Origin of the sequence: Sphingobium sp. PAMC28499, assembly GCF_004795815.1 — a bacterium.
Lineage (GTDB): Bacteria > Pseudomonadota > Alphaproteobacteria > Sphingomonadales > Sphingomonadaceae > Sphingobium > Sphingobium yanoikuyae.
Map to the genome: position 1 here is coordinate 4,519,388 of NZ_CP039248.1, position 57,327 is coordinate 4,576,714.

Consider the following 57,327-nt stretch of genomic DNA (forward strand, 5'->3'; position numbering starts at 1 on the left):
TCGCCGGCTATCGGCTGGTGGTGCGCGAAAGCGAGGGCTGGGCCGGCATCCTGCCCGACACCGAACAGATCGGCCATCCGCGCATGCGGATCGACGAGACGCTGGTGCTGCTGCTGTTCCGCCGATTGTGGGAAGAAGGCATCCAGGAAGGCGATGTCGAACGCTATGGCAGCGTGATGGTGACGCTCAACGCCGCCTATGACGCCTATCAGGACATGGTCGCCCGCGCCCGCCGCGCGACACTGGGCATCAACGAGTTCAAGGCGCTGGTCACCGCGCTCGACCGCCGGGCGATCATCCATATGGGCGACATCGACGAAGAGCTGGAGGACATGCCGATCACCATCCGCGCGCTGATCGCCACCGTCGCGGGCGAGGAGTTCATGGCCCATCTCGAACAATTGCTGGCCGGCGGCGACTATCAGGAAAGCGAGACGGAGGAGCCCGTCATCGACCTGGATGACGCCGACGAGGAGGAGGTCGCATGATGCAGCTTGCCCATATCGCACTGGTGCAATGGCATCTGTTCGGTCGCGAGGACCTGGCCGTCGGCGGCGACACCGCCGTGCTGGGCCAGAATCGATCCGGCAAGTCGACGCTGATCGACCTCATCCAGGCGGTGATGACCGGCGGTTCGCGGCGCTGGTATCAGTTCAATCGTTCCGCCGGCGAAACCGGCAGCCGCAAGTCGGAACGCACGCTGCGCGGCTATTGCCTCGGCCAGCTCAACGAACATGAGTTTCTGCGCCAGGAATCCGTCACCCACATCGTGCTGACGTTCGACGACCCCGACGGCATGCGCCCACCGGTGAGCGTGGGCCTGTGCGTGGAGGCATCCGCGATCGAGGATGCACAGGTGGTCGGCCGCTATATCGCGCCCGGCGTGCGAGTGGATACCGACCTGCTGATCGAGCATCTGGATGGCGGGCAGCAGCGCTCGGCGCCTTGGAGCCTGGTGCGCGAACGGCTGGAGCAGGCCTGCGCAGCGGCCGGCACCCAGCTCATTCGCCCCGATGGCCCGCGCAACCATATCCGCGAATATATGCGCCAGCTGTTCACTGGCCGGCGCCACAGCGATCCGGATCGCTTCATCCGCGCCTTCGTCATGGCCCTGTCGTTCGAGGATATGCGTTCGGTCGAGGGCTTCGTGCATAATTTCCTGCTCGCCCGGAACGACATCGACATCGGCGAGCTGCGCGAGGGCATCCAGCGCTATCGCGACATCCAGAAGGATGTGCATGAACTGGAACGGCGGCTCGACGCGCTGCGGGCGCTGGCCGAACTCGTGTCCCGCTTCGTCACCTTGCTGGAACGGGAGGATGTCGCCCGTGGCACCGCCCGCCTCGCCGCCATGATCGAGGCCGGCGCCGCGCTGATCGCCAATCTGCGCGAACGGCGCGACACGTTGGCGGAATTGGACGACATCCAGCATGACATCGGCCGCTGCGATGCGGAGATCGCGGCACTGGGCGATCGGCAGGACAGCCTGCTCGCCCAGTCCGTGGCAGAAGGCGCCGCCGGCAAGCGGGCCGTGGTCGCCAGCGAACTCAAGGCCGTGGACCTGGCCCGCACCGGCGTGGTGCAACGGCTCGAAGCCCGTTTCCGCGCGGCCGCGCTCGGCGCCAGCCTGCTCGACCATCGCGAGCGGCTCGCGCCCCTGAAGCTCGGCCCCCTGTTCCAGGCGCTGGAGGCGCTGCGCCAGCAGAGCGATGGGCTGGAGCCGCCGACATGGCCGCGCGATCCGCTGGCGATGGAGGAACTCATCGCCACCGCCCGCCGCAGCGCCATCGATAGCGTCGCCAAGATCCAGGAACGGCGCGACCAGGCGATCGCCCAGCGGCGCGGCCTGCAGGACGAGCTGGCCGATCTGGTCGCGCGCCGCGACAAGGCGCGCGCCGGCCAGGTGAGCCTGGACGATCGCACCGTCCGGCTGATGGCCGCGCTGGAGCGAGAGAATATGCGTCCGCGCACGCTCTGCCAGGTGGCCGAAATCGTCGATCCACAATGGCGCGAAGCGGCCGAGGCCCTGCTTGGGCGCGACCGCGAGGCGATTCTGGTCGATCCCGAACATGCGTCCCGCGCGGTCGAGATCGTGCGCGCCAACCGCGACGGCTTGCGCGGATGCCGGGTCATCATCAGCCGCCGCCTCGCCGAACAGCCGCCCGGCTTCGACACCGATTCCCTCGCCACCGTCTTTGCCAGCGACGACCCATTGGCAATCGCCTTCCTGCGCTTTCGCACCGGCCAGGTGCGGCTCGCCGGCACCCAGGCGGAATTGCTGGCCGGCGGCCGCGCGATCATGCGCGATGGCGCCTATAATAGCGGCATCGTGGTCGAGGTGCTGCGCACCCGCGACCTCAAGATCGGCCGGGCCGCAGCCCCGCTGATGGAGGCCGAACTGCTTGCCCGGATCGAGGATCGGCAGGCGCTGATCGCCGTCCATGCCGAAACCGAGCGGTTCCATGACGATATTCATCGCAAGCTGCTGCCGCTGATGGCCGATGTCGATCCGGCCGACCGGCTCGACCTGCTGGTCGCCGCGATCGACCAGCATGAGGAAAGCCGCACCGAATTGCAGCACCGGCTCGACAAGATCGCGATGACGGTCGATCCGGCGATCCAGCACAATCTGGACAAGGTGAAGCTGCAACTGCGCAGCGCCACCGAGGAAAAGGAAGAACTGATCGGCCGGCGCGGCCAGCTTGGCCAGGCCAGGATCGAAATCCAGCGGCGGCTGGATGCGGGCGATGCCCAGCCCGGCTCCTGGCTCTGCCTGCGCTCGCGGCGCGCCCTGTTCAAGGATCGGGTGCGCTCATCGGCCAGCCTCTCGATCCTGCGCGAGGCCTATCGCCAGCAGCGCGGACGCGCCCTGCCCCGACTGGTGCAGGAGATGATGAAGCGCGCGGACGAGGCCCGCGACGCCTATCAGGCGTTGCAGGGCGAAATTCGCGAGACGCTGGGCCATTACCGCGCCGATTTCGACAATAGCGCACCCATTGCCCTGCCCGGCGCGATCGCGACCGAAGTGAAGCCCTGGCTCGCCGCCAATATCGCGGCGCTGGAGGACAATGAGCTGATCCAGTATCGGCGCCAGGCCGACGAAGCCGCCGAGCAGATCGGCCAGTTGTTCCGCACCGCCTTCATCCATGAGCTGAACGCCCGTTTCAACGACCTGCGTTCGGAGCTGGACAACCTCACCCGCGCGCTGCGGATGCGGCCGCTCCATGGCGAGATCTACACGCTCCATGCCCGTCCCAAGGAGGAGTTCGCCGCGCTCCACCGGCTGGCGCGCGAGAGCGAGCATGACGAACTGACCTTCGACGCCCTATTTGGCCGGGCCGCCCCGCGCGACGCCGAACATGCCCAGGCGCTGGCGGAGGTCGAACGGCTGCTGAGCGACGAGTCCCTCGATTTCTCGGCCTATCAGGATTACCGCAACTATTTCACCTTCGACCTGCGCATGGAGGATGTGAACAAGGGCCGCACCACCAGTTATGACAAGCGCAAGGGCACGGCGAGCGGCGCGGAGCGGCAGGTGCCCTATTATGTGGTCATCGGCGCGGCGCTGGCCAGCATCTATCATGGTGCGCGCCGGCAATATGAGCGGGCAGAGCTGGGCCTGGGCCTTGCCGTGTTCGACGAGGCGTTCAGCAAGATGGACGGCCCCAACCAGCGCACCCTGCTCGAATTTTACGACGATATCGGGCTGCAGGTGGTGATCGCTGCGCCATCGGAAAAGCGCGCAGTCGTCTATGAAAATCTCGACAGCGTGATCGACGTGTTCCGCCATGGCGACAATGCCAGCGCCGAAGCCGTCCGCATCAAGCCCCATGCCCGCACCCAGATGCGCGCCGCCAACCCGCAGCATCTGGACGATGCCGCGCTGGCCGAACGGCTCGACCTCTTCGCGCTGGATGATCCTCAATGACCAAGAGGCGGTTCAGTGATGTCGGCCGGATGATCCACGACTTTCTCGACCGCCACGAAGCGCAGCCTCATGCAACAAACTTGCTGGCCCATGTCGACGAGGAGGCCTTTTCCAGCGTCGAAGCACGGGACCGCTTCCTGCAAGCACTGAAAGCCGCAGAAGCGACCGGCGGCCTCCGCATCAAGCAGACAAGGGACAAGGCGGACATTGCTCATGTCCGCCTGACAGAGCCCGCCGCCCTTTACGCCCATGTCGGACGCCGGCCAGCCCGTAGCGATGTCGATGCGAGGCTCGCGACGATCCGCGCGCGCCCTGGCCTGTCAGCACAAATGATCGCCCTGCTGGGGCAGATAGCCGAAAGCTGGACTCGTGGCGTAGGATGTTTCGGCCTTGCTCCCCATGATGTGACCGGCCTCACCGACGCGCTCGAACTGGTGCAGGCACTTGCCGTGCGGATGAACGAGGGCGACGCCGGCCTGATCGATTATCGCAGCTTCTCGCGATCAGCGGGGACCGACAGCAAGGCGCTCGAACGGCTGACACCGATCGTGGCACGGCTCTTCGCCTATCTCCATCCCGATCATGCGCCCGAAGGCAGTGTGTCGCCAAAACATTGGCTGACCGGTCTGGGCATCGTTCGGATGCCCCAGCCGCTTCTGCTCAGCGGTTCGCTCATATTGGGCGACCAATCGCTGCCTCGGCTAAGCTATTATGGCATACCACCGGAACAGGCTGGCGCCATCGCCTTGACAGGGCCGGTCGCCTATGTGCTGACCATCGAAAATTATGTCTCTTTCGTGCGGCATGTCCGGGAGATCAACGCCAATCTCGGCGCCCTGATCGTCTATACCGGGGGCTTCCCCTCCCATGCCCATCTACAACAGATTGTCCGTCTGGCCGCCGCCGCCGATGCGCCGCTGTTCCATTGGGGCGATATGGATGGCGGCGGCATCCGTATTTTCAGGCATCTGGAACAGGCGCTGGCGGATCACGGGCTGCGCTTGCATCCCCATCTCATGGATTCTGCGACGCTCATGGCGCAGGGCGTGCCCCGCGCCATGGCGTTGCGCAAGGCCGATGCGCCACCGGCGGACAGCGCAATCCATCCTCTCCGGGAAGCGCTCACCAATTGCGAGCTGATGCTGGAACAGGAAAGCCTCGCGCCGCACCATCCCGATCTATGCACTGCTTCGGGCCGCAAAGGCCCGAAGCAGTGAACGCATCTTTCCCGCTATTCGATCAGGGGCGGGTCGCCGCCACGCGGATCACGCCCACGCCCTTGACCGTCTCGATCTTCGTGCCGAAGGGCGCGGACAGGCGCTGCAGCCGTTCCAGAATGCGCGCGCCGGTGGGGGCATCGGCCAGGTGCGGCACGCCCTTGCCTGCACCCGTCGCATTGACGCCCAGGTCAACGGGATAGAGGCGGATTTCACTCAGCTGGCCATCCTTGTAATGGCTGACCGCGATCACCGTTTCATAGAGGTTGGGATCGCCAAATTCCTTCGCGCCGCGCGCCTGCAGCAGCTCGGGCGCGGTCACGCTGCCCGGCGTGATGCCGAACTGGTCGTACATGTCGGCCGGCAGGTCATCCAGGCTGTTGTTCATCATCGCGAAGTTGCCGAGCGAATAGAAGATCGGCTTGCCCTTGTAGATCTCGATCCCGCGCAGCTGGTGCGGGCCATGGCCGACATAGGCATCCGCGCCGGCATCGATCGCCTGATGGGCCAGACCCTGGGCGAAATTGGCGGGCGTCTGGCTGGCATTGCCGGGCTCATGATTATGCAGCGAGAAGACAGCGAAATTGCCATTCTGCTTGGCCTGGCGCACGGCCAGCATGTTGGCGGCGACATCCCTGGCGTTGAGATCATATTCGATCGTCATCGGTGCGGTCGGGGTTGTCGTCGCCCGATATTCGCGGCCCTTCATCTTGACCGGCGCGCCCGCCTTGGTGCCCGCCAGCCGCGCGATCGTCGCCAGATCGGTGTCGGACACCAGACCGACCTCGACGCTGCGGATGGCATTGGCGCCGCCACGGCCGGGCACCTGGCCCAGCGGATCGGAGGCCGGCGACATCGGCGTGAAGCTGGTGGTGGCCGACACCAGCCCGACGCGGCCATGCGGCCCGTCATAATAGGCCGGCGCGCGCGCCGCCGTCATCGAACGGCCGGTGCCGGCATGGACGATATGCGCGCCGTCGAGCAGCGCCAGCGTATCATACAGCCCCTCCACACCCCAGTCGGTGGCGTGGTTGTTGGCATGGCCAACAATGTCGATGCCCATCTTCGCCACATCGGCCGGGACGGCGGGATCGGCCAGCATCCAGGTGCCACCCGACTCCGCCTGGGGCGAGCCCTTGAAGGTCTTGAGGTCGAGCGCGGTCGTCTCGAAATTGCCGAAGGTCACGTCCGCGCCGCGCAGGATGCGCAGCATGTCGGGCGACTGCTGCTCGATCGTCGCCAGCATCGGTCGCAGATAAATGAGGTCGCCGACCGCCGCGAAGCTGAAATCGCCGGCGATCGGGCTGGTCGGCACGCGGCTGGTCGACAGCTGGCCGCCGCTTTCCTCTTCCTCGGCATGGGCCACGATCGGCGCGGTCATCATCAGCGCGGCGCCGGCCAGCGACAGGCTGCGCACCGCGCGGCGGCGAAGAATCTTGGACAGCATCAACGGACTTCCCCTTTGTAACTTTGTGTCGGGGATAGCCGGTCGGGCTGACATGAACCTGTCGCCGGGACAGGCTTTTCTGTTCGCTGGACCTATTCCGCGCGAAACGCGATGGTGACGCACAGCCCCCGGCCGGTCCGTCCGTCGGCCAGACTGATCTGCGCGCCCATCCGGTCGGCCAGAGCGCGGGCGATCGGCAGGCCAAGGCCGGTGCCCGGCGTCGCGCTGTTGCCCGGCAAGCGATAGAAACGGTCCCACACCTTCTCGCGCTGCGCCTCGGGAATGCCCGGACCATCATCGTCGATATCGACCATCGCCTGCCCCTCGCGGCGATAGAGATGGACGGTCACCGTGCCACCCGGCCGGTTGTAGCGGATCGCATTGTCGAGCAGATTGCCGATCAGTTCCGCCGCCAGCCCCGGCTGGCCGACTGCCATGGCCGGACCGACCATCGCCTTGTCATAGCCGATCTCGATATCGGCCGGCGCCTGGGCAGCGCGATCGGCGATCACGTCCGCGGCGACTTCGGACAGGTCGAACGGCCCCATGCGCATGTCGCCATCCTCCTCGCTGCGGGCGAGCGCGATCAACTGGCGCAGCAATTGCTCCAAGCTGTCGATGGCGTGGGGAATATCCTGCAACGCCGCCTTGCCCTGTGGCGAGGCCGCGCCATAGCGATCGAGCACGTCGAGATGGACCCGCGCCACGGCGAGCGGCGTGCGCATCTGGTGCGAGGCGTTGGAGGTGTACTGCCGCAGCGAATTGGTCGCCCGCTCCAGCCGCGCCATCAGCCCGTTGAAGGCCGCGACGAACGGCTTGATCTCGACCGGCGTGGCGTCCGCCATTTCCATGCGGAAAGCCGGCGACGCCTCGCGCCGGGCGGCCTCCACCTGCCCCGTCAGGTCCGACAGCGGCCGCAGCCCCCAGCGGATCGCCCACCAGAAGAGCAGCCCGGTGACCAGCAGCACCGCGACGCCGACCAGCAGCACCTGGCGCAGGAACAGCCGTTCATAGGCGGACCGATCATCCAGATAGTCGGCAATCTGGATCGCGATCAGCCTGTCATCGCCATAGGCGCGGCGCATCTCCGTCGCGATCCGCACCGGCTTGCCGTGCAGCGTGCCGCTGCGCAGATAGGCCGCCTGGGTAACATAATGGGCGTCCGCCGGATCGAGATAGCCGCGCACCAGCGGCGTCTTGCGATAGGCATTCTTGAAGGTCGCGGGCGGATGGCGATCGGTCACGCCATCCCAGTCCGCGCGATAGTCGGCAGGCGGCTTCAGGCTGGGATCGCCGGCGACCAGCCTGTCGCCGCGATAGACGCTGTAATGGACCACCGGCCGGGCGCGCCGCTGGAGCAGGTGGATGACCAGCGGCACCAGCCGCTTCTGGTCGGCGGGCGGGCTGTTATAGGCAAGGCTGAGCGTCCGGACCGACCCCACCAGCACCCGGTCGACCGTGTCCGCCTCCGTATTGTGATTGACCAGCGCGGTGATGACGGAAAAGACCAGCACCAGCGCCGTCAGCGGCATCATCACCGCGCCGGTCAGGCGCAGCCGCAGCGAGGAAGACAATCTGCGCATATGTGTGGCTGTCGATCAGTCCGGCGCTCAGGCCGCTTCGATCATATAGCCCAGGCCGCGGATCGTGCGGATCGACGGGCCTGACGGCTGCAACTTGCGGCGCAGGCGGCCGACATAGACCTCCAGCGCATTGGGCGTGACGGCATCGTCGAAGTTGAACACTTCAGCCGACAGCCTTTCCTTGGCCACCACCTTGCCCGGCCGGCCCATCAGCGTCTCCAGCACCGCCAGTTCGCGCCGGCGCAGGTCGATCATGCTGCCTTCCAGATAGACGGTGCGGCTGGACCGGTCGAAGCTCAGCGTGCCGATGCGCAGCACCGGATCGAGCGTGCCCTGGCTGCGCCGCACCAGCGCGCGGACCCGCGATTCCAGTTCGCGCGGATCGAACGGCTTGGCCATATAATCGTCGGCGCCGCGATCCAGACCATTGATCCGGTCGTCGATCATGTCACGTGCGGTCAGGATGATGATCGGCGTCCGCGCGCCGCGCGCGCGCAGCCGACTCAGCACTTCCAGGCCGTCCAGGTCGGGCAGACCCAGGTCCAGGATGATCGCGCTATAGGGTTCCTGATCGGCCAGCCGCAGCGCATCCTCGCCGCTGGTCAATATGTCGACGGCAAAGCCCGCGCCTTCCAGCGAGGCCATGATCCCCCGCGCCAGACGCTCATCATCTTCCACCAGCAACAAACGCATTACAGCACTCCTACCGATCCCGGCAGGCACCCTCGATCGACATTAAATTGCGATACACATCCACAGCAGGAATGCAAATACCAAATAAAAAGCCCTTATCTTGCCGTTGATTGCAAGATCGGCCCCATCACCCCTCTCTGTGTCAGGTTCGTGACAGCGACTCCGGTTAGGACTCGCCAGGAAAGACGGACGACGACGGATTTTCCGCCGTACGCGCCGCCGGAAAAAACAGATCGCAGCGCGGCAAGAGCGCTTCGGGCGCACAAGGGGAAAATAGATATGACGACCGTTCGGTCCTCGCTCGCGGGGGCGCTCATCTGCATGGCTGCGGCACTGCCCGCTGCCGCCATGGCGCAATCGGCCAGCCCGACCCCGGCTGATGCCGCATCGCTCGCCCGTCTCGACGCGCTGTTCGCGCGCTGGAACAGCAAGACGGCCCCCGGCTGCGCCGTTGCCGTCTCGCGCAATGGCCAGGCGATCGCCACTCGCGCCTATGGCATGGCCAGCCTGGAACTGGGCGTCCCCCTCACCCCGGACAGCATCTTCGAGGCCGGATCGGACTCCAAGCAGTTCACCGCCGCCGCGACCCTGATGCTGGCCCATGCCGGCAAGCTGTCGCTGGACGATGACATCCGCAAGGTCGTGCCGGAAATGCCCGATTACGGCACTCCGGTCACGATCCGCCACCTGCTGCACCACACCAGCGGCCTGCGGGACTGGGGTTCGGTCGCTGCGATCGAGGGCTGGCCGCGCAACAGCCGCACCGCCGACAATCAGGACATGCTGAACATCGTCGCGCGCCAGAAGGAACTGAACTTCGCGCCCGGCAGCCATTATCTCTACAGCAACAGCAATTATAACCTGCTCGCCATCATCGTCGCGCGGGTCAGCGGCCAGTCGCTCGCCGACTTCACCCAGGATCATATCTTCAAGCCGCTGGGCATGACCCACACACGCTGGCGCGACGACCATGGCGATGTCGTGCCCGGCCGCACCGGCGCCTATGAATTTGACGATGGCGTCTATCGCAACGACCAGGTGATCGAGGACGCCTATGGCAATGGCGGCCTGCTGACCACGGTCGGCGACCTGGTGAAGTGGCAGGCGGCGCTCGACGCCGACACGTTCGGCACCGGCTTCACCGCCGAAATGCAGACGCCGACCAAGCTCAATGACGGCACGCCGATCGCCTATGCACTGGCGTTGGTGAATCTCGATCATCATGGCCAGCAGGAAGTCAGCCACAGCGGTTCGACCGGCGGCTATCGCGCCTGGATGGCCCGCTATCCGCAGCAGAAGCTCGCCGTGTCGCTGCTCTGCAATAGCGGCAATGCCGATACGCCGGTGCTGGGCCGCGATGTCGCCGACATCTTCCTGCCCGCCTACAAGGCCAAGACCTATACCCCCAAGGGGCCGTTGCCCTCGGGCACCTATGCCGACGGCATGACCGGTTTCCCGGTCCGCTTCGACAGCGATGACAAGGGCAATCTGCGCGCCGACGGCCGGGTGCTGACCCCGGTGGGTCCGGGCCGCTGGGCACAGCGCGAGGATATTTTCGCCTTTGGCAAGACCAGCCTGACGCTGGAACATCGCGAGGGCGAGAAGATCGCCTATCGCAAGGTCGACGCCGTCACCGCTTTCGATGCCAAGCCCTATGTCGGCCGCTTCTGCGGCGTCGACACCTTCGCCTGCCTCAGCTTCAAGCAGCAGGGCGACACGCTGACCTATAGCGGCCCGCGCTGGTACAACACGCCGCTCAGCCCCGCCTATGCCGACGTCTTCACCGGCGAGGCCGCGCCGGGCGCCGGCCGCATCACCGTCAAGTTCGAACGCGACGCATCGGGCGCGGTCACCGCGCTGCGCTTTGGCGAAGGGCGTGCCTACGACGTCGCCTTCCGCCGCGTCGCCGACTGATTTTCAGCCATCACACAAGAGCCGCTCGGGTCGCGGCCACAACATAAGCAAGAGCAAAAGGGGACTATTGGAAATGCGTATTGAAGACACTGGATTTCGCCGCCTGCTGATGGCGGGCAGCGCCGGGGCCGCCCTGGTCCTGTCGCTCGCCACGGCGCAGGTCGCCATGGCACAGGACAGCACGCCCGCCGCCGACGATGACGCCGGTTCGATCGTCGTCACCGGTTCGCGCATCGACCGCAAGGGCTTCGACGCGCCGACCCCGACCACCGTCGTGGGCGAGAGCGAACTGCGCCAGGGCGCCCGTCCCAGCATCGCGCAGGTGCTGAACGACCTGCCGCAGTTCCGCGCGACCCAGTCGCCGGCCAGCACCGTCGCCAACACCAACTCCTCCTCGTCGGCGATGGACCTTCGCGGCCTCGGCGTCACCCGCACCCTGACCCTGCTCAACAACCGCCGCTTCACCGGCTCGTCGGACCTCAACACCGTGCCGCAGGGCCTGGTGAAGCGGGTCGAGATCGTCACCGGCGGCGCCAGCGCAGCCTGGGGCTCGGGCGCGATCGGCGGCGTCGTCAACATCATGCTCGACGATGATCTGGAAGGCCTGACCATCGGCGCACAGAACGGCGTGTCGTCGCGTGGCGACGGCTATCGCTACAGCTTCGACGGCACCTTCGGCACCCACTTCGCCGACGGTCGCGGCCACTTCATGATCGGCGCCGAATATCAGAATGACGAGGGCATTCTCGACCGCAATTCGCGCAAGAATGTCGGCAGCGCCAACCTCTTCTCGCCGACTACGGGCGACCATGACTATATCCTGGTGCGCGACGTCAACAGCTCGACCACCAGCCTCGGCGGCCTGATCACCTCGGGCACGCTCAAGGGCCAGACCTTCAATTCGGACGGCACGCTGCGCGCCTTCCAATATGGCAGCCAGATCAGCGGTTCGACCATGGTCGGCGGCGAAGGCGTGGCCACCAACGACGAATATGCGCTGACCAACCCCTATCAGCGCGTCAACAGCTATGCCCGCGCCAGCTTCGAGGTTGGCGACGCCACCTTCTGGGCGGACGGCAGCTACAGCCGCATCTGGGCCAAATATCCCTTCTATGCGGAAAATGGCACCTACACCCTGTCGGCCAGCAATCCCTATCTGTCGCAGTCGATCCGCGATCAACTCGCCGCCGCCGGCGAGACCAGCATCAAGGTTGGCCGCTTCTTCGAGGATTATGGCTATCGCACCTTCGGCTATTATCGCCAGAATGTGGAAGGCGCGATCGGCGTCGACGGCAGCTTCGCGGACGGCAAATGGCGCTATTCGGCCTATTACAGCCATGGCGAAAACCGCAACATGCAGAGCTATGACAACCAGATCACCGGCGCGAACCTGACCGCCGCGCTGGATGCCGTGACCGACAGCAGCGGCAACATCGTCTGCCGCACCGCGCTCACCGATCCGACGACCGCCTGCCGCCCGCTCAACATCCTGGGCGAAGGCGCCGCCAGCCAGGACGCGATCGACTATGTGTTCGGCAATGTCGCCCGCGTCGTCTACACCACCAAGCTCGACAGCGCCGGCGCCAGCCTGCGCGGCGATCCCTTCTCCACCTGGGCCGGCCCGGTTTCGGTCGCCTTCGGTGCGGAAGCCCGCTGGGAAGAACAGGTCACCAACAGCCTCGACGCCACCTCGGCCGCCAAGGGCTTCAGCCGCTTCAACTTCTCGCCGCTCGACGGCGGGTTCAACGTCCAGGAAGCGTTCGGCGAAGTCGCCATCCCGCTGCTCGACCAGCCGTTCAGCAAGCTCGATGTCAACGGTGCGGCCCGCTACAGCCGCTACAGCACCAGCGGTGGCATCTGGTCGTGGAAGCTGGGTGTGACCGATCGCATCTTCGACAATCTGCTGCTGCGCGTGTCGCGTTCGCGTGACATCCGCTCGGGCAGCCTGGCGGAGCTCTACACCACCACCACGACCAGCTTCACCACGGTCGCGGAAAATGGCAGCACCTACTCGATCACCCGCTATGGCGGCGGCAATGCGAACCTGAAGCCCGAAATCGGCAGCACGCTGACCGCCGGCGCGGTGTTCACGCCGACCTTCCTGCCGGGCTTCAACCTGTCGGTCGACTATTACAACATCAAGCTCAAGGACGCGATCACCTCGCTGGGCGCACAGGACGTCATCAGCGGTTGCGCCAACGGCAATACCGACCTGTGCAGCCAGATCGTGCGTGACACTGCCGGTGCCCCGACCACCATCTACACCACCTATATCAACCTGGCCGAATACAAGACCGCCGGCGTGGATATCGAGGCCAGCTACACCCTGCCGCTGAGCAAGGTGAGCGGCGGTCTGGGCGGCACGATGCGCTTCCGGGGCCTCGCCACCTATGTCGAGAAGGTGCTGATCAACGACGGCATGACCAGCGTCGACCGCGCCGGTGACGTGGGCGACAATGTCAGCTTCGGCACGCCGCACTGGCGCGCCACCGGGTCGATCAACTACAGCAGCCAGGACGTCTCGGTCGACGCCCGCGTCCGCTATGTCGGCGGCGGCAAGTTCAACCATGCGCTGGACATCGCCAACAACGACATCGCCGCCCGCGTCTATGTCGACCTCGGTGCCCAGGTGAATGTCGACAAGTTCACCCTGTTCGCCAACGTCAACAATCTGTTCGACCGCGATCCGCCGCTGACCACCTATGGCGCGATCCACTATGACACGATCGGCCGTTACATGACGGTCGGTGCCAAGGTTCGCTTCTGATCCCTGGCTGACCGATGTGCGCGGGCACCCCCTTGCCCCCTGCCCGCGCACATTGGAAACCCGCCTTCGAACGACCGGCACCCACGCGGCGGGCTTTCATGCGCCGCCCCGCTGGGCTAGCACGCGCTATCCATCCGGTGCAGGATCATGGACGTTCGATGCTCACGGTTCGACAGATAGAAATTTTCCGCGCCGTCATGATTACCAAGACGGTCAGCGGCGCCGCGCGGATGCTCGGCACGTCCCAGCCCGGCCTCAGCCGGATGCTCGGCCATATGGAGGACAGGCTGCAGTTCCGCCTGTTCGACCGCACCCGCGGCCGGCTGGTGCCGACCCAGGAAGCCGGCGTGCTGTTCGAGGAGATCGAGCGCATCTACAAGGGCTTCGACGATCTCGCCCATGTCATCCGCCGGCTGGCCAAGGGGGAGGACAAGACCTTTCGCGTCGGCGCATCGCCCTCGCTCGGCCATTCGATCCTGCCCCAGATGCTGGCCCGCCTCAGCGCCAATTATCCCGGCCTCACCATCCAGTTCGACATTCTCTCGGTCGAACAGGCGATCGATTATCTCGCGCTCCAGCGCGGCGAATATGCGCTGACCGTCTTTCCGATCGACCATCCCAACATCCTGTCCAGCCGGATCGGCGCCGGGCGCATGGTCTGCGCCGTGCCCAGCCATCATCCACTGGCGGATCGCGACCGGATCGGCGTGGCGGACCTTGCCGGCGCGCAACTGCAATCCTTCCGCCCCGACACGCCCCATGGCCGGATCATCGCCGACATGTTCGCCCGCGCCGGGCAGGAACCGGACGTTTCCACCTATATCCGCTTCGCCGAAACCGCGGTCGCCTTCGTCGCGAACGGCATGGGCGTGGCGCTGGTCGACAGCTTCACCGCGATGCAGCCCCATGCCGACACCGTCCGCTTCCTGGAATTTGAAGACCCCGGCGTGCTTCCGGTCTATATCAACCGCAATATGGAATCGCCGCGCGCCATCATCGGCGAAACCTTCGAGGAGATTGCCCGCAGTGCGATGCTCGCCCTGCCGCGCCCGCCGAAGCCATAACATAGCGATATAGAGAAGCGCATCTGGAGCGGTGGAAATTACCTATTGAATGGATGAGGCATAGCCATCCGCAGAATAGAAGCCGACAGGCCACCGGACAAGCAAGGCAAGGGCGCAGGGCGCCGCGAGAGGATGAAAGGCATTATTCGAGATGGCCAGCTATTCCGCCACCGGCAGCGTGTCCGTGCGGCCCTATGTGACCGTTGACGGCCAGGCTGCGCCCGTCGCATCGGACAGCCTATGGACCGCGCGCCAGATACTGGTCGTCGCCATCTGCTTCATCCTCAACATGCTCGACGGCATGGACGTGCTGATCCTGTCCTATATCGCCCCTGCCCTGTCGACCGACTGGCAGGTGACGCCCGAACGGCTGGGCGTGGTGTTCAGCGCCGGGCTGGCCGGCATGGCCGCCGGCGGCCTGCTGATCGCGCCGATGGCCGACAGGTTCGGTCGCCGCAAGCTGATCCTCGCCTCGCTGGTGATGATGGCCGGCGCCATGTTCGGCTCGGCCATGGCCGCCAATATCGGCGAACTGATCGTCAGCCGCTTCATCGTCGGCATCGGCATCGGCACGGTGCTGGCCAGCATGGCGGCGCTGACCGCCGAATATGCCCCGCCCCGGCACCGCACCTTCGCGGTCGGCTTCCTCCAGGCCGGCTATCCGGTCGGCGCCACCATCACCGGCTTCGTCGTCGCCAACCTGCTGCCCATTTACGGCTGGCAGGCGATGCTGCTGGGCGCGGCGATCCTCTGCACCCTGTCCCTGCCCTTCGTCTGGCTGCTGCTGCCCGAAAGCATCGACTTCCTGCTCAGCCGCCAGCCCAAGGGCGCGCTGGAAAAGGCCAACCGCCTGCTCCGCTCGATGGGCCAGCCGGCGGTCGATACGCTGCCCGCCAAGAAGGTGCATGAAGCCAACAAGGCCGGCGTGCGCGGCCTGCTGACCGATGGCCGCGCGACCGGCACCATCCTGCTGTGGATGGCCACCATCTCGGGCTTCATGACACTCTATTTCGTCATCAGCTGGATTCCCAAGCTGGCGGTCGAAGCTGGCCTGCCGGCCAAGGACGCCATCTATGCCGGCGCCATCTACAATATCGGCGCCTTTGTCGGCGTGACCCTGATCGGCATCGCGGGCACCCATTTCGACCTGCGCCGCCTGATCCTGGGCTATATGTCGGCCGCAGCCGTCACGCTGGTCCTGTTCGGATCGGTCGCCATGCCACTGGTCGCGACGCTCGCCACCGCCTTCCTGATCGGCGTCTTCGTCCAGGGCGGCTTCAACGGCTGCTACCCGCTCGCCGCCAGCCTCTATCCGCCCGAAGCACGCGGCACCGGCATCGGCTGGGCCATGGGCGTCGGCCGTATCGGCGCGGTGATCGGGCCGATGCTGGGCGGCTTCCTGCTCGCGGCGAAAGTCTCATTGCCTGTCATCTTCGGTGTCTTCGCGGTGCCGGCCGTCATCGCGGGCATCTGCGCCGCGATGATCCGCCTGCCCAAGGCCGACTGACCGCCCCTCTTCCAAGGATAATGCCATGTTCCAGTCCCCCGCGCCCGTCGCGGATCGCCTCCGCGCGTCCATTCTCTGCGGCCTGATCGGCCAGGGCATCGCCGGATCGCGCAGCCCGCACATGCACGAAACAGAGGCAAGGGCGCTCGGCCTAACCCTCGTCTACCGCATCCTCGATGCCGATCGGATGGGCTATGGCGCGGACGACCTGCCCCGCCTGCTGCCAATGCTGGGCGCGATGGGCTTTGACGGGATCAACGTCACCCATCCCTTCAAGCAGGCGGTCATGCCCTTGCTCGACAGCCTGTCCGACGCAGCGCGGGCATTGGGCGCGGTCAACACCATATTGTTCCGCAACGGCCGGGCCCATGGCGACAATACGGACTGGTCGGGCTATCGCGCCCATTTCCTCGCTGGCCTTGCCGATCGGCCGCGCGGCCGGATCGCGATGATCGGTGCGGGCGGCGCGGCGGCAGCGGTCGGCTATGCCCATCTCGACCTTGGCGCGACGCATCTTGCCATCGTCGATCCGGCACAGGAGCGCGCGGCGGCGCTGGCCGATCGGCTTGGCGCGCTCTTCCCGGCGGCGCAGGTGCAGGCCATGGCCCATGCGGCCGATGCCATCGCGGACGCCGATGGCGTGGTCCAGACCTCCCCGATCGGCATGCTCAGCCATCCCGGCCTGCCGTTCGATCCCGATCTGCTGACGCCCGATCAATGGGTGTCGGACATCATCTATTTCCCGCTGCACACCGCGTTGCTGATGGCCGCGCAGGCGAAGGGCTGCGCCATATTGACCGGCGGCGGCATGGCAGTGATGCAGGCGGCCCATGCCTTCGCCCTGTTCACAGGGGTCGCGCCGGACAGCGACCGCATGCTGGCGGACTTCGCCCGCGCGACCGATGCGGCTGTCGCGCCATGATCGCCGACAGTCCGCCCGCCATCGTCCTGCCCGTCCAGGTCGCCGAAGCGGTGAAACCCGCCCCGCAATTGCATGGTCCGCCCGCCGGACCTCAGACGCCCCCACCCCCGCCACCGGCCATGCCCCAGGCCGGCTGGCGCACAAGGCTGAAGGACAGCGGCATCAACCTCACCTTCTCCTATGTCTCCGAAAGCGCCGCATCGATCAGCGGCGGGCGCGATCAGGGCGCGGCCTACACCCAGCAATTGCTGGCATCGGCGGTCGTCGACACCGGCAAGGCGTTCGGCCTTGCCGGCGGCAAGATCATCGCGACGATCATCCATCGCAAGGGGCAGGATCTGACCGCCACCCGTATCGGCAATCTGTTCGAGGTGCAGGAACTGTTCGGCGGCGGGCAGGATCTGCGCCCGGCGGAACTGAGCTATGAGCAGCAGTTGAACGGCGGCCGGACCGCGCTCAAGATCGGCCTCTACCATACGGGCGACGATTTCGCGACCTTGCCCTCGGGCTGTCAGTTCCAGAATTTCGCCTTCTGCCCGCGCCCGACCACCTTGTTCTACAATAGCGGCTTTTCCGGCTTCCCGATCCCGCGCTGGGGCGTTCGCGCCCGGCAGGACATCGGCCATGGGCTGAGCATCAGCGTCGCCGCCTTCGAAGTGAACAGCATCCGCGCCCAAACCGGCAATGGCTGGCAACTGGCGCCGCGTTTCGACAGTGTCGTCCTGCCGGTCGAACTGGGCTGGAAATCGGGCCAGGGTGCGGAACAGTTGCCCGGCCTGGTCCGGCTCGGCGGCCTCATCGACACGACCGACAAGCCCGATGTCTATGCCGACGCCAATGGCGATTCCTACGCCCTGTCCGCCCTCGCCCCGGCCACCCGACGCGAACGGTGGAGCGCCTGGGCGATGGCGGAAAAGATGATCATCCGCTTCGGCCCCGGCGAACGCGGCCTGTCGCTGTTCGGCACCATGACCCTGTCCGACCGGGCGACCGCGCGCGTCCCCTTGTTCCTGAGCGGCGGCTTCGTCGCGCGCGGCCTGTGGGACAATCGGCCCAGGGACAATTTCGGCCTCGGCCTCGTCTATGCCAGGGTCAATCCGCGCATTGCCGATCGCCAGCGCGACCAGCAGCTGCTGGGACAGGATGTCGATCCGCAGCGCTGGGAAGCGAGCGGCGAAATCTTCTATGGCTGGCAGGCGACCCGCGCATTGCTGCTGCGCCCCAACCTCCAATATATCCACCGCGTCGGGGCGACGAGCCGCTATCCCGATGCGGTGGTGGCCGGCATGACGATCAAGCTGATCCTCTGATCCCGCTCAATCGACCGGATTCTCGTCGCGGAACCGGTTCTGTGCGGCCAGCCGGACGCCGGCATTGGGTGCGCCATAGCCCGTATAGCCGGCTGCGCGCTGGACGAACTCGAAGAAGAACAGCTTGTCGAAGGCGCGGCTGTAGAGCTGCCAGAAGCCGTGACCATCGGCATCCTCGTCATAGAGGATGCCCAGCGCCTGCATCCGCGCCACCAGCGCGTCGTCAAAGCCGAAGCGCGCGGCGATGTCGGCATAATAATTGGCGGGGATGGTCAGCACCGCGGCGCCCTCATCCCGCAATGCCTGCGCGGTCGCGAAGATATCGTCGGTCGCCAGCGCCACATGCTGATAGCCGCCGCCAATCCCCTGATCGAGGAAGCGGGACGACAGCGTCTCGCGCGCGTCCGATGCATTGAGCGTCACGCGGAAGGCGCCGTCGGGCGCCTGCAAGGCCTGGCTATGCACCAGTCCCGACGGATCGATCACATCCTGCGCCGCCTTGGCCTCCAGCCCGAACAGGGCGCGCCAGTAAAGCTGCCAGGACAGGAATTCGTCATTATGAACGACGGCGGCGAGATGGTCGAAGCCATGGGCATGGACCGGCGCATCGGGCTCGGCCTCGATCGCCTGGAACTCGCGCGCCCACAGCCCTTCGACCTCATTATCGTCGATCAGATAGACCAGGCTGCCGCCGACCCCGCGCAGCGCCGGCATCGCCATCCGGCCGGGGCGGCCTTCCGCGCTATAGGCCTTGATCCCCAGCGCCGCCGCGCGCGCCTGCACCGCCGCCTTGTCCTTCACCCGCACGCCGATCGCGCAGATGGACGATCCATGCGCCGCACGATAGGCACTGGCAAAGCCCTTGGGCTCGGCATTGACGACCAGGTTGACGCCGTCCTGGCGCCATCGCGTCACCTTCTTCTGGCGATGCTCGCCGGCAAGACTGAAGCCCAGCGTCGCCAGCGTGCGGCCCAGCCGCGCGGAATCGGCGCTGGCGGTGGTGAATTCCATGAACTCGGCGCCCAGCACCGGCTCCGGCGCGGGCATGGTCGACGGGCGTCCCAACTGCCGCAGCGCCGCATCGCGCACATAGTCGAGCGAACGATGCCCGTCCTCCGCCACCAGCGTCGCCGCATTGGAGCGGAACCGGTCGTTGAAGATTTCCAGCGACAGTGGCCCGTCATAGCCGGTGGCCAATATCTCCGCGACGAAGCCGGCGACATCCAGCCCGCCCTGACCCGGCAGGTTGCGGAAATGGCGGCTCCAATAGAGCAGGTCCATGTCGAGCAGCGGCGCATCGGCGAGCTGGACGAAGACGATCTTGTCGCCACGGATATCGCGGATGCTCTCGCTCGGAATCTTGCGCGACAGCGAATGAAAGCTGTCGAGGATGATGCCGATATGGGGATGGTCGACCTGCTCGACGATCGACCAGACATCGCGATGATCGAACACATGCCGGCCCCAGGCCAGCGCCTCATAGCCCACCAATATGCCGCGCTTGGCGGCCCGTTCGCCCAGCTCGCGGAAATCGTCGACGATCCGCTCCCGCTCACCCAGCGAGGCGGGCGAGCAGTTGGAACAGACCAGGATGCGATCGGTGCCCAGTTCGCCCATCAGGTCGAACTTGCGCTCGGCCCGGTCGAAGGCGCGCTGGCGCAGCGCGCCCGGCATCCCCTCGAAATCGCGGAAGGGCTGGTAGAGCATGCAGGCAAGGCCCAGATCGTCCAGCATGCGCCGCACGTCCCGCGGCGCCAATTCCGACCCGATCAGGTCATTCTCGAATATCTCGACCCCGGCAAAGCCGGCCGCGGCAGCGGCACGCAATTTCTCTTCAAGCGTGCCGCGCAGCGAGACGGTGGCGATGGCGTTGGACATTGGGGGATCTCCTTGAAGCCCCCTTATCCCACAGCCCGGCGCCGCCATTTAACCGCTCAAGACCGACTATCCCATAGCATAGAGTTATAGGATGGGCGCCCGGATCAGGACGGGATCAGTCCCTTGCCCGCCAGCCGGCCGCGCTCGGCCGCGACCTGCGCCGCGGTCTGCTTGCCGCCGGCGCGCACCTTGGCGACCTCCGCCGCGGTGAAGGGCGCGGCGGGCTTGGCCGCCTTCTTGAGCGACACCGCATGATTGAGCACATCGGCAATATCCTGATCGGACATGGTGCCCATGCCCGGCATCAGGCCGGTGATCTTCCTGTCGTCCACGGTGATCGGGCCATAAATCCCATAGAGCAGCACCATGGCGAGATAGCGCCGCCCTTCCGGACTGGTCGCGATCTGCGCCACCCGGCCATTGAGGCGCGGAAACTGGCCCGGCAGGCCCGCGCCCGAGGGCTGATGGCACATGGAACAGCGATTGGCGAAGGTCTGCGGACCGGTCGCCTGTGCCGCCCCCGGCAAACCAGCCGCCGCAACCGCCAGCAGAGAGAAAGTGACGCGCTTGATACCCTGAATCATCGCCTGAAATGTCCCCGCACATATGGACGTTTGCCCCGGAAGCGGCCCCCGCCAGGGTGCAGCACCGGGTTTCACGCCTCTTCCCAAGATTATGTGGATGCGCGAATACTGGACAAGCTTCAAATATTCGTCAAGCCCGCCGTTGCGAGCGATGCGCAAAGGGTGGCGAACCGCGCCGCGCCGTGGTAGGAGGGCCGCCAAGGCAGATGTGATATGATACTCGCTCCCTCACGGCCCGGCATCTATGCCCGCGGGTCCGAAACGGTGGACCAGATCCTCAAGGCGGCGCTGGACGTGCTGATCGACGAGGGTGCCGATGCCTTCACCCTGCGCCGCATCGCCGCGCGCTGCGACATGAAGGTCGGCAATGTCAGCTATCATTTCCCGCGCAAGGAAATGCTGATCCAGGTGATGCTGGACGAGATGCTGGAATCCTATGACAAGCTGCTGGAGGAGATGGTGCGCAAGCCCGGCCTCACCGCCGAGGAACGGCTCAAGCTGGTCATCATCCTGTGCCTGGAGGATATCCAGACCAAGCGCACCACCCATTTGTTCACCGAGCTCTGGGCCCTCGCCAACCAGAGCGAGTTCGTCGCCGACCGGGTGCGCCTGTTCTACAGCAAGGTGCATGAGGTGATCGGCGAATATGTGGCGCAGATCAATCCGGCCCTGTCCCCGGACGAGGTGCATAGCGTCGCCCTGTTCATCAGCGCGTCGATGGAAGGATCGACGCCGTTCCTGGGGCATCAGAAGCCCTGGGCGGCCAAGATGCCGGTCTTTACCGCGCTGGCGGCAATGTCGTTCGTGCATCTTGCCAAGACGGTGACTTCGCGCGATCTTGCAGGGCTGATGACAGAAGCGGCCTGACGCCGCCCCAAGGGGGAGAGATGGTCTGAACGGCAGGGGCGCCACCGGCGCCTGTTCATGCTGTGGGGGCCATCATGACGCAAAGCCGTATATTGCCCGGATGGGCACCGGACCGGACCATCGCCTGCATCGCCGCCGCCGCGCTCGCGCTGCTGCAACCCGGCATCGATCCCGTCTTCCTCACCCTGCTGACCGCTGCCACCGGGCTTGATCCATCCGACCATGGCTGGATCGTCGGCGCGACCCAGGGTGGCATGGCGATCGGCGCGATCCTGGTCTGGCGCGGCGGCGCACACCTGCCGGCCGGCGCGCCGGCCTTCGCCGCGCTGATCGCACTGGCCGCCAGCCTGATAACCCCGGCGCTCGACGAACTGGCAACGCTCATCGTCGCGCGCGGCCTGTTCGGCGTCGGCATGGGTGTCGCCTATACCCATGCGATGAGCGCCGCCGCCTCGCAGCGCCCGACCGGCGCCTATGCCGCCGTCTTCCTGGTCCAGTTGCTGCTGTCCACCCTGGTCGCGCTGGTGCTCCCGGCGATCGGCGACAGCGCCGGGCCGGCCGCTGCGCTGCGCCTGCTGGCGCTCGCGCCGATCGGCGTGCTGCTGCTCAGCCTGCTGATGCCGGCCGCCGATCCGGCGCAGACACCCACCGGCGACGCCAATGAACGCGCGCCCACCCCGGCCCGCGCCTGGGCACTGGCCGTCGCCCTGTTCTGCTTCATCGCCGCCACCATGATGATCTGGAGCTTTTCCGGCGCGCTGGCGCTGGCCGCCGGCATCGACGACAGCGTGATCGGCGAGGCGGTGGCGGTCGGATCGGTGATCGGCGCGCTGACCGCGATCGCGCTGATGCGCGAACAGAGCATCGTGCCGCTGCCGATGACCGGCCTGCTGTGCGCCTTCTGCCTGCTCGCCCCGCTCGCCCTCACCCGCCCCGGCGCACCGACCCTGTTCATCCTGGCGATCGGCATGCTCAATATCGGGTCGACCGCGACCATCATCCGCTTTTCCGGCCTTGCCACGGCAGCGGGCGGCGGCAGTCCGCTGTTCCGCCGCTTCGTCGCCTGCGTCCATAGCCTGGGCATGATCGCCGGACCGGTGGCGGGATCGCTGCTGTCCGATGGGTTAGGGCAACAGGGGTTGGTCGATGGCGCGCTGGTCGCGCTCACCGGCGGCTGTTTCGCGCTGCTGGTCGCTGCCGCACCCGACAAGCTGCGCCTGCCCCGGATCGAGGGCGTTCACGAGATTATCGCTTAAATTTGCTGCGGCGCAAAAATATTTGGCAAGGAGCGCCTCCACCCTCTTGACCAATTCTTGACACTTGTCCAGCCTTCATTCCAGCGGCGAAACGCGAACCAGATGAGTCCAGCGCCGCCGCACCGATCAAGGGGGATCACGCCAGATGTCGAGCGCCGCCGTCAGGGGATTTTTCGCCACCGCCGCCATGGGTTTCGCCCTGTGCGCAGCCATCACCGCCCATGCCGCGCCCGCCGACACCACGGCCGCGCTGGAACCGGAAACGTCCGATATCGTGACGATGGAGCCGCCCAAGCCCAACTGGTTCTTCGTCGACGGCGGATGGGACATGCCGGGCACCAGCATCTTCGACGGCGAGACCGGCAAGATGGTGGGCATGGTCGAAACCCGGCGCCTCGCCGACATGGCGATCGATCCGGCCGGCCAATATTATTATGTCGCCGAGACGATCTGGTCGAAGGGCGATCGCGGCACGCGGCAGGACATGGTGTCGGTCTATGACACGCGCGAATTGAAGCTGGTCACCGAAATCACCATTCCCGACCGCATCCTGATCGGATCGCGCAAGAACAACTTCATCATCAGCGACGATGGCAAGACCGGCTTCGTCTATAATCTCAGCCCCGCTTCCTCGGTGAACATCGTCGATCTGGTGAAGCGCAAGTTCGTCGCCAATGTCGAAGTGCCCGGCTGCGCCAGCATGATGCCCAATCCGGGCGTCGGCTTTTCCGCGCTCTGCGCCGACGGATCGCTCGCCACCGTGAAGCTGACCGGCAGCAAGGCCGACATCACCCATAGCGCGCCCTTCTTTTCGGCCACCGACGATCCGATCTTCGACAATTTCACCTATGACCGGAAGAAGAAGGAAACGACGTTCCTGAGCTACACCGGCCAGATCTGGACCGCGAAGCTCGGCCCGGCGCCGACCATCTCCGCGCCCTTCTCGATCCAGGCCGCTGCCGGTATCCGTCCCGGCGAAACCAAGCCGCTGGAGCTGAACTGGTATCCCGGCGGGCGCCAGCCGATGGCGCTGCACCGCGCCACCGGCCATCTGTTCGTGCTGATGCACATGGGCGAATATTGGTCGCACAAGGCGTCCGGCACGGAAGTGTGGGAGGTCGATCTCGCCACGCAGAAGGTGGTCAAGCGCCGCCCGCTGGAAGAGCCGATGAACAATATCGAGGTCACCCAGTCGGACAAGCCGCTGCTCATCATGGACGGTGAAAAGGGCACCGCCCTCGTCATCGACCTCGCCACCTGGGAAGAAAAGCACAAGATCGAGAAGGCCGGCGGCAGCACCATCACGGTCGCGGACCCGTCCTGACCATGGCGCAGGGCCTGGCGATCGCCGCGCTGGCGGCTGCCATCGGGATCGGCCTCATCCTGTTGCAGGCGGGCGTATCGAAGCTGCGCCACCGCATCCTGCTGCCCGGCGTGATCGCCAATTACCGGCTGCTGCCGCCTGCGCTGGTCGCGCCCGCCGCGATCCTGCTGCCACTGGCGGAGATCGCCATCGGCGCCACGCTGATCGCCGGTCTTGCCCCGGTGCCGGTGCTGCTCGCCATGCTGCTGCTTAGCCTCTTTGCCGGCGCGATGGCGATCAACATCGCGCGCGGGCGCAGCCATATCGACTGCGGCTGTGGACGTTCACAGTTACGCCATCCGATCGGCTGGCCGCTGGTGATCCGTAACCTGCTGCTGGTCGCGCTGGTCGCGCCGCGCCTGCTGCCTGCCCCGCCGCTGTCCGCGCTGGACATCGCCACCGCGGCCGCTGGCGGCATCGCTCTGTTCCTCGCCTTCCATCTGCTCGGCGCCATCCTGGCGCTGATCGCCACGCCCGCCGCCGCCTACCGGAGATAGAAGACCTATGCTGACCTCGCTCATCATCGCGCAGATCCTGTCCTGGGTCGCAATCTTCGCGCTCGGCATCGCCCTGCTGGCGGTCGCGCGGCAGGTCGGCGTGCTGCACATCCGCGTGGCGCCCGCCGGCGCGCTCGCCACCAGCGGCGGCCCGGCGGTGGGCGACGCCATCGTCAAGATCGACGCCCGCACCATCGACGGCGCGCCCGTCACGATCGGCGGCCATGCCCATGGCACGGCGCTGCGCCTCTTGATGTTCGTCTCCGCCCAATGCCCGCTGTGCAAGAATATCATCCCGATGGCCAAATCCTTCGCGCGGGACGAGCGGGTCGCGCTGACCTTCGTGGGCGACGATGATGTCGCCGCCCAGCGCGCGATGATCGCCCAGCACGGGCTGGAGGCCTATGCCTTCGTCAACGGGCCGGAAGCGGGCCAGGCCTATGGCGTCGCCAAGCTGCCCTTCGCCGTGCTGCTCGATGCCGAGGGCACCATCCTGTCCAAGGGACTGGTCAACAGCCGCGAGCATCTCGAAAGCCTGGTCGTCGCCCATGAAATGGGGATCGCCACGGTGCAGGATTATATCGGCTCACTCAAAGCCCAGGCGGCCTGATCGCAAGTTCAAAGGGGGTCCGTGACATGAAGAAGTTCGACGCCGACGCCATGGGGGAAAAGCTGCTGCGGCGCCTCGCCGGGGGGACATCCCGCCGCTCGATGCTCTCGCGCCTGGGCGCTGCCCTGGTCGCAGCGCCCGCCTTCCCGCTGCTGCCGGTCAGCCGTGCCGAAGCGGCCAAGCCCGACCGCTCGCCCGAGGCCAAGACCGCCTTTGCCCGCACCGCGCAAAGCAAGGACGAGACCAAGTGCGACTATTGGCGCTATTGCGCGATCGACGGCGCGCTGTGCACCTGTTGCGGCGGCGGCATCCACAGCTGCCCGGCGGGTTCGGAGCCCTCGCCCGTCTCCTGGGTCGGCACCTGTATCAACCCGGACGATGGCAAGGCCTATCTGATCGCCTATCGCGACTGTTGCGGCAAGCCGGCCTGCGGCCAGTGCGGCTGCGACAATACCGACCGCGAGACCCAGCTTTACATGCCCCAACTCAACAATGACGTGATCTGGTGCTTCGGGACCAGCAGCATGGAATATCATTGTTCGACCGCCGTGCTGGTCGGCGCGGCCAGCTGAGGCCGGCAGGGCATGCGGCGCGCGCTATTGCTGGGATCGTTGGCACTGCTCGGCGCGGTCGGGATCGGCCGCGCCGCGCTGCCGCCGATGGGCCTGTTGCCCGCCGCGATCACTGACCCGGACCTCGCCCGGTCCGACTATGTCGAGAATTGCGGCGGCTGCCACGGGGTGCAGGGCAGCGCCGCGCCTGCGGCCCTGCCCGAACTGCGCGGCCGGGTCGGCTGGTTCCTCTGCACGCCCCAGACCCGCGCCTATCTCATCCGCCTGCCCAATGTCGCGCTCAGCCGGATCAAGGATAATCAGCAACTGGCCGACATGATGAACTTCGTCGTCTTCGGCCTGGGCGGCGGCAGCGTGCCGCAGGGCAGCACGCCCTTCACCGCCGAGGAAGTCGCCCATGAACGGCGCTTCGCCCTGTCCGCCGCCTCGCTGACCGCCGAACGCGCCCGCCATGTCGAAACCGCGATCCGCAAATGCCATGCGCCCGCGTCCCTGCGGCAGATGTTCCCGCCTGCGGGGCGATAGCGCTGCCACGGGCATCGCTGTCCTACACGCCGCTTTTCTGATCTGTCCCTCGCCATGCGACAGAGGCTGTTCCCCCTCGCCCACCCCGGCCGCCCGGCGCGTGGCAGGCGCCTATGTGGCGCGCGGCTGTCGCGTCATGGGCGCGCGACAGGGGCAAGGGCGACGCGCTTCCATGCCCCTGCCCCCATTACCCCCAGCGCGGCACAGGCGCGTTATCGACGCGTCGCAGGTGCGCGACAGGTGCAAATGGCCCCGACAGGCCGTTTACACTGTGAACTTCGGCAGACGCACGCCCGATCGCGGGCGCCGCCACGCTTCAGAATTTTGCTTTCACCCCGGCATACCAGCGGCGCGGCGCACCCGCGCCATAGGCCCTGGGGTCGCTCGCCCCCGGCGCCTCGTCCAGTTCGATCTCATCCACCTCGGTAAAGGTGCCGAAGGTCGCATAATGGCGATCGAACAGGTTGCGAACCTCGCCGAACAGGGTGACGCCGGGGATGATGTCGATGCCGGCGCGGATATTGGCGATCAGATAGCCGGGCACCTTGGCATTCCGGTTGGCCTCGTCGCCGACCAGATATTGGCCGGATCGGGCGATCAAGTCGCCGCCGATCGACCAACGGCGCTGACCGCCCAAGGTGCCAGCATAATCCAGCGTGAGGGTCGCACTATGGCGAGGGATACCGGGCAGGCGATCGCCCTTCCCGACGTCGATCGTGCCGTCGTCATTCGCCTCCGGATTGGCCGGGCTGCTCAGTGTCAGCGCACTGCGATAGGTGGCATCGGTGAAGGCATAGCTGAGGCCCGCGCTGAAGCCGCCCCGCGCCGCCTTGACCGACGCCTCGACGCCCTGGCGCCGGGTCTTGCCGATATTCTGGAAATAGGCCCGGCCGCGAATGTCCGACGCAATATATTGAATGTCGTCATGATTGCCGGTGCGATAGGCGGAGAACAGCCAGTCGGCGGTCCATCCCCCGACGGCGAAGCGACCCGAACCACCCGCCTCCCAGCTTTTCGCCACCACCTGCTTGAGCGGCGGATCGGCGATGAAGAAATTGGTCAGGCTGCACGGCGCATTCTCGTCGGCGCAGGACAGTTCGGCCGGGGTCGGCGCGCGGTTGGTCTCGGCATAGCCGACGCGCAGCGACAGCCCGTCCGAAGCCCGATAGTCCAGCTCCGCGCCGGGATTGAGCCGCTGGAAATTATGCCGCCCGTTCAGCGCCGTGCCGATCTGGTCGACCAGTTCGATCCGCGCATGGTTCCAGCGCAGCCCCAGTTCCGCCGTCAGCCCCGGCGCCAGCGGCAACCGGTCCTGCAGGAACACGCCCCAATAATCGGTATGCGCGACCAGCCCGACCGGCGCGATCGCGCCGTCCGGCTGGACGATGATCGACCCCAGCCCCTCGACGCTGCGCTCGTCCGTCATCGCGCCCAGTTCGGTCGATGTATCGAACCGGGTGCGGCTGGTGTCGTAACTCAGGCCGATCGCAAAATGATTGGTGCCGCCCATCAGCGCGCGATCATCGATCAACTGCACCAGCGCGCCCATCGCATCGGTCCGCGTCCGCCCCCGATTGAGCACGCCATAGCCCTCGCCGCCCAGGCTGTCGGCAATGGCGTTGCCGTTGGCATCGGTCAGGACCGACTGCACCTCGTCCCCGTCATCATCGCTCCCCACCGTCTCCAGGCAGAGCAGCCCGGCGTCATCCTCATCCTCGCACCCCTCGATATCAGCGGCATCGCCATTGACCGTGCGCAAGGTCAGTCGCTGGGCATAGAGCGTTCCCTCGATCCGGGTCGTGTCGGACAGCGCCACCCAGGGGTGCAGGCTGATCCGGCCATAGCTACTGCGGCTATTGTCCGGCCAGGTGAAGACGGCGCGCCGGTCTGCCGCCAGCAGCTCGACCGGCGACACGCCATTGCCGGTCAGGTCGGTCTTTGCCCCGACCAGCTTCATGTGCAGCCCGCCCTTCTCCGTATCAAAGCCAAGGTCGGCATAGCCATTATAGAGATGCGACGGGCTATGATCGCGCCAACCATCGTCGTGGCTATATTGAAACGCGCCGAAAGCACTGAAATTGCCACGCGCAAAGCCGCCGGCGATGCTCGCCTCGGCATAGCCGAAACGGCCGCCGGTCGCGCTCGCCTCCAGCCCCGGATCGCTGCGCCCGTCCTTCGTTTCCAGCAGGATCGCCCCACCCAGCGCATTGAGGCCATAGACCGGGCTGGCGTCGAGCAGGCTCAATTTACGGATCGCCGCCTCGGGGATCAGGTCGAACTGGACGGTATCGCCGAACGGCTGGTTGAAACGAGCGCCATCCATATAGACGGCCAGCCCCTGCGCCTGCCCCTGCAGCGGCGAGGCGACGAAGCCGCGATAGAGAAGATTGGGCTGCCAGGGATTATTCTGCGCGTCCTGCAGCGTGATGCCGGCAATATTGCGGGTCAGTGCGCCGAGCAGGTCGGGCGTGCCGGTGAGCGAGATATCCCGGCCGGAAATGGACAGCGCATCATCGACATCGATCGCCCCGCCCGGCGCCGTGACGATGATCGTCTGTGCCGGGCCAGCATCGGGCTCTTCAGCCCATGCCAGCGCCGGCATCAGCGCCACGCCCGCCAGACCCGCGCAAAGCCAGCCCCTGCCCTGCATATTTCTCTCCCATCTCTGCTTATGGGAAGGACGCTAGGGAGGGCTGGCCATCGCCTCCATTATACCTTGGGTCGCATGCGAAAATCAGGCGGCAACCCCGACGCGACTGCGCACCAGGTCCGCGACCACGCTCGGGTCGGCCAGCGTGCTGACATCGCCCAGCGCCTGGGCCGACACCTCCCCTTCGGCGATCTTGCGCAATATGCGGCGCATGATCTTGCCCGATCGTGTCTTGGGCAGGCCGGGCGCGAACTGGATCACGTCGGGCGTGGCGATCGGGCCAATCTCGCTGCGCACCCATTGGGTGAGGGTCCGGCGCAAATCCTCGCTCGGCTCCTCGCCGACATTCAGCGTGACATAGGCATAAATGCCCTGCCCCTTGATGTCGTGCGGCATGCCGACCACCGCCGCCTCCGCCACGGTCGCATGCAGCACCAGCGCGCTCTCGACCTCGGCCGTGCCCATGCGATGCCCCGATACGTTGATGACATCGTCGACCCGGCCGGTGATCCAATAATAGCCGTCCTCATCCCGGCGGGCGCCGTCGCCGGTGGTATATTTGCCGGGGAAGGTGGTGAAATAGGTCTGGAAGAAACGCTCATGATCATTCCAGACGGTGCGCATCTGGCCGGGCCAGGACCGGGCGATCACCAGATTCCCCTCGCTCGCCCCCTCCTGCACCACGCCATCGCCATCGACGATCTGCGCCTCGACACCGGGCATGGGGAAGGTCGCACTGCCGGGCTTGAGGTCCGTGGCGCCCGGCATCGGCGCGATCATCGCGCCGCCGGTCTCGGTCTGCCACCAGGTGTCGATGATCGGGCAACGCCCCTCGCCCGCAACACCATGATACCAGCGCCAGGCTTCGGGATTGATCGGCTCGCCGACGCTCCCGAGCAATTGGAGCGACGCGCGGCTGGTCTTCGCGACATGATGATTGCCCTCCTTCATCAGCGCGCGCAGCACGGTCGGCGCGGTGAACAGCGTATGGACCTGATGCCGGTCGACCACCTCCCAGATGCGGCTGGGCGTCGGCCAGCTCGGCAGGCCTTCATACATCAGCGTCGTCGCGCCATTGGCCAGCGGGCCATAGACGATATAGCTGTGCCCCGTGACCCAGCCGACATCGGCCGCGCACCACCAGATGTCGCCGGGCCGATAGTCGAAGCAGAGCGCATGGGTGAGGCTGGCCCAGAGCAGATAGCCGCCGCTCGAATGGACCACGCCCTTGGGCTTGCCGGTGGAGCCGGAGGTGTAGAGCAGGAACAGCGGGTCTTCCGCCTTCATCACCTCGGCCGGGCAATCGGGTGCGACGCCGGCCATCGCCTCGTCATACCAGCTGTCGCGGCCCGGCTGCATCGCCACCGCTCCGCCGGTCGCGCGCACCACCAATACGCGGCGCACGCTGGTGCAATGGTCGAGCGCCAGCGCCGCGTCGACATTCGCCTTGAGCGGCACCCGCTTGCCGCCGCGCCGCCCCTCGTCGGCGGTGACGACGATGCTGGAATCGCAATCGGTGATGCGGCCGGCCAGCGCCTCGGGCGAAAAGCCGCCAAACACGACGCTGTGGATCGCGCCGATCCGCGCGCAGGCGAGCAGCGCCACCGCTGCCTCCGGGATCATCGGCATATAGATGGTGATGCGGTCGCCGCGCCGCGCGCCTGCGTCCTTGAGCACATTGGCGAAGCGGCAGACCTCGGCATGGAGTTCACGATAGGTCAGGCTGCGCGGGGCGTCCGCCGGATCATCGGGTTCCCAGAGGATCGCCGTGACGTCGCCCCGCTCGGCCAGATGCCGGTCGAGACAATTGGCCGACACGTTGAGCGTGCCGTCGGCGAACCATTGGATACCGAAATCCGCTTCGTCGAAGCTGCTGTCCGACGCGCGGGTCGGCGGCGTGATCCAGTCCAGCCGCTGCGCCTGCTCCAGCCAATAGGCATCACCGTCATCAAGCGACCGGCGATAATCAGCGGCGCGCGCCGCCTGGTTCATGCGGGCATGGGCCGCCCAGTCGGCAGGTATCGGAAACAGGTCTTCGGACATGATGGCTCCCTTCATTGGCCGAACCGCACGCCGATCCAGAGCGTCCTGGGCGTGCCCAGGTCGATGGATCCACCGGCATTGCGGGTGACGATATCCTCGTCGAACAGATTTTCTCCGCGCGCGACCAGGCTGATGCCATGGCCGATCGGCAACCGGGCGAGGGCGTCCAAGGTCAGCGCATCGGGCAGCACATCGCTCTGAAGGTCATCCTCATATTGCTTGGCCGTGTAGCGCAGCGTCGCCGACAGCTCCGGCCCGGCCTTGGGCGCCCAGGCCAGCGTCGCGCTGGCCGAGTGACGCGGCACCTGCGCCGGGGCAAAGCCGTCAAATGCCATGCCCGGCGCATCGACCTTGGAGCGGCTATAGGCATAGGAAGCGAGCAACGAGAAATCGGCCGGCAGTTGCGCGCTGGCGGTCAGTTCCGCGCCCTTGGCCACGATCGCGTTCACATTCTGCCGCTTGCGGGTGACACTGTCGATGGTGACATTGGCGATCGCATCGTCGAGCCGATTGTAGAAGAGGGTGGCCGAGAGCTGCACACCCGGCGCCGGGGTCAGGTCGATACCGCCTTCCACGCCCTTGAGCTTCTCGGGCTTGAGTGCCGCATTGGCCTGGGTGGTGATCGGGAAGACGACGAAGGGGCGATACAGCTCGTTGAGCGTGGGCAAACGGAAGCCGCTATAGGCCGCGCCGCGCAGCGCCACCGCATCGCTGACATGGTAGAGCGCGCCGGCCCGACCGGAGAAGGCCCAGTCGGAGCGATTGCCGTAGCTGCTGTCCTGCGTCACCACGCCCGCCGCACTCTTCGCCTTATAGAAGCCGTTGCGGATCGACCAGCGATCGGCCCGCACCCCGCCGGTCAGGACAAGATTGCCGCCAAAGACATCGGGGCTCCAGTCATCCTCGGCAAAGATGCCGCTGCTGATCTGGTCGCCACCGGCATGGCGGCGCGATGTCAGCGGGTTGCTGGCGATGCCGGCATTATAGGCATCTTCAACCATGTCGCCGGTGGCAAAGCGGGTGTCCGCGCCGATGCGCAGCACATGATCCTCGCCCACCGGCGGGCGCAGCTCGATCTTGCCGCCGATCCCGGTCGAGGGCGTGTTGCGCTGGTCGAGCGACTTGCGGAAGCTGGTGGAGGAGATGACGATGTTGGAGAAATTGCGCGCCTGAAGATAGGCGAGCGCATCAACCTGCCAACGGCCGCGCGAAATATAGCGGATGCTGGCGTCCTGGCCCTGGCTCATGCTGTCGGCGCCGGCAAAGCGCAGCGTGCGGTTGTCCTGGAACAAGGTGCCGCGAAAATGGATTTCCGAGGTCGCGTCGATCGGCGCGACCGCGCGCAAATTGGTCGACCAGCTATCATAGGCGGCGGGCACGGTGGCGGCGACGCGCTGGTCACGGGGCGTGGTCTGGAAACCGTCGCCCCGGTCCCAGCGACCCGAGAGCGACACGTAACCGCTGCCGAGATCCGGCGCGATGCTGGCCGACAGCTCGGTCGCGTCCCTGCTGCCATAATAGGCGCTGGCGCCGAAGTGTGGCATCTGATCGCGGGTGGCGCTGGCCAGTTCGATCGTGCCTGCGACCGCGCCGGCGCCGAACGCGCCACTGCCCCCGCCGCGCGTCACCCGGACCAGTGCCAGCCGGTCGGGCACCAAAGCCGAAAAGGGGATATAGCCGAAAAAGGGATCGGCCACCGGCACGCCGTCGAGCAGCACCAGCGTCCGGCTCGACGCATTGCCGCCCAGCGCGCGCAGCGTGGCGCCCTGGTTCGACGGATTGGACGCGCGACTGTCAGATCGGCGGAACTGCTGGAAACCCGCGACATCGGCCAGCACGCTCTCGATCCGACCCGACGCCGCATCCTCCAGCCGATCCCGGTCGATCGTCACGGAGCCGTAGGCCGGCGTCCCAGGCGGCAGGGCGAGGCCCGTGCCCGTCACAACGATCGACGCGGCGGCCATCGCTTCGCCAGCGCCATCGGGTGTCTCCGCCTGCGCCGCGAAGGGCGCCATGCCGAGCGCAAGCCATTTTGTTCTGCGCATATATCCTCCCCTGCCGCCCCGTCATGCGAAGGGGCGACATCCCTTCGATAGGATGCCGCCCCTTGCCGGAACATTGGCCTTTGGGCCGATGCTCCTGCCTTCCGCTCAGAAGAAGAGGATGGCGCCGGCGGCGATCGTGTCGCCCTCCGCTTCATTGCCATTATGCGCCTTGGACGTGCTGTGGATATATTCGCCGATCAGCGTCACCCAGCTGGTCAGGCCATAACGGCCCTGCCCCACCCAGCTGCTGTTCTTGCGGATAAGCGTCGGGTTGGCGAGCGCATCGGCGGCATTGGCATAATGGAGATTGCTCTCGCCATAGCTGCCGCCGACCGAGAATTTGCCGAAGGTCGCCAGCCCCTGAAGATAGAAGCCGTCGCTGTCGCGCTTGTTGCCGGCGGCATCGGTGTCGAACAGGTTGAGCGCCGTCGTGCCCAGCCCCGAGCCATTATAATAATAGCCAGTGAGGACGATCGGGCCGTAGCCGATCTTGGCACCGGTATCGAAACCGCTGCCGGTATAGGAAATGCCGTCGACGCGATTATGCCGTTGGGTAATCCCCGACAGCCAGGCGCGGGCCGAGAAGTCGCCGAACTTGCCGTCATAGACGATCTTGCCCTGGAAGCCTGGGGACTTGTTGCTTTCACCCGGTCCCGTCAGCGATTCGAGCGGCTGGAAGACGCCGACCGAGACCTGGAAGCCCGACAGGCTGGGCGAGGTATAAGTGATCTGCGGCTGGAAGTCCGTGTAGATATAGCCGATACCGATGCGGCCCAGCGACGTGTTGGACGGCGCGACATTGCCGCCGCTCGACCCGACCGACAGCAAAGTGATGTCGTTCAATATGCCTTCCGAGCCGAACAGGCCGATGTCGCGACCCAGCTTGAACTCGCCCAGCCCCGATCGGCCGATGGTCATGTAGGTCTGGCGGAAATCGATGCCGGCGGTCTGCAGCGCGACCGGCCGGCCGCCGGCATTGGCGCCGCCGCCGACCGAATAATCCGCGCTGTTGATGCCGGGATACATGCCGAAATGAGCGCCGACGTCCCAGCCGCCCTGATTGGTCGTGACGTCGAACTTCAGGTAGCCGGGCAGCAGGCCGTTGCGGATCGCCGAACTATTGCCGCCAACCGGCACCACGCCGCCGACGACATCGGTATTCGACCCCGCCGCCTGGCCATTTTCATGGGTGTAGAAACCGTTGACCGATCCGGACATCTTGACCGTGACGTCGCCCACCTCGAAGCCAACGCCACTGTCGGCGACACGCACCACCGGCTTGCCCTCCAACGCGGCGGGCGCGGCGGCGGCGGCCGGCGCCGCGGCGTCTTCCTTTGCCAGCTGGGCATATTCCTCATCGGTGAGGATCCCCTTCTCATGAAGCCTTTTCAGCAGTTCGCTCGTCGTCCCGGCGCTCGCCGGCGTTGTCCCTGCGACGAACAGCAACGCCATGGCGGCGCTGCCGAGGAATGTTCCCCGTGCCATCTCATCCTCCCTCTTGTACGCCGGTCGTGCCGGCTGTCGGGAAGAGTGGGCGGCGGCGATGGCGGCCGAAATTGGACTTTGGTTCTCGTCCTCCCCCCGCGCACCTCGCTATACTTTTGGTCAGGGCGCGACGGCGATGCCCCACGGCCCGGCGCCGACCGCTACCGTGCCGACGACCTTGCCGGCGGCCAGGTCGATCACGGAGACATTGTCCGAAAGGCCATTGGCGGCATAGGCGCGCGCGCCGTCCGGGCTGACCGCGACATGCCAGACCCGCTTTCCAACCGGCACATAGGCGCGGACCTTGCGGGTGGCGACATCGACCAGCGCGACATGATTGGCACGGCCGAGCGCCACGACCGCCGTCTTGCCGTCCGGCGTGAAACGGATGCCGCAGGGCAATAGCTGATAATCCTGCACGCCGGGAATGGCAAAATGCAGCGTCTCGACAATCTTGCGCGTGGCCGGATCGGCAATCTGCACCGTGCCGCCCATCTCCGCCGCGATCCACAGCTCCTTGCCATCGGCGGTAAATTCGACATGGCGCGGGCGCTGGTCGGTTTCGGTCGCATCGACCATCGTCTTGGTCGACAGGTCGATCCAATTGACGACACCCTCATCCTCCGATGTCACCACCACCCATTGGCCGTCGGGGCTCTGCGCCACGCCCTCCGGCTCCTTGCCGACATCGACCTGGAAGGCGACCTTGCGGCTGTCGAGGTCGATCGCGGTCAGCGCGGCATTATCCTCATTGGCGACGAACAGGGTCCGGCCGTCGCGCGACAGGAAAAATTGCTCGGGATCCTGCCCCGATGGCAGGTCGGCGACGACCTTGCCGGTCGCGCGGTCGATCATCTGCACCGCATGGTCGTTGCTGGCGCAGAGCAGGATATATTTGCCGTCCTTGGTGAGGGTGATGCCGCGCGGCCGTCCGCCCACCGGCCAGGTCGCGACCGTCTGCATCGTGGCGGCATCGATGACGCTGATGCTGTTGCCGCGTTCGTTGGAGACATAGAGCGTCTCCGCCCGAACGGACGGGATCGCCGCCGCCAGCGCAAGCCCCGCCACCACATGCTTGATCATGCCCGCATCCTCTCGTCCTTTTGGCTCAATAGCCGATTAGCCCCCGGCCCGTCGCGGCGGGATTGTACCAATGGCCAATGGGGGCCGTCCCCGCCCTCCCCTACAGTCGTCAGCGACAGGGACGACATGCGGCCAGCACAGGCACGCGGCACAGACGAGGGTTTGGGATGAGGAATTACGGACGGATCGCATTGTTCGGCGCGGCCTGCCTGGCGGGCGCATCGATCACATCGGCACTGATGGCGCATGGCAATGTCACGCCGCAGGCGGTCGACACATCGGCCCTGCCGGAAATCGGTGCCGACTGGGTTCAGCACAATCCTTATCGCGGCAATGCCACGGCGGCCAAGATCGGCGAATCCGCCTATGGCCAGAATTGCGCGCGCTGCCACGGGCTGGACGCGGAAAGCGGCGGCATCGCCCCGGACCTGCGCTATCTGGAAGTCGGTGACAGCGGCGATGAATGGTTCATCCAGCGTTACCAGCATGGCTCTAGCCATGACGGCAAGGTCTATATGCCGCCCTTTGGCGACGTGCTGGGACAGAAGGCCGGATGGGCGATCCGCGCCTGGCTCGAAACCAAGCATCAGGAGTGACCGCGATGGATCGCCGCGCCTTCTTGAGCAGCGCGGCGGCCGCCGCGCTGGCGGTCTATGTATCAGGCGGGCAGGCCGCAAAGGCCGCGCCGCTCGGCAAGGTCAGGGAATTGGGTGTCCTTCGGGTCGCAGTCTATAAGGACAACCGCCCCTGGTCCTGGCGCAAGGACGGCAAGCTGACCGGGATCGACGTCGACCTGGCCCAGGCGCTGGCCAAGGGGCTGGGCGTGCGCGCCGACATTGCCGAACTGGTCGCGGACGAAAGCGCCGACGACGACCTGCGCAACGGGGTGTGGAAGGGCGGCCTTTTGGGCTTCCAGCCGGCCGACATCATGCTCCATGTGCCGTTCGACCGGACTTTCGCCGCACGCAATGATCAGGTCGCGATCATCGCCCCCTATTATCGCGAGAGCTTCCAGTTTGCGGCGGTGAAGGGCGAGATCGACGTCAACGCGCCGCCGACCCAATATCGCGGCAAGCGGCTGGCGGTCGAGATCGACTCCATTCCCGATTTCTATCTGATCGGCACATTCGGCGGCATATTGGCGAAGGACGTCGTCCATTTCCCCGGCGGGACGGAAGCCGTCACCGCGCTGACCGATGGCCGTGCCGATGGCGCGCTCGCCAGCCGGGCACAGATCGAGGCGGTGCTGCACGACAGCGGCGCCACCAACATCGTCCGCCGCACCAGCCCCCTGCCCGCCTTCACCTCGGCCGGATGGGACATTGGCATGGCGGTGAAGGAAAATAGCCGGAACCTGGGCGATGCGGTCGAGACCATCCTGGCCGACATGACGCAATCGGGCGCGCTCAAGGCAATCTTCGAGCGCCATGGCGTCGCCTATGCGCCGGCCGTCGCGGCCGGCTGATCCGGCGACCCAAGGTCCAATTGGCACGGCCGCCGTGCCCCATAAGGTGCTGCATCGACGGCGTTGATCACGCCGGAAAACAAGGGAGGATGACTATGACGGGACGTTTCACGCGTTCGTTCCTGGGGGCAGCCGCGATCGCGCTGGTGGCCGGGGCCGCGCCACTGCTGGCGGCCGATGCGGCGGGCGGGCCGACCGATGCCGACCTGATGAACGATGCCGCATCGACCGGCGACGTGCTGACCTATGGCATGGGACCGCAGGCGCAGCGTTTCAGCACGCTCAACCAGATCAACACCGACACCGTCAGCAAGCTGGTGCCCGCCTTCGCCTCGTCACTGGGTGGCGAGAAGCAGCGCGGCCAGGAGTCCCAGCCGCTGGTCTATGACGGCACCATCTATGTCACCGGTTCCTATTCGCGGCTCTATGCCTTCGACTCCCGCACCGGCGAGGAGAAATGGGAATATAATGCCCGCCTGCCCGACGACATCATGCCATGCTGCGACGTCGTCAATCGCGGCGCGGCAATCCATGGCGACAAGATCATCTTCGCCACGCTCGACGCGCGGCTGGTGGCGCTCAATCGCCATACCGGCAAGGTGGTGTGGAACAAGCAGATCGCCGACTACAAGGCCGGCTACAGCGCGACCGCCGCGCCGCTGATCGTCAGGGGCATGGTCATCACCGGCAATTCGGGGGGCGAGTTCGGCATCGTCGGCGCAGTCGAGGCCCGCGACGTCGATACCGGCGAGCTGATCTGGCACCGCCCGGTGATCGAAGGCAACATGGGCACCTTGCGCGGCAAGGATAATGGCATCACCGGCAAGCTCAATGCGACCTGGCAAGGCGATCTCTACAAGACCGGCGGCGGCGCAACCTGGCTGGGTGGCACCTATGACCCGGAAACCAATCTTCTCTATTTCGGCACCGGCAACCCGGCCCCCTGGAACAGCCATTTGCGGCCCGGCGACAATCTCTACACCGCGTCGACGCTGGCCATCGATCCCGAAACCGGCGTGATCAAATGGCATTACCAGACCACCCCGCATGACGGCTGGGATTTCGACGGGGTCAACGAGTTCATCCCGTTCGACGCGACGATCAACGGCAAGCCGATGAAGCTGGGCGCCAAGGCGGACCGCAACGGTTATTTCTTCGTGCTCAACCGGACCAACGGCAAGTTCGTCAGCGCCAACCGCTTCGTCATGCAGACGACCTGGGCCAGCGGCTATGACAAGAATGGCAAGCCGATCGTGATCCCGGCCGGTCGCCCCGGCGCGCCAAGCGCGACCGAGAAGGGCAGCACCGTCTTCTCCTCACCCAGCTTCCTAGGCGGCAAGAACTGGATGCCGATGGCCTATAGCAAGGACACCGGCCTGTTCTACATCCCGTCCAACGACTGGGGCATGGACATCTGGAACGAGCCGATCGCCTACAAGAAAGGCGCCGCCTATCTGGGTGCGGGCTTCACCATCAAGCCGATCGCCGAGGATCATATCGGCGCATTGCGGGCGATGGACCCCAGGACCGGCAAGATCGTCTGGGAATATAAGAACAAGGCGCCGCTGTGGGGCGGCGTGCTGTCCACCGCCGGCAATCTGGTCTTCACCGGCACGCCCGAAGGCTATCTGAAGGCCTTCGACGCCAAGACCGGCAAGGAATTGTGGAAGTTCCAGACCGGGTCGGGCGTGGTCGGATCGCCGGTCACCTGGGAACAGGATGGCGAGCAATATGTCGCCGTCATGTCCGGCTGGGGCGGCGCGGTGCCGCTATGGGGCGGCGAAGTGGCCAAGTCCTTCAAGGACATCAATCAGGGCGGTTCGCTCTGGGTGTTCAAGCTGGCCAAATAAGGAGGCGAGGACGATGATCGTCATGGGGCGCGGACAGCATATGCACGGCGGAAATCGCGGGCAATTTGCCGCGCCCCCGCCTATGATCCATCATCATGGCCAGGGGGCGGACATGCAGGTCGAAGATAATGACGCGATGATGGAAAGGGTGCTGATCGTCGACGATCACCCGCTGGTGCGCGACGGGCTGCGCAGCGTGATCGCGGTCAGCTTCGACGGCTGCGAGATTTTCGAGGCGGCCAGCCTGGAGGAAGCGCTGGTGACGCTGGAGAAACAGTCCAATTTCGACCTGGTGCTGCTCGACCTCAATATCCCCGACGTGAAGCGGCTCGATGGCCTGAAACTGCTGCGCAGCCGCCACCCGATCCTGCCGGTGGTGATGGTGTCAGGCGCGTTCGACCGGGGAATCGTGCGCGAGGCGCTGGGCGCCGGCGCGGCTGGGTTCATCCCCAAGTCGATGAAGCGCAGCGCCATCGTCGATGCGCTGCACCGGGTGGTGTCCGGTGAAATCTACATGCCCGACGCGATCGACGAGGCGCCGCAGGAAAGCGCCGAGGAAGCCGATATCCTGACCCGGATCGGCAGCCTGACACCGCAGCAGCGGATCGTGCTGACCCATCTGGTCCATGGCCGGCTGAACAAGCAGATCGCCCATGACCTGAGCGTATCGATGACCACGGTGAAGGCGCATGTCTCTGCGATCCTGCAGAAGCTCAACGTCTTCAGCCGGACCCAGGCGGTGATCCTGGCCAACCGGGTCCATTTCGACGGCGACAATTGAGCGCGGAAAATAGGAAATCCCGCGCTTAACTTCGCATATTTCCCGCACATTTCGACATTTTGATGCCGATGTTGGAAATCATGTTGCGCGCCCCATCCCTATCGTCCCCTGTTCCCGATTAGCATGGAACAGGGGCTGTAGGACAGGAAGGGACGGGTCAGAAGCTGGCCTTCAGCCCGTCGATCACGAACTGCGCCGCGAGCGCGGCGAGCAGCACGCCAAGCAGGCGGGTAATCACCGCCTCGATCTTGGTGCCCAGGATCGCCATCAGCGGCCCGGCCGCCAGCAAGGCGCCCAGCATCAGCACCAGCGTCACCGCCACCGCGACCAGCACGACCAGCCGGTCGACCATGCCGTCGGCGCGCGACATCAGCAGCATGACGGTCGCGATCGAGCCCGGCCCGGCGATCATCGGCATCGCCATCGGGAAGACGGAGACATCCTCCACCTCCGGCGTCTCGGCGATCTTCTGCGCCCGATCCTCGCGCCGCTGGGTGCGCTTTTCGAACACCATGTCCATCGCGATCATGAACAGCATGATGCCGCCGGCAATGCGGAAACTGTCCAGTTCGATGCCCAGCACGCCCAGCAGCTGCTTGCCCCACAGGGCGAAGACCAGCAGGATGGCGGCGGCAATGCCGACCGCGCGGATCGCCATCGACCGGCGCTGGGCGATGCTCGCCCCGCTGGTCAGGCTGGCATAAATGGGCGCGCAGCCCGGCGGATCGATCACCACGAACAGGGTGACGAAAGCGGATATGAACAATTCCATCATGACGGCGCCCCCACCTTGTCGTCGATCACCACATCATAGCCGGTCCCGTTCCACATGCGGACGGTGACCCGGCGGCTGCCATCGGTCGCGACATCGGCGGACCAGATCAGGCTGTCATCCTGCGGCACCGGTGGCGCCTCCCCCTTTGCCGGGGGCGGACCTTCGGGCCGCGCGCCGCGCTTGCAGGTCGCAACCTTGCCGGTCAGAAATTCCGGCGCGTCCCGTTCGGTCGCCAGACGATCGCCATGATCGAGTATCCACTGCCAGCGGCCCTTCTTGTCGCGCCGCCACAGGGTGGTGAAATAGCCGACCGATCCGTCCGGCCGTTTCCAGTTGCCGGTGCTGGCGGCGAGCAGGCCGTCGCAGGAGACATAGACGATCGAGGGCGACCAGCTGACCGAGGCCGGCGGGTCCGCCTGCTTCTTCAGCCAGTCCTTCGCCACCACCCGCTGCGGCACGAACATCACGGCGTCGTCCGCCGCCGTTTCGCGAAAGGCGGTCCATTGTCCCTTTTGCTGGGCAAGCCGGTTGAAGGCGATTTCGGCCGCGATCACCGAGCTGGGATCGGGCTGGTAACGCATCGGCGGCTTGGCCGCGACCAGCATCACCAGACTGAGGGCGAGGAGCGCGCCGCGCCCCTTCACAGCCCCTCCGGCTTGGCGAGGCCCGCGCGCGCATGGGCGGCGACCAGCGTGTTGCGCAGCAGCACCGCGATCGTCATCGGGCCGACGCCGCCGGGGACCGGGGTGATGGCGCGGACATGGGACAGCGCTTCGGCCGTGGCGACATCGCCGACGATCCGGCCCTTGCCATCTTCGGTATCGACCACGCGGTTGATGCCGACGTCGATCACCGTCGCGCCCGGCTTGATCCATTCGCCCTTCACCATTTCGGCGCGGCCGACGGCGGCAACCACGATGTCGGCGCGGTGGACGATGCTGGCGATGTCGCGGGTGCGGCTATGGGCGATGGTGACGGTGCAATTTTCGGCCAGCAGCAGCGCCGCCATCGGCTTGCCGACGATGTTGGAACGACCGACTACGACCGCCTCCATGCCCGACAGGTCGCCCAGCTCATCCTTCAGCAGCATGATGCAGCCCAGCGGCGTGCAGGGCACCAGCGCATCCTGCCCGGTGGCTAGGCGCCCCGTATTGACGACATGGAAGCCATCGACATCCTTGGCCGGGTCGATCGCGGCGATCACCGCCGCTTCATCGATATGCTTGGGCAGCGGCAACTGGACCAGGATGCCGTCGACCCGGTCGTCATGGTTCAGTTCCTCGATCAGGTCGAGCAAGTCATCCTCGCCGATGCTGTCGGGGCGCTTGAACTCGAAGCTTTCCATGCCGGCGGCCAGGGTCATCTTGCCCTTGTTGCGGACATAGACGCTGCTCGCGGGATCTTCGCCCACCAGCACCACGGCCAGACCCGGCTTGCGGCCCGTCTGTTCCACGAAGGCGGCGACGCCATCGGCCACCTTGTCCCGCAGTCCGGCCGCAAAAGCCTTGCCGTCGATAATCTTGCCGATCGTCATGTCGCGTCTATCCATGTCTCGATGATGGCGGTCAGCCGGTCCAACGCCTGCGCCCCGCCCTGTATCCGCAATCGCTTTAGCCGGTTGGTATCACCCGATTCCAGCAAAATCGCGCCCCTGGGCCAATCCAGCCGCTTGGCCAGCAGCGCGATCAGCGCCGCATTGGCCTTTCCCTTTTCCGGCACGGCGCGCACGCGGGCGGACAGCCAGTGCGCGCCATGTTCGTCGGTCCAGCGCCCGCCGACATCCTCGCGCGTGGCGCCGGGCGTCAGGCGGACCGCCAGAATGAGGTCATCCCCGTCCCGGCGCCAGCCGGTCAGAGACTGTTTGAGAAAGCCGGTACCAGCCCGCTCCCCCGCCCAACCACCCGACAGGATGACACTGGATCGGGTGGTTGGGCGGGGGAGCGGGCTGGTACCGCGCTGAAAAATCGCTCTTTCGCGATTTTTCAAACAGCCGGTCACATCAGGCTGGAGAAGAGCGGCGGCAGGATCGCCTGGCGGATGATGAGAATGCCCAGCAGGACGACCATCGGCGTCAGGTCGAGCGCGCCGAGGTCCGGCATGATCCGGCGGATCGGATTATAGATGGGCGCCGTCATCCGATCGAGCGCGACCATCACGGTGCGCACGAAATCGCTGCCCATGTTGACGACGTTGAAGGCGATCAGCCAGCTCATGACGGCCTGGATGATGATGATCCACCACAGCACGTCGAGCAGGATGACGATGGTCTGATAGAGGGCGTAGGCCATGCGGTCTCCGAAAGAGCGGTTGGCGCTCGCTCTAGCCGAGGCATGGGGCCGGCCACAAGTCGCGACAGTCCCTTATTCCACCAAAGGACGCCATAGTTCTGCAAAAGCCTGCTCAGCAGGAAGGGGTAGGAGGACCAGCCTGTCGCGCTATAGCTGGGCCATGGATTTTCGTGACGCCTCCCCCGCCGATGCCCCGCTGATCGCCGCCATGCATGTGGAAAGCTGGCGCATCGCCTATGCTCATATCATGGACCCGGCCTATCTGGCGGGCGGGATCGAGGCCGAGCGGCTGGCCACATGGACACAGCGGCTCGAACATCCGGCGCCGGGACAGCGCATCATCATCGCCGAACGGGCCGGGCAGCCGATGGGCTTCACCTGCATCATTGGCGGGGCCGATGATCGCTGGGGCACGCTGGTCGACAATCTCCACGCCCTGCCTGCCGCGCGCGGCACCGGCCTTGGCACCGCTTTGCTGGCGCGCGGGGCGCAATGGGCGATCGAGGGTTGGCCGCAGACCGGCCTGTTCCTGTGGTGCTACAGCGACAACCAGGCCGCGCGCGGCTTCTATGCCTCGCGCGGCGGGATCGAGGTCGAGGATTGGGACAAGCCCGGCCCGGACGGCCGGACCCTGCCGGAAAAGCGCATCTACTGGGCTGATCCGGCGATCCTGCTCCGGTAAATCGGCGCTTATTTGCGGATCAGCGTGCCCGCACCGCGATCGGTGAAGATTTCCAGCAGCATGGCGTGCGGCACCCGGCCATCCAGGATGACGGCGGCGTCGACGCCGCTCTCGACCGCCTTGACGCAGGTTTCCAGCTTCGGGATCATGCCGCCGGTGATGGTGCCGTCGACCTGCAACGCATGGATCGCCGCCGGATCGAGATCGGTCAGCAATTCCTTGTCCTTGTTGAGCACGCCCGGCACGTCGGTCAGCAGGAAGAAGCGCGACGCCTGAAGTTCGGCAGCGATCGCGCCGGCCATGGTGTCGGCGTTGACATTATAGGTATGGCCGTCGGCGCCGATGCCCACGGGCGCGACCACCGGGATGATGCCGTCCTGGGTCAGCGTGTCGAGGATGCGACGATCGACCGAGACCGGATCGCCGACGAAGCCCAGGTCGACATGGCGTTCGATGCCCGAATTGGGATCGGGCGCGCGGCTGTGACCGACCTTCTCGCACAGGACGAGGCCGCCATCCTTGCCCGAGATGCCGACCGCGCGGCCACCCGCGCCGCTGATCCAGCCGACGATTTCCTTGTTGATGGAGCCGGCCAGCACCATTTCGGCGATCTGGGCGGTTTCCTTGTCGGTGACGCGCAGGCCGTTCACGAACTGCGATTCGACGCCCAGCTTCTTGAGCATCGCGCCGATCTGCGGTCCGCCGCCATGGACGACGACGACATTGATGCCGACCGCCTTCATCAGGACGACGTCCTCGGCGAAGTCGCGCGCCGCCTCCGGATCGCCCATGGCATGGCCGCCATATTTCACGACGAAGGTCTTGCCCGCATAGCGCTGCATATAGGGCAGCGCCTCGACAAGGGTTTCGGCCTTCGCGAGGAGCGCGGGATCGGGGGCGTAGTTGCTGGTCATGCGCGCGCGCATAAGCCCATATGCGCGCTACGGCAAGTTATCGATCGAGGCGACGGCCCAATGCAACCGCTGCGGAGATGAGCGGCGGCACCAGGATGATCGACAGCAGCACCTTGGTAATCATCTGCCCGACCATCAGGTCCATGATCGGTCGCTCGCCATAGAAGGAGATGGTGATGAACAGCAGGGTGTCGACAATCTGCGACACGACGCTGGCCACCATGCCGCGCAGCCAGACCAGACGGCCCTCTCCCCCGGCCAGTCGCGAAAAGATGAAGACGTTGAGCGTCTGCGACGTGCCATAGGAAATGAGGCCCGCCAGCATCATGCGCGACCCCTGTCCCACGACGATCGGGAAGGCATCGACGGCGGGCGGATACATGCCCGGATCATGCGGCAGGGCGATGACGATATGAATGAGCGCGGCCGACACCAGCAGCGGCACGAAGCCCAGGCGCACCAGCGCGGTCGCGGTCTTTTGCCCGTGCAGTTCCGACACGGCGCTGGAAATGATGACCAGCAGCAGGAAGGCGAAGATGCCGGCCTCCACCGCGAGCGGCCCCAGGGCGACCTGTTTCACCCCCAGCACGCCGGCCATGCAGACCATGCCGCCATAAAGGATGGAAAAGACGAAGAGGGAGCGGGTCAGCGGCGCGGGCGATGAAGTCATCGCCAGCCCTTACCGGGATTCGGCCTGCGGGGGAAGATGGCGCGGCACGCCCTGTCCCGTCCCCTTTCAGGCCAGCATGGTGCGCAGCAGCGCGCGCAGTTGCGCGGGCTTTACCGGCTTGTTGAGCAGGGGGATGTTGGCGGCGGCGAGCTGGGTCTTGAGCGGTTCGCCGCGATCGGCCGAGATCATGACGGCGGGGATGCGGACGCCGAAATGATCGTGCAGGCGGGTGATGACCGTGTCGCCGGTTTCCCCGTCCTTGAGATGATAGTCGACCAGGATGATGTCGGGCCGGCGGCCATCGGCGAACAGCGCGGCCGCCTGGTCATAGCCGTCGGCGGTGACGACGCTGCACCCCCAGCCGGTGAGCAGGGTGCGCATGCCCGACTGGATCTGCTTTTCATTGTCGACCACCAGCACCGACAGGTCGCGCATCGACCGGTCGCGGGTCGGCTGGCCGGTATCGCCATCCTCCTCGCGCTGAGGCTGGCCGATGGGGAGGGCGATGGCGAAGGTCGCCCCCTGCCCCGGCTGCGAGCGCAAGGTGATGGGGTGGCCCAGCATGTCGCTGGCCCGCTTGACGATGGCGAGGCCCAGCCCCTTGCCCTGGCTGCGGGTGTCGAGCCGGCGAAACTCCTCGAAGATCAGCGCCTGCTGCTCGGGCGCGATGCCGGGGCCACTGTCGGTCACGCTGATCTCCACCCGGTCGTCATGCTGGATACAGGCGACCGAAACCGTGCCGCGCGGCGTGTAGCGGATGGCGTTGGAGATGAAATTCTGGAGGATGCGGCGCAGCAGGCGCAGGTCGGTTTCGACCCAGAGCGGCTGCGCCTCGATCCGGAAGGCAAGGCCGGCCGATCGGGCCATGGGGGCGAATTCGACATTCAGCGTCTGGAGCAGTCGGTCGATACGGAACGGGCCGATTTCCGGCTGGATCGCGCCGGCATCCAGGCGCGAGATTTCCAGCAGCGCCTCCAGCAGATCCTCAACCGAGTCGAGCGCGGTCGAGGTCTGGTTGACCAGCGCGCGGGTCGGCAGCGCCAGCCGCCGATCGCCCAGCGCCGCGACGAACAGCCGCGCGGCATTGAGCGGCTGGAGCAGATCATGGCTGGCGGCGGCGAGGAAGCGGGTCTTGGACAGGTTCGCCTTTTCCGCGACGATCTTGGCATCGATCAGCGCCGCCTCGATCGCGCGGCGCTCGGCCACTTCCCCTTCCAGCTTGCGGTTGAGGTCGACCAGTTCGCCGGTGCGTTCTGACACGCGCCGTTCCAGCGTCTCGGCGGTTTCCTGAAGGCTGGCCTGGGCGCGCAGCATGTCGGTGACGTCGGTGAAGCCGAACACCTGGCCACCATCGGCCATGGCGTTGCTGCGCAATTCGAAATGCCGTTCCCCAGCGGTGCAGAGGCAGACCATCGCCTGCTGATCCGCGCCGCCCCCGCGCCAGTCGAGGCAGCCCTGATCATTCATCGCCAGCGTCTCGCGGCACCAGCGCTGCAATTCGGCATGGCTGCCAAGCGCGCCAGCGAAATTTTCCGGCAAAGCGAGCAGCCGGCGCAGCGCGTCGTTCCAGGCGGCCAGCTGTCCATTGCCGTCGAACACGCAGACCCCCTCCGACAGATTGTCGAGCGTGGATTGCAGCACGACGTTGCGTTCGGCCAGTTCGCGGGCACGGGCGCGGGCATCCTCCGCCTTCGCCTCGGTAATGTCGGTATAGATGCCGACGATGCCGCCTTCGCTGGTGCGCAGTTCGTTGATCTGTATCCAGCGACCATCGGCCAGCCGCTGCACCTGGCCGCCATCGGCGATGCCGTGCTTGGCCAGGCGATCCGACACCCAGCGATCGGGCGCGACCTGAGCCCCGGCCGGTCCCTGGCTGTGGGCGGCGATGCGGGCGATGTCGTGGAAGGTCAGATTCTGGTCCAGCCGCTCGGCGACCTGCGGCCAGAAGCCGAGATAGGCTTCATTGTAGAGGATCAGCCGGTCTTCGGCATCGAACAGCACGAAGCCTTCGTTGATCGATTCGATCGCATCGCGCAGGCGCACCTGCGCGGCGTCCGCATCGGCATGGGCCTCGGCCAGATCGGCATTGGCCTTGGCGAGGCGGCCCAGCGCATCCTCCAGCTGGAGCGTCCGGTCGCGCACCTTGGCTTCGAGCGAGATGGCGGTTTCGAACATGGAAAAGGCGTTGGCCGACATATCGGTCGAACGTTCCACCCGGTCCATCAGCGCGCCGTTGATCTTGCGCAGCTTGCGCACCTCCTCGCGCAGGGCATCCAGCTCCGCGTCGGCTTCAAGGGCGGTGCGCAGCTCGCTCATCGGCCGATCGCCAATCCGCTGAAGGTCTGGTTGACGTGCAGCGCATGATATTGCTCGCCATAGGTGTTGAAGCCGATGACCCGGTTGCCGGCATAGAGGGCTGAAACATCGCGCGAAATCTGGCGCTGTTCGGCATCGATGCGGTTGAGCACGCAGTCGAAGGCGATGATCCGGTCCACCTCGCCCACGCGGGCGTGCAGGTCGGAGAAGAGCTGGCGCATGCCGGCGATCCGATCCACCGGCTCGCCGATATTGAGGACGATCCCTTCGTCGATCGCGCAATAGAAGGTCAGGCTGCCGTCCGCATTGGCGCTCTGGATCGAGCGGACATGATATTCGCCGCCGGCCCGGACCATCGGCGGATGCGCCGCGAAAAATTCCATCCCCAGTTCCTCGCCGGCATGGCCGGCCAGGCGCAGATATTCGGCCGCGGCCGGCTCTGCATTGATCTCGGTCACGATGCGTTCGTGCGGGATCGCGCCGGTAATCACCATCTTGGCCGCGCCAGGCTGATAATGCTGCGCCTTGAAGACGTGCATCGGCCGGGTCGAGGAGAGGATCGCCACCACGGCGGCGCGGGCATGGAAGCGGCCGCCATCGAAGATCGCGGTCTGGCGGAAGGCAAGATCGTCGCCGGACGATCCGCCGATCAGCGGAATGTCGCCCAGCGCATCCTGGATCGTCATGGTCAGCAGTTCCTCGCGATGCGAGAGGCCGTCGACCAGGAACAGCGCGACATGATTGACCAGCCCGCCCAGTCGGCGGCTGTCCCGTTCCGCCTGCGCCGCCAGCGTCCGCACGATTTCGCGCGCGGCGACCGGATCGAAATTGTCGATGTCGTCGAAACAATGGGAGGTCATGCAGAAATCGGCGGCGGGAAAGCCGATCACGGTCAGACTGTCATGATCATAGCCCGCATCGGTCAGTTCGCCCGAGCTGGTGCAGCCGATCACGGTGGTGCATTCGCTATGCAGGTTGATCGCCCGCGCCAGGCTGTCCCGGTCATAATGCTGGGAACAGAAGATCACGGCGCCGGCCAGCGGCTCCGTACCCAGTTGATCCACCAGATCCGTCATCGCCTCGAACGGATCGTCGGCATGGGAGGACGCAAATCCTATCCCTGCCCTTACCCTTGCGCCTGTCGCCATTGTCTCTCCCCATCGCCCATTTTCTTATGCTTTGGGGCATTATCATGTAGCGGGTTCCGCTGGCCTGTCACGCGAAACAAGCCGGCTTCTGGCGCCGTGGATCAGGTGGAAGACCAGCAATGCGACGAATGGCATGGCAAGCCCCAGCAGCAGCGTCGCGGACAGGCGCGGCCAGTGCTTTTCCACGGCCTTGAGCGGATAGGAGAGCAGGCCCAGCGCATAATAGCTGACGGCAACCGTCGACAGCCCTTCGACCAGTTGCTGAAGCTGGAGCTGCATCCGCGCGCTGCGATCCATCGAGGCGAGCAGGCGGCCATTCTGGTTCTCGATATGGGTTTCGATCCGGGTGCGCAGCAGGGCGGTGAACTGCGCCGCGCGGCCGTTGAGCAGCGCCAGCCGGTCGGTCAGCGCCGCGCAGGTGCGCACGGCGGGCCAGAGCCGCCTTTCGGTGAAGTCGGCGAGCGAGCGATGGCCGGCGATCGGCACGACATCCAGTTCGGCGAGGCGACTGGCGACGATCCGGCCATAGGCGGCGGTCGCGCTCATCCGATAGGCGCAGCCGCTGTCGATCGACAATATGTCGGCGGACAACTGAATCAGTTTTCCCAGCAGCACATCATCGCGCACCTCGCCGGCGGCCAGCGCACGGCCGACCTGCTCCAGCGCCTGTTCCAGCCAGTCGAGATCGGCCCAGGCCGTGCGCGCGGGCGGCAGGCCAAGCAGCGCCAGATTGCGATAATTGCCCAGTTCCTGCAGCCGCTGGACGCAGCGGGCAAGATCGCCGGGCAGCAGGCCGTTGGCGGCCACCACCATCCTGCCATAGCCATCATCATGGATGCGAAAATCGGTCCAGATGCGTGCGCCGCCACCGACATGGCAGGTAACGAGCTGGCCCGCCGGGAAGCCGGCACTGGCCACCAGCTCCGCGGCGGCGCCTTCATCCGCAACGATCGCCAGCCGCACGGCGCGGATCACCGCGCCCGGCAGATATTCGGCCCAGGCGATCGCCGCACGGGCGTCGACCGCGTCGGGGAAATCCCAGCCGACCGGATCGCTGCCGCCGCGCACCAGGGTGACCGTGCTGGCCTCGCTATGCTGTTCCCAGTGAAGATGGATATCGGCGCCCAGTCGGGTCTCGCGATGGCGGCTGTCATGCCCCGGACGCAGATCGCCCGGCATGGCGGGCACGGCCTCCAGTTCCGCCGTGCGCGCGTCCGCATCGAGCAGGCGGACAAGCTGGATCATCCGCGCGGGGACCGTCAGCGCGGGCTCGCGGCGCAACTGCATCTCGCCCACCACCTGCGGGCGTAGCGCATGTTCGGTGAAGCGCCGCTCAGCCACCACGCGCCGGCTCTCCAGCGGCTTCCAGCAGATCCGCCTCCGCATCGGTGAAGACGCGCGAGCGGACGATGAAGCGCTGCCCTTCCGGGCTTTCGAGCGACATGCCGGCGCCCCGCCCCGGCACCACGTCGATCGTCACCTGGGTATGGCGCCAATATTCGAACTGGGCCGCGCCGATCCACACCGGCACATCGCCCGCGACATGGCCCAGCAGCACATCCTGCGGGCCGACCCGGAACTCGCCGCGCGGGAAGCACATCGGCGCCGAACCGTCGCAGCAGCCGCCCGACTGGTGGAACATCAGCGGGCCATGCTGGTCGGTCAGGCGCGCGATCAGCGCATCGGCCGCGGGCGTGGCGAGAATGCGGGCAGGACAATCGGCCATCGATCCGATCCTTCAGAACCAAAACCGCCATTGGCAACATTGGCAGAACCAAAGCTGGCGAGCATCCGGGGGAGGATGCCCGCCAAAGGTGCGGAGCGCCGAGAAAGGAGAGAGAAGGGGCGCTCCGCTGTGGATCCGTCAGAAGAAGCCCAGCGCCTTGGGGCTGTAGCTGACCAGCAGATTCTTGGTCTGCTGATAATGGTCGAGCATCATCTTGTGATTTTCGCGGCCGATGCCCGACTGCTTGTAACCACCGAAGGCCGCATGGGCCGGATAGGCGTGGTAGCAGTTGGTCCAGACGCGACCGGCCTGGATGCCCCGACCCATGCGATAGGCACGGGCGCCATCGCGGGTCCACACGCCCGCGCCCAGGCCGTAGAGCGTGTCATTGGCGATGGCGAGCGCCTCCGCCTCGTCCTTGAAGGTGGTGACGGCCAGCACCGGGCCGAAAATCTCCTCCTGGAAAATGCGCATCCTGTTATGCCCTTTGAGCACGGTGGGCGTCACATAGAAGCCATCGGCCAGTTCGCCGTCATGGGTGGCGCGATCGCCGCCGGTCAGCACTTGCGCGCCCTCTTCCTTGCCGATCGCGATGTAGGAGAGGATCTTTTCGAGCTGGTCGTTCGACGCCTGGGCGCCGATCATCGTCGAGGGATCGAGCGGACTGCCCTGCTTGATCGCCTTTACCCGCGCGATCGCCCGTTCGATGAACTTCTCGTAGATCGATTCCTGGATCAGCGCACGGCTGGGGCAGGTGCAGACCTCACCCTGGTTGAGCGCGAACATGGCGAAGCCTTCGAGGCATTTGTCGAAATAATCATCGTCCGCATCCATCACATCCTCGAAGAAGATGTTGGGCGACTTGCCGCCCAGTTCCAGCGTGACGGGGATCAGGTTTTCCGAGGCATATTGCATGATCAGGCGGCCGGTCGTGGTCTCGCCGGTGAAGGCGATCTTGGCTATCCGCTTGTTCGACGCCAGCGGCTTGCCCGCTTCCACGCCAAAGCCGTTGACGATGTTGAGCACGCCGGGCGGCAGCAGGTCGCCGATGATCTCGGCCAGCACCAGCACCGACATCGGCGTCTGCTCGGCGGGCTTCAGCACGATGCAGTTGCCGGCGGCGAGCGCGGGCGCCAGCTTCCACACCGCCATCAGGATCGGGAAGTTCCAGGGAATGATCTGGCCGACGACGCCCAACGGCTCGTGGAAATGATAGGCGATGGTGTCATGGTCGATCTCGCTGATCGATCCTTCCTGGGCGCGGGCGCAGCCGGCGAAATAGCGGAAATGATCGATGGCGAGCGGAATGTCGGCATGGGTGGTCTCGCGGATCGGCTTGCCATTGTCGATCGTCTCGGCCAGCGCGATGATGTCGAGATTGGCCTCCATGCGATCGGCCATCTTGAGCAGGATGTTCGACCGCTGCGTCGACGACATCTTGCCCCAGGCGTCCTTGGCGGCATGGGCGGCGTCGAGCGCGGCCTCGATATCCTCCGCCGTGCCGCGCGCGACCTGGCACACGACCTGACCGGTGACCGGCGAGATATTGTCGAAATACTGGCCCTTGGCCGGTGCCGTCCACTGGCCGCCGATATAATTGTCGTAGCGGTCGCGGATCAGGGTCTGGCCGGCGAATTTATCCAGCGCCTGTTGCAGCATCATCTTGTCTCCTGGGTCGATTTTGTGATCGTCTTTCAGCCTTCAGAAGATGGCAAAGCCGGCCGCCGGTGCAATTGGACCTTCGGTCGGATCGCCCCGTCTGCGGGACGAGGCGGGCATGAAGCGCGACCTGTGCCGCCCCCTCGACAGCGACCCGACGGGCTGCTCTATCTGGCAGGCCCCTTCCCTGCCCGGAGAGATTTCCCCCATGTTCCAAGTTTCCCACCTGGTCATCGTCGGTGGCGGGTTCAGCGGCACGCTGCTGGCGATCAACCTGCTGCGCTACGGGACGATGCGGGTGACATTGGTCGAGCGGCGGCCCGAACGGCTGGGCAAGGGCGTCGCGTTCGGCAGCGCCCTGCCCGACCATATCCTCAACGTCCGCGCCGGCAACATGAGCGCCTTTCCCGACCAGCCGGGCCATTTCGCGCAATGGCTGGCGGAGACGAGTGGCGGATCGGACGCCAGCTTCGCGACACGGGCGACCTATGGCCGCTATCTTTCCGCGCTGCTGGACAAGACCCGCGCCGAGGCGGGCGACCGGCTGGACGTGATCGATGATGCGGCGGTCGATATCCGCATGACCGGCGATGGCTGTGTCGTCGAACTGGCGTCGGGCAAGACGCTGGCGGCCGATGCGGTGGCGCTGGCGCCGGGCAATCTGCCGCCGCATGACCTGCCGCCATTTCGAGACAAGGCGCCCCCGCTCTATGTGTCCGAACCCTGGGGCGCGGACATTGCCGAGGGGCTGACGCCGAGCGACAAGATACTGCTATTGGGCACGGGCCTGACCGCGGTGGATTGCGCGCAGACGCTGGACAGCGCGGGTTTTCGCGGATCGATCCTGGCGCTGTCGCGGCGCGGGCTGGTGCCGCACAGCCATGCGCCGGCCATGCCCTTCCCCGCCCTGCGCGAACGGCCGGCCGCCCATTGCGCCGGGCTGGTCCGCACCATCCGCCAGCGGGCCGATGCGGTCGGCTGGCGCCGCGCGGTCGATGAGCTGCGCCCCTTCACCCAGGATATATGGCGGGCGGCCTCCCCGGTCGAACGGGCGCGCTTCCTGCGCCACGCCCGGCCCTATTGGGACGTGCATCGCCACCGCATCGCGCCGCAGGTGGCCGAACGAATCGCCGCGATGCAGGCAAGCGGGCGGCTGCGGATCGCGGCGGGCCGGATCATCGGCGCGCAGAACGCCGACCAGGGACTGATCGTGCAATGGCGGCCGCGCGGCGGCGAACAGGTGCAGGAGATCCGGGTGGCACGGGTGGTCAATTGCACCGGGCCGCTGGCCGACCTTGGTCGGGCCGACGATGTGCTGCTGCGCCGGCTGGCGGATCGGGGCGCGATCCGGCCGGATGCGCTGGCGATCGGTATCGACACCAACCGGCAGGGCCATGCCATCGCACGCGACGGCAGCGCGCAGGAGCGGCTGCTGGTGGTCGGGCCGATGACGCGCGGCGCCCATTGGGAAATCGTCGCCGTGCCCGATATCCGCCGCCATAGCTGGGACGTGGCGCGCGCGCTGACCGGCGCGCAATGGGTGGAGGCGGAAGGGCTTTAGAGCAAATTCCGATCCGACTGCGTCAGATCGGTTGCTCTAAGTTTTTGGTTTAACGCGTTTTCCGAGTCATCAGGTAATTCCACCTGATTAGAAAACGCTCTAAACCGGCAGCTCGACCTGCGCGCGCAGCCCGCCATCGGGCGCGCGCGCCAGCGACACCCGGCCCTGATGCGCCTGCGCTGCCGACTGGACGATCGACAGCCCCAGACCCACGCCGCCGGTGCTGCGGTTGCGCGAGGGTTCGCCGCGATAGAAGGGCTCGAAGGCGCGGGCGATATCGGCCTGTTCCATGCCCGGCCCGTCATCCTCGATCGTGACGATCGCCCGCCCCTCGTCGCGTATCACCCGCACCCGCGCCCGGTCGCCATATTTGATCGCATTGTCGATCAGGTTGGTGAACAGCCGCTTGAGCAGGATCATGTCACCCGCGATGATGACAGGCTCCGCGCCCGTCAGGGTCACGTCCCGGCCCATGTCGGCGAAATCGTCGACCAGCCCCTCGACCAGCAGGCCAAGGTCGAGCGGCTCCTTGAGGCGGGGGCGATTTTCATTGTCGACGAAATCCAGCGTCGTGCCGATCAGCGCCTCCATCTGGCGGATTTCCTCCTCGGCCGCGATCCGGACCGGCGCGGGCGCGGCGGTGAGGTGGAAATGGAGGCGCGACAGCGGCGTGCGTAGATCATGGGCGATCGCCCCGACGACCGAGGTGCGTTCGCGCACATAGCGGGCGATGCGCGCCTGCATCTCGTTGATCGATTGCGCCGCCAGCCGGATCTCGCTCGGCCCGTCGAGCGGGATCGGCTGTTCCTCCTGCCCTGCCCCCATCCGTTCGGCCGAGGCAGCGAAGGCGCGGATCGGGCGGGTCAGCCGCGCGCTGAACCAGAGGCTGAGCGGCACCACCAGCAGGATGCCGACGAGGAAGGCATATTGGCCGAGCAGCCGCCAGAGCGACCGCCCGCCCCGCGCTTCCCGCGTGATCATCCGCCACTGACCATCGGGCTGGCGGATCGCGGCGGTGAAGGTGCCCAGGATGAAGGGATCGGCGAGCCCATCGGGGCCATAAAGCTGCATCTCCGCCACGAACTGGCCGATCCGCTCGCGATCGCCGGGGTCGAGGCGGATGCGCACATCGGCCGCCGGCAGGCTGAGGCGCTGGGCCAGCAGCGCGGCGATCAGCCGATCGGCCGGGTCGGTCGATGCCGTCGGCGCGGCGGCCTGCCGCACCTCATGCACCACCGGCTCGTCGCGCAACAGGGGCTGGCCGTGGACGATGCGGGCAATCTCATAGACCGACAGCGGCACCCGTTCGGGCGGGATGAAATAGAGCAGCAAAGTGAGGCTGAAGGCGGTCAGCGTCAGGATCACGACCAGGGCCAGCGCCAGCAGATGGGCGTGGATCGAATTGGCCCAGCGCAGGAAGCCCGCCTTCATCCGCGCTGCACCGGCGCCTGGAAGATATAGCCTTCGGACCGGACGGTGTGGATCAGCTCGCCGCGCGCGCGGGTGCCGAGCTTGCGGCGCAACCGGCTGACCTGGGTGTCGATCGCCCGGTCGAACACATCGGCATCCTCGCCGCGCGCCAGTTCGACCAGCGCGTCGCGGTTCAATATCTGCTGGGGATGTTCGATGAAGGCGAGCAGCAGGGCGAACTCCCCCTCCGACAGGCTGATGATGATGCCGGCGGGATCGCGCAGCACCCGGCGCACCGGATCGAGCTGCCACCCTTCGAAATGATAATGGGCCAGCACCGGCTGGCGGGTGTCGGCGACCGGGCGGCGGCGGCGCTGCAGCGCGCGGATGCGGGCGAGCAGCTCGCGCGGCGACAGCGGCTTTGGCAGATAATCGTCGGCGCCCATTTCCAGGCCGGTGATCCGATCGCCCTCCGTCCCCAGCGCCGACACCATGATGATGCCGGCATCCTGTTGCCCCGCGAGCGAGCGGGCGATCGACAGCCCGTCCTCGCCCGGCATCATGACGTCGAGGACGATGATATCGACCGGCTGATGGGCAAGGATGGCGCGCATCGCCGGGCCATCGGCCGCTTCGCTGACGACATATCCTTCCTGCATCAGGAAGGCGCGGACCAGCGCGCGCAGCGACGGATCGTCATCGACGATCAGGATATGCGTGTCGCCCGGCGCGCTGTCGCCTGTCAGCTTCGCTGTCACCCTCATCCCTCCTCTTCCCATTCCGCCCCTTCTAGCCGCCGGCCCGCGCCGGATTTTGTCAGGCCCGACACAAAGGGCGGAATAAGCGCCTGCATTCTGCGCCGATTTTGTCGGCGCTGACAAATTAATCCGCCGCCCCCCTGCTAGAAGGATCGCACAAGAGGACCGGAGCAACCGGGCCGGCAGGGAAGAGGAGTGGGCCGCATGGCGGCAAGCCATCATCATGTCCGTCACTGGAGCCGTCGATCGGCGCTGGGCCTGATCGCCTGCGTGCCGCTGGGGCTAGCGAGCATGGCCAATGCCGCCGAGTGCGTCGATCCGGCCAGCCTGTCCGCCGCGCAGAAGAGCATGCGCAAGTCGCTGGGCTTTCGCACGTCGAACGACGCGACCAAGCGCTGCGGCCTGTGCGCCTTCTTCACCGCCGCCCAGCCGGGCTGCGGCAAATGCGCGCTGCTGAGCGGCGGCATCGTGCCGGCTGAGGGCGTGTGCGACAGCTGGGCGAAGAAGAGCTGATGGCGAACCCCGCGCGCCAATATGTCTGGGACTTGCCCATCCGCCTGTTTCACTGGGCGCTGGTCGGCCTGATCGGCTTTTCCTGGTGGAGCGCGGAAACCTATCACATGGACTGGCATCGCCTGTCGGGTCAGGCCGTGCTGTTCCTGATCGTTTTTCGCCTGATCTGGGGCCTGATCGGATCGGGGCCGGCGCGCTTTGCCCAGTTCCTGCGCGGGCCGCGCGCGATCTTCGCCTATCTGACCGGCCGTGCGCCCGCGGCGCCGGGCCATAATCCGCTGGGCGGCTGGAGCGTGGTAGCGATGCTGCTGGCGCTGTCGGTGCAAGTCGGCACCGGCCTGTTCGCGGTCGATATCGACGGCATCGAATCCGGGCCGCTGTCGCATCTGGTCGATTTCGATCAGGGGCGATTGGCCTCCGACATGCACGGCATCAGCTTCACCATCCTGCAGATGCTGATCGGCCTGCATGTCCTGGCGGTGCTGTTCTACCTGCTGGTGCGCCGCCGCAACCTGATCGGGCCGATGGTCAGCGGCCGGGCGAAAGTGAGCGGCGAGCCGGTGGCGGTGCGGCGCGCGTCGCCTGTCGCCTTCGCCGTCGCGATCCTGCTGGCGGGCAGCCTCGCCTGGTGGGTCTTTGCCGATCCGATGCTGTGACAGACATGAAAGGGACGAGGATGAGGATGCACGATACAGCGCGGATGAAGCGGCCGATCGCGATGCTGGCACTGCTCTGCGCGGCACCGCTGGCGGCGGCCCCCGGCGACATCGTCGCCACCCGGATCGCGGGTTTCCGCGAGGTCGGCGCGGCGTTCAAGAATATCAATGACGAGCTGAAATCGGCCACGCCGCAAACCTATGTGATCCAGATTTCGGCGCGGCAGATCCGCGATTATGCCCGCCAGCAACAGGGCTGGTTCCCGGCCGGCAGCGGCCCGAAACCGGGCGTCAAGACGGCCGCCAAACCCGAAATCTGGAACCAGCCGGCCGCATTCAAGGCAG

General features: G+C 66.2%; 49 protein-coding genes (2 of these 49 only partly in view). 25 read left to right on the top strand and 24 right to left on the bottom strand.

Features of this window, described 5'->3' with window-relative positions:
- The 3 genes in view from E5554_RS21425 to E5554_RS21435 are tightly spaced (each overlapping or abutting the next) and all read left to right on the top strand, a layout consistent with a single transcriptional unit that may run on beyond the window.
- On the top strand, positions 1–488 hold the 3' portion of the coding sequence (locus E5554_RS21425; RefSeq protein ID WP_136188017.1) for a DUF4194 domain-containing protein. Its footprint begins 181 nt before the window's first position; only the last 488 of its 669 coding nucleotides appear in the window; its start codon lies off the left edge, out of view; the stop codon is at positions 486–488.
- A complete protein-coding gene (locus tag E5554_RS21430) occupies positions 485–3,928 on the top strand; it encodes an SbcC/MukB-like Walker B domain-containing protein (RefSeq protein ID WP_136188018.1) in 3,444 nt (1,147 codons plus the stop codon). Before E5554_RS21425 ends, E5554_RS21430 begins: the two co-directional genes overlap by 4 nt.
- Complete coding sequence (locus E5554_RS21435; protein WP_136188019.1) at positions 3,925–5,145, top strand: Wadjet anti-phage system protein JetD domain-containing protein; 1,221 nt, start codon at positions 3,925–3,927, stop codon at positions 5,143–5,145. Before E5554_RS21430 ends, E5554_RS21435 begins: the two co-directional genes overlap by 4 nt.
- Before the next feature lie 22 nt (positions 5,146–5,167).
- Here the strand turns inward: E5554_RS21435 and E5554_RS21440 are convergent, their stop codons facing one another.
- The 3 genes from E5554_RS21440 to E5554_RS21450 form a co-directional block, all read right to left on the bottom strand.
- Positions 5,168–6,592, bottom strand: coding sequence for a CapA family protein (locus E5554_RS21440; RefSeq protein ID WP_136188020.1), 1,425 nt, complete (start codon positions 6,590–6,592; stop codon positions 5,168–5,170).
- 92 nt (positions 6,593–6,684) lie between these two features.
- Entirely contained in the window at positions 6,685–8,175 is a 1,491-nt protein-coding gene (locus tag E5554_RS21445) for an ATP-binding protein (RefSeq protein ID WP_136188021.1), read from the bottom strand.
- 27 nt (positions 8,176–8,202) lie between these two features.
- Complete coding sequence (locus E5554_RS21450; RefSeq protein WP_004208320.1) at positions 8,203–8,868, bottom strand: response regulator transcription factor; 666 nt, start codon at positions 8,866–8,868, stop codon at positions 8,203–8,205.
- Positions 8,869–9,147: 279 nt separating this feature from the next.
- On the opposite strand from E5554_RS21450, the gene E5554_RS21455 reads away from it, so the two are divergent.
- The 6 genes from E5554_RS21455 to E5554_RS21480 all read left to right on the top strand — a co-directional run bounded on the left by E5554_RS21455 (position 9,148) and on the right by E5554_RS21480 (position 18,352).
- A complete protein-coding gene (locus tag E5554_RS21455; protein WP_136188022.1) occupies positions 9,148–10,782 on the top strand; it encodes a serine hydrolase domain-containing protein in 1,635 nt (544 codons plus the stop codon).
- A 73-nt stretch (positions 10,783–10,855) separates the two neighbouring features.
- Complete coding sequence (locus tag E5554_RS21460; protein WP_136188023.1) at positions 10,856–13,549, top strand: TonB-dependent receptor; 2,694 nt, start codon at positions 10,856–10,858, stop codon at positions 13,547–13,549.
- 158 nt (positions 13,550–13,707) lie between these two features.
- A complete protein-coding gene (locus E5554_RS21465) occupies positions 13,708–14,613 on the top strand; it encodes a LysR family transcriptional regulator (RefSeq protein ID WP_010338498.1) in 906 nt (301 codons plus the stop codon).
- A gap of 151 nt (positions 14,614–14,764) precedes the next feature.
- Positions 14,765–16,120, top strand: a complete 1,356-nt coding sequence (locus tag E5554_RS21470; protein WP_097384421.1) for an MFS transporter — start codon at positions 14,765–14,767, stop codon at positions 16,118–16,120.
- Between the two features lie 25 nt (positions 16,121–16,145).
- A complete protein-coding gene (locus tag E5554_RS21475) occupies positions 16,146–17,042 on the top strand; it encodes a shikimate dehydrogenase (protein ID WP_136188024.1) in 897 nt (298 codons plus the stop codon).
- Positions 17,039–18,352 carry a carbohydrate porin gene (locus E5554_RS21480; RefSeq protein WP_136188025.1) on the top strand — a complete coding sequence of 438 codons (1,314 nt, stop codon included), beginning with the start codon at positions 17,039–17,041 and terminating at the stop codon, positions 18,350–18,352. Before E5554_RS21475 ends, E5554_RS21480 begins: the two co-directional genes overlap by 4 nt.
- Positions 18,353–18,358: 6 nt before the next feature.
- Here the strand turns inward: E5554_RS21480 and E5554_RS21485 are convergent, their stop codons facing one another.
- Together E5554_RS21485 and E5554_RS21490 are read right to left on the bottom strand one after the other, a co-directional pair.
- Positions 18,359–20,230 carry a sugar phosphate isomerase/epimerase and 4-hydroxyphenylpyruvate domain-containing protein gene (locus E5554_RS21485; protein WP_136188026.1) on the bottom strand — a complete coding sequence of 624 codons (1,872 nt, stop codon included), beginning with the start codon at positions 20,228–20,230 and terminating at the stop codon, positions 18,359–18,361.
- 104 nt (positions 20,231–20,334) lie between these two features.
- Positions 20,335–20,814 carry a cytochrome c gene (locus E5554_RS21490; protein WP_037507609.1) on the bottom strand — a complete coding sequence of 160 codons (480 nt, stop codon included), beginning with the start codon at positions 20,812–20,814 and terminating at the stop codon, positions 20,335–20,337.
- A gap of 213 nt (positions 20,815–21,027) precedes the next feature.
- Here E5554_RS21490 and E5554_RS21495 point away from each other — a divergent pair, with 213 nt between their 5' ends.
- From E5554_RS21495 to E5554_RS21525, 7 genes are all read left to right on the top strand, one after another.
- Complete coding sequence (locus E5554_RS21495; protein WP_004208329.1) at positions 21,028–21,681, top strand: TetR/AcrR family transcriptional regulator; 654 nt, start codon at positions 21,028–21,030, stop codon at positions 21,679–21,681.
- Between the two features lie 74 nt (positions 21,682–21,755).
- Positions 21,756–22,937, top strand: coding sequence for an MFS transporter (locus E5554_RS21500; RefSeq protein WP_136188027.1), 1,182 nt, complete (start codon positions 21,756–21,758; stop codon positions 22,935–22,937).
- Positions 22,938–23,082: 145 nt separating this feature from the next.
- On the top strand, positions 23,083–24,261 hold the full coding sequence (locus E5554_RS21505) for an amine dehydrogenase large subunit (protein WP_136188028.1): 1,179 nt from the start codon (positions 23,083–23,085) through the stop codon (positions 24,259–24,261).
- A gap of 2 nt (positions 24,262–24,263) precedes the next feature.
- Positions 24,264–24,797 (top strand): MauE/DoxX family redox-associated membrane protein, encoded by a 534-nt coding sequence (locus tag E5554_RS21510; protein WP_136188029.1) that lies wholly within the window; start codon positions 24,264–24,266, stop codon positions 24,795–24,797.
- 7 nt (positions 24,798–24,804) lie between these two features.
- Positions 24,805–25,407, top strand: a complete 603-nt coding sequence (locus tag E5554_RS21515) for a methylamine utilization protein MauD (protein ID WP_017498893.1) — start codon at positions 24,805–24,807, stop codon at positions 25,405–25,407.
- A gap of 26 nt (positions 25,408–25,433) precedes the next feature.
- Entirely contained in the window at positions 25,434–25,979 is a 546-nt protein-coding gene (locus tag E5554_RS21520) for a methylamine dehydrogenase light chain (RefSeq protein ID WP_004208334.1), read from the top strand.
- 12 nt (positions 25,980–25,991) lie between these two features.
- Positions 25,992–26,504, top strand: a complete 513-nt coding sequence (locus tag E5554_RS21525; RefSeq protein WP_136188030.1) for a cytochrome C — start codon at positions 25,992–25,994, stop codon at positions 26,502–26,504.
- A 316-nt stretch (positions 26,505–26,820) separates the two neighbouring features.
- Here E5554_RS21525 and E5554_RS21530 read toward each other — a convergent pair whose 3' ends face one another.
- From E5554_RS21530 to E5554_RS21550, 5 genes are all read right to left on the bottom strand, one after another.
- The gene (locus E5554_RS21530; RefSeq protein WP_136188031.1) at positions 26,821–29,154 is read right to left on the bottom strand and encodes a TonB-dependent receptor; all 2,334 of its coding nucleotides are present in this window, start codon (positions 29,152–29,154) and stop codon (positions 26,821–26,823) included.
- An 84-nt stretch (positions 29,155–29,238) separates the two neighbouring features.
- Entirely contained in the window at positions 29,239–31,197 is a 1,959-nt protein-coding gene (gene acs / locus E5554_RS21535; protein WP_136188032.1) for an acetate--CoA ligase, read from the bottom strand.
- A gap of 11 nt (positions 31,198–31,208) precedes the next feature.
- A complete protein-coding gene (locus E5554_RS21540; protein ID WP_136188033.1) occupies positions 31,209–33,242 on the bottom strand; it encodes a TonB-dependent receptor in 2,034 nt (677 codons plus the stop codon).
- Positions 33,243–33,347: 105 nt separating this feature from the next.
- Entirely contained in the window at positions 33,348–34,727 is a 1,380-nt protein-coding gene (locus tag E5554_RS21545; RefSeq protein WP_136188034.1) for a porin, read from the bottom strand.
- A gap of 120 nt (positions 34,728–34,847) precedes the next feature.
- Positions 34,848–35,810 (bottom strand): PQQ-dependent catabolism-associated beta-propeller protein, encoded by a 963-nt coding sequence (locus tag E5554_RS21550; protein ID WP_136188035.1) that lies wholly within the window; start codon positions 35,808–35,810, stop codon positions 34,848–34,850.
- A gap of 167 nt (positions 35,811–35,977) precedes the next feature.
- Here E5554_RS21550 and pedF point away from each other — a divergent pair, with 167 nt between their 5' ends.
- The 4 genes from pedF (at position 35,978) to E5554_RS21570 (ending at position 39,906) form a co-directional block, all read left to right on the top strand.
- A complete protein-coding gene (gene pedF / locus E5554_RS21555) occupies positions 35,978–36,406 on the top strand; it encodes a cytochrome c-550 PedF (RefSeq protein ID WP_004208341.1) in 429 nt (142 codons plus the stop codon).
- Between the two features lie 5 nt (positions 36,407–36,411).
- Positions 36,412–37,275, top strand: coding sequence for a transporter substrate-binding domain-containing protein (locus E5554_RS21560; protein WP_125997531.1), 864 nt, complete (start codon positions 36,412–36,414; stop codon positions 37,273–37,275).
- A 95-nt stretch (positions 37,276–37,370) separates the two neighbouring features.
- The gene (locus E5554_RS21565) at positions 37,371–39,125 is read left to right on the top strand and encodes a methanol/ethanol family PQQ-dependent dehydrogenase (RefSeq protein WP_136188036.1); all 1,755 of its coding nucleotides are present in this window, start codon (positions 37,371–37,373) and stop codon (positions 39,123–39,125) included.
- A gap of 13 nt (positions 39,126–39,138) precedes the next feature.
- Entirely contained in the window at positions 39,139–39,906 is a 768-nt protein-coding gene (locus tag E5554_RS21570) for a response regulator transcription factor (RefSeq protein ID WP_136188037.1), read from the top strand.
- Positions 39,907–40,063: 157 nt separating this feature from the next.
- Here E5554_RS21570 and E5554_RS21575 read toward each other — a convergent pair whose 3' ends face one another.
- From E5554_RS21575 to E5554_RS21595, 5 genes are all read right to left on the bottom strand, one after another.
- Positions 40,064–40,681 (bottom strand): MarC family protein, encoded by a 618-nt coding sequence (locus E5554_RS21575; protein ID WP_004208345.1) that lies wholly within the window; start codon positions 40,679–40,681, stop codon positions 40,064–40,066.
- On the bottom strand, positions 40,678–41,325 hold the full coding sequence (locus E5554_RS21580; protein ID WP_010338454.1) for a hypothetical protein: 648 nt from the start codon (positions 41,323–41,325) through the stop codon (positions 40,678–40,680). Before E5554_RS21580 ends, E5554_RS21575 begins: the two co-directional genes overlap by 4 nt.
- Positions 41,322–42,215 (bottom strand): bifunctional methylenetetrahydrofolate dehydrogenase/methenyltetrahydrofolate cyclohydrolase FolD, encoded by an 894-nt coding sequence (folD, locus tag E5554_RS21585; RefSeq protein WP_010338455.1) that lies wholly within the window; start codon positions 42,213–42,215, stop codon positions 41,322–41,324. The genes E5554_RS21580 and folD overlap by 4 nt, the downstream gene beginning before the upstream one ends.
- The gene (locus E5554_RS21590; protein WP_029547849.1) at positions 42,212–42,535 is read right to left on the bottom strand and encodes a DUF167 family protein; all 324 of its coding nucleotides are present in this window, start codon (positions 42,533–42,535) and stop codon (positions 42,212–42,214) included. The genes folD and E5554_RS21590 overlap by 4 nt, the downstream gene beginning before the upstream one ends.
- Positions 42,536–42,675: 140 nt before the next feature.
- The gene (locus tag E5554_RS21595; RefSeq protein WP_136188038.1) at positions 42,676–42,969 is read right to left on the bottom strand and encodes a YggT family protein; all 294 of its coding nucleotides are present in this window, start codon (positions 42,967–42,969) and stop codon (positions 42,676–42,678) included.
- A 160-nt stretch (positions 42,970–43,129) separates the two neighbouring features.
- Between E5554_RS21595 and E5554_RS21600 the strand changes: the two genes are divergently transcribed.
- The gene (locus E5554_RS21600; RefSeq protein ID WP_136188039.1) at positions 43,130–43,651 is read left to right on the top strand and encodes a GNAT family N-acetyltransferase; all 522 of its coding nucleotides are present in this window, start codon (positions 43,130–43,132) and stop codon (positions 43,649–43,651) included.
- 8 nt (positions 43,652–43,659) lie between these two features.
- On the opposite strand, the gene argB is transcribed toward E5554_RS21600, so the two are convergent.
- From argB to adh, 7 genes are all read right to left on the bottom strand, one after another.
- Entirely contained in the window at positions 43,660–44,577 is a 918-nt protein-coding gene (gene argB, locus E5554_RS21605; RefSeq protein WP_004208351.1) for an acetylglutamate kinase, read from the bottom strand.
- A 25-nt stretch (positions 44,578–44,602) separates the two neighbouring features.
- Positions 44,603–45,235, bottom strand: a complete 633-nt coding sequence (locus E5554_RS21610; RefSeq protein WP_010338459.1) for a queuosine precursor transporter — start codon at positions 45,233–45,235, stop codon at positions 44,603–44,605.
- Between the two features lie 66 nt (positions 45,236–45,301).
- On the bottom strand, positions 45,302–47,551 hold the full coding sequence (locus E5554_RS21615) for a NahK/ErcS family hybrid sensor histidine kinase/response regulator (protein WP_136188040.1): 2,250 nt from the start codon (positions 47,549–47,551) through the stop codon (positions 45,302–45,304).
- Complete coding sequence (locus E5554_RS21620) at positions 47,548–48,699, bottom strand: FIST N-terminal domain-containing protein (RefSeq protein ID WP_210729782.1); 1,152 nt, start codon at positions 48,697–48,699, stop codon at positions 47,548–47,550. Before E5554_RS21620 ends, E5554_RS21615 begins: the two co-directional genes overlap by 4 nt.
- A gap of 42 nt (positions 48,700–48,741) precedes the next feature.
- Entirely contained in the window at positions 48,742–50,043 is a 1,302-nt protein-coding gene (locus E5554_RS21625; protein WP_136188041.1) for a DUF3422 domain-containing protein, read from the bottom strand.
- Positions 50,033–50,425 carry a DUF779 domain-containing protein gene (locus E5554_RS21630; protein WP_004208356.1) on the bottom strand — a complete coding sequence of 131 codons (393 nt, stop codon included), beginning with the start codon at positions 50,423–50,425 and terminating at the stop codon, positions 50,033–50,035. The genes E5554_RS21625 and E5554_RS21630 overlap by 11 nt, the downstream gene beginning before the upstream one ends.
- 138 nt (positions 50,426–50,563) lie before the next feature.
- On the bottom strand, positions 50,564–52,084 hold the full coding sequence (adh, locus tag E5554_RS21635; RefSeq protein ID WP_136188441.1) for an aldehyde dehydrogenase: 1,521 nt from the start codon (positions 52,082–52,084) through the stop codon (positions 50,564–50,566).
- A gap of 208 nt (positions 52,085–52,292) precedes the next feature.
- Between adh and E5554_RS21640 the strand changes: the two genes are divergently transcribed.
- The gene (locus E5554_RS21640; RefSeq protein WP_136188042.1) at positions 52,293–53,645 is read left to right on the top strand and encodes an FAD/NAD(P)-binding protein; all 1,353 of its coding nucleotides are present in this window, start codon (positions 52,293–52,295) and stop codon (positions 53,643–53,645) included.
- A gap of 99 nt (positions 53,646–53,744) precedes the next feature.
- Here E5554_RS21640 and E5554_RS21645 read toward each other — a convergent pair whose 3' ends face one another.
- Positions 53,745–55,076, bottom strand: coding sequence for an ATP-binding protein (locus tag E5554_RS21645; protein ID WP_136188043.1), 1,332 nt, complete (start codon positions 55,074–55,076; stop codon positions 53,745–53,747).
- Positions 55,073–55,819 (bottom strand): response regulator, encoded by a 747-nt coding sequence (locus E5554_RS21650; protein WP_037490491.1) that lies wholly within the window; start codon positions 55,817–55,819, stop codon positions 55,073–55,075. Before E5554_RS21650 ends, E5554_RS21645 begins: the two co-directional genes overlap by 4 nt.
- A 198-nt stretch (positions 55,820–56,017) precedes the next feature.
- On the opposite strand from E5554_RS21650, the gene E5554_RS21655 reads away from it, so the two are divergent.
- The 3 genes in view from E5554_RS21655 to E5554_RS21665 are tightly spaced (at most 20 nt apart) and all read left to right on the top strand, a layout consistent with a single transcriptional unit that may run on beyond the window.
- A complete protein-coding gene (locus tag E5554_RS21655; protein ID WP_037509087.1) occupies positions 56,018–56,326 on the top strand; it encodes a high-potential iron-sulfur protein in 309 nt (102 codons plus the stop codon).
- On the top strand, positions 56,326–56,982 hold the full coding sequence (locus E5554_RS21660) for a cytochrome b/b6 domain-containing protein (protein ID WP_136188044.1): 657 nt from the start codon (positions 56,326–56,328) through the stop codon (positions 56,980–56,982). Before E5554_RS21655 ends, E5554_RS21660 begins: the two co-directional genes overlap by 1 nt.
- Before the next feature lie 20 nt (positions 56,983–57,002).
- Positions 57,003–57,327: the 5' portion of a cytochrome c gene (locus E5554_RS21665; protein WP_247594328.1), read on the top strand. The gene runs 146 nt beyond the window's last position; only the first 325 of its 471 coding nucleotides appear in the window; it begins with the start codon at positions 57,003–57,005; its stop codon lies off the right edge, out of view.

What these genes read in the sequence shown, in the direction of transcription:
- E5554_RS21430 (WP_136188018.1), top strand. Translation starts at nt 485, where the DNA reads ATGATGCAGCTTGCCCATATCGCACTGGTGCAATGGCATCTGTTCGGT.
- E5554_RS21435 (WP_136188019.1), top strand. Translation starts at nt 3,925, where the DNA reads ATGACCAAGAGGCGGTTCAGTGATGTCGGCCGGATGATCCACGACTTT.
- E5554_RS21440 (WP_136188020.1), bottom strand. Translation starts at nt 6,592, where the DNA reads ATGCTGTCCAAGATTCTTCGCCGCCGCGCGGTGCGCAGCCTGTCGCTG.
- E5554_RS21445 (WP_136188021.1), bottom strand. Translation starts at nt 8,175, where the DNA reads ATGCGCAGATTGTCTTCCTCGCTGCGGCTGCGCCTGACCGGCGCGGTG.
- E5554_RS21450 (WP_004208320.1), bottom strand. Translation starts at nt 8,868, where the DNA reads ATGCGTTTGTTGCTGGTGGAAGATGATGAGCGTCTGGCGCGGGGGATC.
- E5554_RS21455 (WP_136188022.1), top strand. Translation starts at nt 9,148, where the DNA reads ATGACGACCGTTCGGTCCTCGCTCGCGGGGGCGCTCATCTGCATGGCT.
- E5554_RS21460 (WP_136188023.1), top strand. Translation starts at nt 10,856, where the DNA reads ATGCGTATTGAAGACACTGGATTTCGCCGCCTGCTGATGGCGGGCAGC.
- E5554_RS21465 (WP_010338498.1), top strand. Translation starts at nt 13,708, where the DNA reads ATGCTCACGGTTCGACAGATAGAAATTTTCCGCGCCGTCATGATTACC.
- E5554_RS21470 (WP_097384421.1), top strand. Translation starts at nt 14,765, where the DNA reads ATGGCCAGCTATTCCGCCACCGGCAGCGTGTCCGTGCGGCCCTATGTG.
- E5554_RS21475 (WP_136188024.1), top strand. Translation starts at nt 16,146, where the DNA reads ATGTTCCAGTCCCCCGCGCCCGTCGCGGATCGCCTCCGCGCGTCCATT.
- E5554_RS21480 (WP_136188025.1), top strand. Translation starts at nt 17,039, where the DNA reads ATGATCGCCGACAGTCCGCCCGCCATCGTCCTGCCCGTCCAGGTCGCC.
- E5554_RS21485 (WP_136188026.1), bottom strand. Translation starts at nt 20,230, where the DNA reads ATGTCCAACGCCATCGCCACCGTCTCGCTGCGCGGCACGCTTGAAGAG.
- E5554_RS21490 (WP_037507609.1), bottom strand. Translation starts at nt 20,814, where the DNA reads ATGATTCAGGGTATCAAGCGCGTCACTTTCTCTCTGCTGGCGGTTGCG.
- E5554_RS21495 (WP_004208329.1), top strand. Translation starts at nt 21,028, where the DNA reads ATGATACTCGCTCCCTCACGGCCCGGCATCTATGCCCGCGGGTCCGAA.
- E5554_RS21500 (WP_136188027.1), top strand. Translation starts at nt 21,756, where the DNA reads ATGACGCAAAGCCGTATATTGCCCGGATGGGCACCGGACCGGACCATC.
- E5554_RS21505 (WP_136188028.1), top strand. Translation starts at nt 23,083, where the DNA reads ATGTCGAGCGCCGCCGTCAGGGGATTTTTCGCCACCGCCGCCATGGGT.
- E5554_RS21510 (WP_136188029.1), top strand. Translation starts at nt 24,264, where the DNA reads ATGGCGCAGGGCCTGGCGATCGCCGCGCTGGCGGCTGCCATCGGGATC.
- E5554_RS21515 (WP_017498893.1), top strand. Translation starts at nt 24,805, where the DNA reads ATGCTGACCTCGCTCATCATCGCGCAGATCCTGTCCTGGGTCGCAATC.
- E5554_RS21520 (WP_004208334.1), top strand. Translation starts at nt 25,434, where the DNA reads ATGAAGAAGTTCGACGCCGACGCCATGGGGGAAAAGCTGCTGCGGCGC.
- E5554_RS21525 (WP_136188030.1), top strand. Translation starts at nt 25,992, where the DNA reads ATGCGGCGCGCGCTATTGCTGGGATCGTTGGCACTGCTCGGCGCGGTC.
- E5554_RS21530 (WP_136188031.1), bottom strand. Translation starts at nt 29,154, where the DNA reads ATGCAGGGCAGGGGCTGGCTTTGCGCGGGTCTGGCGGGCGTGGCGCTG.
- acs (WP_136188032.1), bottom strand. Translation starts at nt 31,197, where the DNA reads ATGTCCGAAGACCTGTTTCCGATACCTGCCGACTGGGCGGCCCATGCC.
- E5554_RS21540 (WP_136188033.1), bottom strand. Translation starts at nt 33,242, where the DNA reads ATGCGCAGAACAAAATGGCTTGCGCTCGGCATGGCGCCCTTCGCGGCG.
- E5554_RS21545 (WP_136188034.1), bottom strand. Translation starts at nt 34,727, where the DNA reads ATGGCACGGGGAACATTCCTCGGCAGCGCCGCCATGGCGTTGCTGTTC.
- E5554_RS21550 (WP_136188035.1), bottom strand. Translation starts at nt 35,810, where the DNA reads ATGATCAAGCATGTGGTGGCGGGGCTTGCGCTGGCGGCGGCGATCCCG.
- pedF (WP_004208341.1), top strand. Translation starts at nt 35,978, where the DNA reads ATGAGGAATTACGGACGGATCGCATTGTTCGGCGCGGCCTGCCTGGCG.
- E5554_RS21560 (WP_125997531.1), top strand. Translation starts at nt 36,412, where the DNA reads ATGGATCGCCGCGCCTTCTTGAGCAGCGCGGCGGCCGCCGCGCTGGCG.
- E5554_RS21565 (WP_136188036.1), top strand. Translation starts at nt 37,371, where the DNA reads ATGACGGGACGTTTCACGCGTTCGTTCCTGGGGGCAGCCGCGATCGCG.
- E5554_RS21570 (WP_136188037.1), top strand. Translation starts at nt 39,139, where the DNA reads ATGATCGTCATGGGGCGCGGACAGCATATGCACGGCGGAAATCGCGGG.
- E5554_RS21575 (WP_004208345.1), bottom strand. Translation starts at nt 40,681, where the DNA reads ATGATGGAATTGTTCATATCCGCTTTCGTCACCCTGTTCGTGGTGATC.
- folD (WP_010338455.1), bottom strand. Translation starts at nt 42,215, where the DNA reads ATGACGATCGGCAAGATTATCGACGGCAAGGCTTTTGCGGCCGGACTG.
- E5554_RS21595 (WP_136188038.1), bottom strand. Translation starts at nt 42,969, where the DNA reads ATGGCCTACGCCCTCTATCAGACCATCGTCATCCTGCTCGACGTGCTG.
- E5554_RS21600 (WP_136188039.1), top strand. Translation starts at nt 43,130, where the DNA reads ATGGATTTTCGTGACGCCTCCCCCGCCGATGCCCCGCTGATCGCCGCC.
- argB (WP_004208351.1), bottom strand. Translation starts at nt 44,577, where the DNA reads ATGCGCGCGCGCATGACCAGCAACTACGCCCCCGATCCCGCGCTCCTC.
- E5554_RS21610 (WP_010338459.1), bottom strand. Translation starts at nt 45,235, where the DNA reads ATGACTTCATCGCCCGCGCCGCTGACCCGCTCCCTCTTCGTCTTTTCC.
- E5554_RS21615 (WP_136188040.1), bottom strand. Translation starts at nt 47,551, where the DNA reads ATGAGCGAGCTGCGCACCGCCCTTGAAGCCGACGCGGAGCTGGATGCC.
- E5554_RS21620 (WP_210729782.1), bottom strand. Translation starts at nt 48,699, where the DNA reads ATGGCGACAGGCGCAAGGGTAAGGGCAGGGATAGGATTTGCGTCCTCC.
- E5554_RS21630 (WP_004208356.1), bottom strand. Translation starts at nt 50,425, where the DNA reads ATGGCCGATTGTCCTGCCCGCATTCTCGCCACGCCCGCGGCCGATGCG.
- adh (WP_136188441.1), bottom strand. Translation starts at nt 52,084, where the DNA reads ATGCTGCAACAGGCGCTGGATAAATTCGCCGGCCAGACCCTGATCCGC.
- E5554_RS21640 (WP_136188042.1), top strand. Translation starts at nt 52,293, where the DNA reads ATGTTCCAAGTTTCCCACCTGGTCATCGTCGGTGGCGGGTTCAGCGGC.
- E5554_RS21645 (WP_136188043.1), bottom strand. Translation starts at nt 55,076, where the DNA reads ATGAAGGCGGGCTTCCTGCGCTGGGCCAATTCGATCCACGCCCATCTG.
- E5554_RS21650 (WP_037490491.1), bottom strand. Translation starts at nt 55,819, where the DNA reads ATGAGGGTGACAGCGAAGCTGACAGGCGACAGCGCGCCGGGCGACACG.
- E5554_RS21655 (WP_037509087.1), top strand. Translation starts at nt 56,018, where the DNA reads ATGGCGGCAAGCCATCATCATGTCCGTCACTGGAGCCGTCGATCGGCG.
- E5554_RS21660 (WP_136188044.1), top strand. Translation starts at nt 56,326, where the DNA reads ATGGCGAACCCCGCGCGCCAATATGTCTGGGACTTGCCCATCCGCCTG.